The organism is Natrinema amylolyticum (assembly GCF_020515625.1).
Lineage (GTDB): Archaea > Halobacteriota > Halobacteria > Halobacteriales > Natrialbaceae > Natrinema > Natrinema amylolyticum.
Genome location: NZ_JAIWPJ010000006.1, coordinates 1 through 57,671, shown reverse-complemented (window position 1 = coordinate 57,671; position 57,671 = coordinate 1). Strand labels below are relative to the sequence as shown.

Sequence of the window (57,671 nt, the reverse complement as noted above, 5' to 3'; positions counted from 1 at the left end):
ACGTGGATAGATATTAAGGCAAGCAGGTTAGACCAATACGAGACGAATCTTACACAGGTGCGGACTGGTGTCGAAGATCTCATTGAAAAAGTTGACGCGGCCCCATCCGCTGGTTCAATCGCTTATCACTACTGGTTCCTACTTGATATCTATCTTGAGGATATCTCAGATCAGATCGATGACCTCGAATCACAGATAGCCACTGCAACTGTCAGTGATATCACCGATGCTGTCCGTCTCTTCGAGAGTGTTCACACAACTATTTCCGAAGAAGAATTTATTGATATCGCCTTCGAAAATCGGCAGAAGGCGTTGGGGCAGGTGGAAGACTACGGTGACCAGATCTTCGATTTAGAATCGCACATTGGTCATACTGAACTCAGTATCCCTGAAGACAATGATGATCTTGAGAAATTGAATAATATTGTCGGAGAACATATTACACACCTCTCATCCCTTGAAAGTGACTTAGAGACAATCAAAGCAGAGTCTGAGACGCTTGAGGAGGAATTGGACGAGTGCCGAAACGTACTCATAAGCCTCTTCGAAAAGAAGGAAACATCAGAGGTAGCCAATGACTGAAAACACACCAGCGATCGTTGAGGATGTCAGTGATCAGGCAGACTCGCTGTCTGATACCTTGGAGCGACTTTCTGAGTTCCGAGAGACCGTTACTACCTACCAAGAACGCGTTGAAAACATGGGTGAAAATGAACAGGACGCGTTCTATCAGAGTGCAAACCTACTCCGTAATGAAGCGGAGAAGGCAACAACCCCAGAAGAACTACTTGCGTTAGAAGATGATATTGAAGAAGCGGTCCGATCGCCGTTACAGCAGGTTGCAGAGGAATCCTTAGAAGCGCTTCTCGACCTTATCCAACCAAATATCAGTGAAGAAGTCCGTTCACAGACCTTCGAAAAACTCGAATCCAAAATTCCCCTTGAATTGGATCGGGCTAGAACTGCATATCTTGAAATATATAAAACAGTTGATGGTTTTTCAGAGACACTAAAAAATGTCCTTGCGGCGATCATTGAAAATGACTACTCTCTGCTACAATCTCCGGAGCAGGATCTCAAACCGACCATCAAACAACTTGAAACTCGACGAGATACACTCAAATCTCTGGAAACTGTCTTTGAAGGCAGTGGTGATTGGAGACCTTCTCTCGATTTCGTTAACATTCAAGAATTCTACTCTAATCGATCTACCGAAATTGAAATTTCAGAGGTAGAAAATAAGATTGAGAGTATCACTACTTCAGTGAACACTATCGAAGATGGGGGGATTCCAGTTGGAGATATTGTCAGCGAGAAATTGAAATCCTGGTACGAGACCGGTGACTTAGATCAACTGGTGTCGATACTCAGAGATATTGATGATGGGATTTCGTCAACAGCAGACAGCTACGAAGATGTCACTGAATCGATGGAGGAGTTAGAAGATTATGATTTAGACGGTGGAATGTTCCAAACCGAACTCGACGAACTTCAGTCTATGTACACCCAATTAGAATTGCATAGTTACTCTTCAGTTGGAGACCTTGAGGATTCAATTGAAGAACTATCCATTCAGATTGGTCAATTCCACACCCAACTCCATCAGCGGCTGAAAGCCCAGGTAGAACTCGTTGATAAACTGGATGTTGAGGAGTCAGAGTCGCCACCAGAAGTCCACCTCGGAACTGAGGATTCGGCACTGCTGCCAATGGATGTTAAAGATAATCCCGCACAGGCTCTCGATGACTGTAGTGCACTTCACGAGTGGATTACAACACATCTGAAAGCGGATTCGGAGACAGTCAATCAGGATCAACTGATCACTATTTGGCAGTCAATTAGTGGTGGTGATGAAGTCCAAGTCACTGAAGAGAACCGTGAAACTATCTTAACACTAGCAGATCGCTTACCATTGAGTGTGGTCCTCAGTGGTACGTGAAGCGGTCGTTTCGGAAATAAAATCAGTTCTTGAAGGACCAGTCAGTATCGACTGTGAACGACGGGGTTTTGAGCGCCGTCGCGGTGTCCCAGATTCAGTTTTTTGGGTGAAGCCAGCAGATGATCGTTTTGAATATAGACTACTACCGATCCTCGTTGAGTTAGAAGGTACCTTCGCAAATGCACTTGATGACTTTTCCAAATTCGCAAACCGATATGATGATACTGATTACCAGTATTCAGTGGAAGCCCCGGTTATTGGTGATTCCGCACCTGATAGATGTCTAAAACGAATGAAGTATGATGTTATTGGCATTCGTGCGAATTCGATTACTGATGATCACGACATAAAGGAGGAGAAGATGCACGATGCACTTTCATCTTGGTTCGATCGGTTCAAAGCCAATATACAGACTAGGGTTTCGGTGATCCGTCACCTTCCTCAGAAGGTCATCGAATGGCACCTCTCTTTCACCATGTTCGGACACAATTTCGAGACTGTCGTTCCATTTATTTTTTCTGAACGTGAATCGGTCAGTGATGAAACGATAGAACGACTCACAGTTCCATCACTCCCTGGTATTGTTGTCGTGAATAACAAGTACGATAGTCGGGATCACACAGAATTACAACACAAAACTGCTATCGAGTTCTCCGCAATCCATCCAATCAGATTCCGATGAATCGATAAATTCTAACTTATTGCATCTCTCTGTCGGTTTTAGCAGTTCAGGTCTGAAGCGGTACTAAATCTCGGTGACGAAACGAAATTGGTAGTTTCTCTCCAGACTCCGTATCACGAAGCGTGTACGAGTAGGCATCCAGCGGCCGCTCGGTCTCTGTCCCGAGATCGTCCACGACAATGTCGATGATCTCACACACCCTGCCGTGATGTCTTGTGTCGGGATCGTCAGGACCGACGTAGATCCGTACCTGATCACCGACGCAGTACGGCTCAGTTGAGGGTTGCGGGATGTATTCCATACAGGTAGTTAGAGTACGCAGCTGTATCACTCCACCGACCACACCCGCTCGTAAGCACGCTTACTGAGCAACTGAGAAGAGTTGTATGACACCCTCTTTAGTCTACTAGTAGCTTGATGGTTTGGTCCGGTTTGACGATCGTCGTCACTCGGCCGCGGTACTCCTCCCGGTCGGCGTCCTCGGCGATGACGGTGCAGTCGCCCGCGAGCACGCGGATCGCGTCGTCGATCATAGGGCGGTTGGCCGCGGGTTCCTACTTAAACTCGCGGACGGAGCCGCGATGGCGCAGCGCGAACTCGGTCGGAACGTCCCCAATTACTGTGGTTCGATATATAGTGTGTTATAGAATATTTGTGGGGGATATAGCATATAATATTACGCTTACGAAGATATTTGTAGGAGAGATTTGATTTCTCGATATGGTGCGCATGACAGGAGAACGAAGCGAAACGCGGCGAGCCGTCTTGCGTTCGGGGAGCGCCGTCGGTCTCACAGCGATGGCTGCAGGGTGTCTCGGGGATTTGGGGGGCTCCGGAAACGAGATCACGATGATCCTCACCCCCGCGGAGTCGGACGTCGATATTCAATCACAGTATCGACCGCTGATCGATCACATCGAGTCCGAAGTCGACGTGACGGTCTCCCTCGATCGGGCGAGCAGTTACGCGGCGACGCTGCAGGCGATTCGGAGCGATCGCGCACATCTCGCCGACACGTCCCCGTCGGCCGCCGTCGCTGGCAGCGACGTCGCCGACGTCGTGGGGGTACGCGTCGCCTACGGGGCCGCACAGTACTTCTCGCTGATCACGACGACGCCCGACAGCGGTATCGAGGAACTGTCCGATCTCGAGGGGGAGACCGTCGCGATGGGGTCACAGCTCTCCGTTTCGGGCACGCTCGTGCCGATGACGATGCTCAAGGACGCCGGACTGGACACCGGATCCGCACCCGACGGCGATCCGGTCGACTTCGAGTCCCGCCACTCGGATCACAGCACGGCGGCCGAACAACTGATCGAAAACCCGGACGTCGCGGTGGCGACCACGGGTGCGTTCTCGACGGCACCCAACGTCCCGCAGGAGCAGTTCGACGAGATGTCCGACGACTTCGTGGAACTCTCCTCGGAGTACGAGAACGCGGGTACCGCGGACGAGGAACTGCAGTTGCTGGCCGTCTCCGATCCGCTCCCGCGGGCCCCGATCATGGCCCGCTCGAACTGGGACGATCCGATTCGCGAGGACGTCGAGACGGCCATCCTCGAGGCCGAGGATCTCAGCCACGACGACGACTACGAGGGCGAGGAACTCTGGTTCTCCGACGTCGTCGAGGGGAGCCGCGAGGATTACGAACCCATTCAAAAAGTTCTCGACGAACTCGGGCTGGAATTCGAAGACATCTCGTAACGAGTTCGAGTTGCGCTCTCACTATCAATGAGTAATATCTCAGTCGAGAATCTCACGAAGCGCTACGGCGACACCGTCGCACTCGACGACGTTTCGTTCGAGGTTCCGGACGGCGAATTCGTCGTCGTGCTCGGCATCTCCGGATCGGGGAAATCGACGCTGTTGCGGTGCGTAAACGGCCTCACGAGTCCGACTGCTGGCACCGTGACGATCGACGACGACCGGATCACGAGCCCGCGGGACGATATCGCGATGATCTTCCAGAGCCACAACATCATCGGGCAGATGAGCGCGTACTCGAACGCGCTCACGGGGTCGATGGGCCGAAACGGGCTCTTCGACAGCCTCCTCCGGTTACAAGACCGCGATGAGAAGATCCGTGCGCTGGAGGCCCTCGAAACCGTCGGCCTCCTCGACGAGGCCCAGCAGCGGGCGCGGCAGATGAGCGGCGGCCAGCGACAGCGCGTCGGGATCGCTCGAGCGCTCGTCCAGCGGCCGAACGTCTTGCTCGCCGACGAACCGGTCGCCAGTCTGGATCCGGGCAGCGCACAGCAGGTGATGAACTATCTCCGGACTGCCGCCGCCGACCGCGGGCTGACCGCGATGGTGAGTCTCCATCAGATCAATCTCGCCCGGAAGTTCGGCCAGCGGTTTATCGGCCTTCGGGACGGGCGGAAGGTGTTCGACGGCTACCGCGAGGACCTCACCGTCGATGCGATCGACGAAATCTACGGCGACATCGACACCGAGGGGATGGTCGTGATCGCGGAGGACGACTCTCGCGGCGATAGTTCGTCCGCCCTCGAACGCGAGGGGGCCCTGTGATGAGCGGCGAAACCCCGTCCGGACGGGCGGACGACCCGTCCGACGTCGCCGGTCGACTCGAGCGAATCCGACAAGCCCGCCGCGTCCGAGCGATCGGGGCCACGGCGGTCGTCCTCGTCGTCGGCTTCCTCTTCGTCCAGGCGCTCAACGCGGTCGACTTCTTCACCGAGCGCTACCAGTGGGGCTTCTTCGTCGAATCGCTCCGGGATTTCTTCCCGGTCAGGCTGTACGGCGGCTGGTTCCCGTTCCTCGACGTCCAGCAGTACTGGGCGTTCATCGCCGAACGGAACCTCATCTTCGATCCGGCGAGCTTCCAGGCCCTCGTCACCGATCCGATCGGGTTCGTCTTCGGGGGCGGCCTCGGGATCTTCTCGGTGTTCGGGGAGGCAGGGATCACGCTGGCGATCGGCTTCGCCGGGACGATCCTGGGCTTTCCGCTCGCCCTCCTCTTCGGCGTGCTCGGCTCCGAGCGCGTGACCCCCTTCCCGTTTAATTTCCTGTTCCGCAGCACGATGTCGGGAATCCGGTCGATTCCGGCGCTGGTGTGGGCACTGATCTACATCCCGCTGGTCGGACTGACGCCGCTGGCAGCGTTGCTCGCCGTCGGAACCGACACGATCGGGAACCTCGGACGACTGTTCACCGACGAACTCGAGGAGATCGAGGACGGCCCGATCGAGGCGATGCAGACGACCGGCGCGAGCCGGCCGCAGGTCATCGTCTTCGGGATGCTGAGTCAGGTCCGGACGTCCTTCATCGCCTGGACGCTGTACATCCTCGAGATCAACGTGCGGGTCGCCGTCTCGCTGGGGATCATCGGTGCCGGCGGGCTCGGGGAGATCCTCGACATCCAACAGGGACTGTTCCAGTTCACCAACGCGATGGCGACGCTGCTGTGTATCTTTGTGCTGATCATCTCCGTCGAACTGTTCAGTCAGCGGATCCGCTCCCGGCTGCGGTCGGACGACGAGACGATGGGGCTGCGCGAGCTAATCCTCGGACTCCCCCAGCGGATCGTCGAGTCGCTCGCCCGCTGAGCCGCTCGATGACCGTCTACTCGCCGGAACCGGGCGTCGCGTCGCCGTCCAGCCGTCGCTCGTACTTCTCGACGGCCTCCTCGAGCGCCGCGCTCGCGTCGCTCTCGAGTGCGTCTGCGAGGGCCAGGAGCGCGAACAGGGCGTCGCCGAGTTCGTCGGTCGCGATCTCGAGGTCGGCCGGCGACTCGCCGTAGTCGGTCGAGGTGTTCGCGTCCTTCCCGAGTTCGCCCACCTCCGAGACGAGATCGAGGAGGCGGAACTCGGGCGGGGTCTCGAGGTCGTGTTCGTCGACGAAGTCGGCGACGGATCGTTGTTCGTCCATACCATCGACTATGCCAGTCTGGAAAAAATCACACGGAAGCGGATCGCTGTCGGCGTCCCTCGCTGATGGCGGCTGTCGGCCTCCGCGTCGACGATCGAAATACTCCGTCTCCGTACTCGTCTCGGCACCGTCCTGTCGGCGAAAATCACAATCGGCATATCGCTGGTTCGACTCGCTTTGGGGCATGGATGATTCACTCGCGACGATCGAACGGACGGCCATCGAGGCCTGCCGGACGGGTGGGGATTTCCTGCGGGACGCGTCCCGGTCCAAGGAGACGACCGCCGAGCGCCTCGAGCACGACGTGAAATCGAGCGCTGATACCGGCGCGGAGCGACGAATCCTCGACGTGATTCGCTCGCGGTTTCCGGACCACCGGATCGAGGCCGAGGAATCGGGGATCCACGAGGGACGCGGCGAGTACGAGTGGCTCGTCGATCCCCTCGACGGGACGAATAACTTCGAATCGGGATTGCCGTCGTTCGCGACGGCTATCACCGTCCTCGCCAATGACGAGCCCGTTCTCGGCGTTGTGTACGTGCCGCTACTCGACGACCTGTACGTAGGGCGGCGCAACGACGGCGTTCGGTACAACGGCCGTCCCGTCCGAGCCGAGAGCGACGCCGACCCGTCGACTGCGACCGTCGTCTCGGTGATCGGCCACGACGTGAAACGTAACGCCGAGTATCGATCCGTCTCGGCGTCGATCAACCGGGCGCTCGAGGACCGCTGCAAGCGCCGTCTGGAAAGCTGGAGCCCGACCGTCCACTGGGGACTCCTCGCGCGGGGGCAGTTGGACGGTATCGTCTGCTATCGACCGGACCGAGAGGAACAACTGCTGGGCGAACGGTTCGCGGCGGAGAGCGGGTCGCGGACCGAGTCGGGATCGAACTGGTTCGTCGGGGGCGCGAACGATTCGATCGTCGATTGTGTCTGCGAGATCGCGTCGGAATCCGTTCCGTCGTGACTCGGTTCCGATCGGCGGTCTCCGTTCGATTCGTCTCAAAAGCAGCTAAACGACTACGTGTTACTGAACATCGCTCGTGTTACTGACGCCGACTAACACACGCTTTCGAAATCGCGACGGCTCAAAACGGGCCGATACCGAGTGCAGCGAGTACCCAGATGGCGAGGACGATGGCGAGGGCGTTGAGGACGACCCGCCACGTCAACGCCAACAGGCCCCGCCCGAACACCAGTACGAGGATCACCAGGATCGCCGCCACGACGAGCAGCAGTGGCGAGCTGATCGGGCCGGCGAACAGCACCGCTGTGCTACCCATCATCCTGTGTCGTCTCCTCGTACTCGACCTTCGTCCCGCCCGCGACGGGCTGGAAGAGGTACTGTTCGGTCTGGCCTCGACGAACGGGCGTGAAATCGCCCACGAACGTCGTGGTCTGGTCCTCGCGGATCTCGAACCGGTGCTTGAACTGCAGTGGGGCATCGCCGGGCGTCCCGACGTTCGCCTCTCCCCCGTCCTCGAGCACGCCCTCGACGCCCGTCACATCGAGCTGGAGGAATTCGTACTCCCGGGCCTCGAGCTCGCTCTCGTCGACGAGCTGCGTGTTCCCGTTCTGCAGTTTTACGAGGTCCGCCTCCTGGGGGTCGTCGAACTCGTGGTACTCGCGCTCGTCACTTTCGTCGACGTCGGTTTCGTCCTGTTCGTCGACCGTCTCGTTACCATCTTGCTGATCGTCGGTTTCGTTGTCCGTGGAGTCCGATCCGTCGCCATCGGCGTCGTTACCGCTCGGTTTGACCCAGATTCCCTGGATCGTGACGACGCACGACTCAAAGTCGGCGATGTCTCCCGGCTGGTCCGTAACCTGCGTCGCGAGCGTCCCAGTCGTCGCGTTCGCGCCGGTACAGCCGGCCAATCCGATCGTTCCTGCCGTTGCGATGCCCGCCGTTTTGAGATACATCCGTCGGTTGAGTTCTGTCATGGGTTTGAATTCGTGTGATCTGTGATCGCTATTCGTCCGATGATGGACTCGGTGTCCGTTTCCGCGCGTTAGTCGTTCTGGGTCGCTGCGTCGTCGCCGCCGTTCTCACTGGACTCCTCCGTACTGTCGTCGAGCTGGAGGGCGCTCAGCGAGTCGCCGAGGGAATCGATCGATCCGTCGAGGAACGACTCGATAGTGCTGTGAATTTCGCTCACGTGATCAGCCGCCTGTTCGGGCAGCCCGTCAGCCGGCCCGACAGTATCGGACCGATCGTCAGCCGTGTCAGCGTTCTCGCTCGCGTTCGCTGCCTCGGACGTGTGGCCGTCTACATCGTTCGCGTTCGCCACATCCGCTTCGCCGCTAGTTGCGTTCGATACGTCCGCGGGTGTCGCCGCGCCGACGGCAGTCAGGCCGCCGATCAATACCAGTGCCGCCATCGCCGCCGTGAGTAGTTTCGTTCCGTTCATCACATCTGTTCCTTCTCGGACAACTACTTAATCCGGATAGTTGATATCGACGAGTTTCGCCGATTTGACCGCATTTACGCGGGTATACCGGCTCTCTGGAATTCGATCGGTGTTTCCGAACTCGAGCCGCGACGGACTCAGCAAAATTGGCTGTTGATCGACCACTATGCGCTCATGCAGTGACGAGACGTGCCGGTGCGACGGAGCCCGTCCACCGATCTCCCGGATCGGATCCGATCAGTCCTCTCGGCTCTCGAGGTGTGTCTAACTGTAACCGCGTGACTGCGGTACTCATCAGTCACGGCGAGCGGTTCGGAGCCCTCTCGATGGCGTTCTGCGGATGAGTCTACTCAGCAGGACCCGATCGGATCGATCTCTCCGGTGTCAGTCGACACAGACGTACGTTCGGGTCGCGCCGACTCCCTTGAGCGGCCGAATGGTGGTCGTCACCGTCTCGAGGAGGTCGCGGGGTTCGTCGCCTGTCAATTCGACCATCACGTCGAAGTCTCCCGTGATGACGTACGCCGCGGCGATACCCTCCGCATCGCGGAGGGTTTCGCACACCTCATCGGACGTTCCGGTCGCGGTGTCGATCATCGCATACGCGTCGACCATTTCTCACCGATCTACGTCGGCACGCGTCAAAAAACGAGAGTGCAATGGTGACTGCCGGAGAATATCCGTTCGGCGCTGCCACAGCGGTCATCACGCCGTTCGAATCATCTCGACCGCGTCCATGAGACCCTGTCGACAACTCGGGCAGAGCCGGTGGTCAACGGCGATCGAACGGACTGCTCTCGAGGCCCCAAGCGGACGGATCGCTCCGCCTCGAGGCAGACGGGTCGCGCTACGGCGACTCGTTTGCGTTCTCCGGCCCGCTGGCGCGACTATCGTCGGACCGGTTCTCGCCGGCGTTGTTCGGACCGTCGGGGCCGCGCTCGTTCCCGGCCGATCTGTCGGCACCGTTGCCGGCGATCGAGCGAGCGATCGCCGCGGTTTCGGGTCCGCCGAGGTCGCCGGCTCGCTCCCGCAGCGTTCGAATCGACTCGAGGTCGACGTTGCGCTCCGCGAGCGCTTCGGGGGGTAATTCGGCCGCGGCGGTCTCCGCCGTCGCGGCACGTCGCTCGAGGCTCCGCATCTCGGCGACGGTCGTCGCGACTTCGGCGCGATAGCGCCCCTCGCTGATCTCCCCGCTCTCGCGGGACTCGTTGAGGTCCGCGAGTCGCTCCTCGAGTTCCGTCATGCGCGCGTCGGTCTCGTTGACCCCCGCGGCGACGACGGCGGCTTTCGTCCGGTTCGACTCGGCGTTCGCGATTCTGGCACCGAAGGCTCGTTCCGAGACGTCGCCCTCGATCTCGGCGTTCTGAACGCCAACGGCGGCGGCGAATCGCTCGCCTGGTCTGATCGACTCGTTGCCCGCGTCGGAGTCGGTCTCCCCTTGCGCTCCACCGCTCGAGACGACGCTCGCCGCGGCGAGGGGGACCGCGATCGTCGCGACGACGAGTATCGCTGCCAGCGTGATCGACGTGATTCGATTCATTGGTGAGTGATCGGTTCGTTCGGTGATAGACACGCGAGACGGTGACTTGGATTCATCGACGGTTGCTCCGATTCAACGCCGTTTTCGATCCGTTGCCGTCCGGCGGTTTCGCCGATTTCCACGATTTCGACGGATTCGGTGCTGCCGATGGATCCGATTCGTCGCGCGGTCGGCTTCGAGTCATTTCGCCCCGTCACCGCTGGTCTCGTTCGTCCTCTCGTCGTCCGCGTCGGGGAGGGAGAGCACGTTCTCGCGACCGAGGCGGAACGACTCGAGTTTCTCGTCTTCGCGGAGGCCGCTGACGACCTTGCTGGTCTTCGCGTCGGTCCAGCCGAGTTCCTCGACGACCGCCTGCTGTTTCATCCGGCCGCCCCGCTCCTCGACGAGTCGGAGGACCTGTTCCTCGTTGCTGAGTAGCTCCGTGTCGGGCGCGCCGGTCGCGCTCGCATCCGCCGACTCGTCGGCCGTCGCCGACACCGACGCGGTTCCCGAACCGCCGGTCGGTTCGGTTCCGGCATCGGAATCCGAATCGAGAGCGTCGTCTCCCCCGGCCGGCTGCGCCGTTGTCGACTCGCGGGTGCGGTACCACCGCACGCCGGCGACGGCGAGCCCGCCGACGACGACCGCAGCGATCGCCATCGCGGCCGCGCTCGGACCGGTTCCCGCGGCGGTCGCGACGACTCGCGGTTCGCCGGAGACGAAGTCGGTCTCGCCGCCCCGCCAGATCACGGCCCGCTCGCGCTCGTCGTCCGGATCGGGCGTGACCGACGTTCGCTCGTAGCCGTCCGGCCACTCGACTAACAATCGCGTCCCGTCGTCGAGGTAGAGCCCCTCGATCGCGTCGCCCGCGCGGAGTTCGTCGCCCTCGACGGCGGCGAACCCGTCCCAGCGGAAGGTGTATCGGACGACGCCGTACTCGCGCGCGAGGGACTGGCGCGCGGTCGTCACGTCGAACCCGTCGGCGGACATCTCGCGGCCCGTCGCGTTGCTCGCCGTCGAAACGGTCTCGTTCATCCGATCGGCGAACGACTGTGTGTGATTCGCGGGATCGGTCCGAATCTCGTCCCGCAGCGATTCGAACGCCGTCGTGCTCTCCTCGTCGTCGAGCCGAACCCAGAACTCGAGGGTCCACTCGGCGGTGCCGTTCGGCCGGAGCGCAACGTCCATTCGGACCTCGTCCGCATCGATCCGGTCCTGCTGAACCGCGAACGGACTCGATTGGCGCTGCCCGGCGGTCGCGGCTCCGGTAACGGTGGCGACCGGTCCCGCTGCGACGAGAAGGACCGCGATGACCACGGCAGTCACGCCGACGCGAACGTTCATACGAGTCGGTACTTGCCACCTCGGTTAAAACATACGGAAGTCGGAGAACCGGCCCGAGTGGCACGCTTCCGACATTGAAGGACGGATTCGGTCTGAAAAAGACAGCGGTCTGTCACTCGGTTGCGTCGTTCGACCCGGCCGCATCACCGCCGGGGATGAGGCTCCGAACGACCTCGCCGAGCGACTCGACGGCACCGCTAACGAACTCAGTTATCGTCTCAAGGATGTCGCCGACGAACTCCGGGACCGGATCCGGCAGATCGTTCGGGGGACCGTCGGCCGGCTGTGCCGTCGCAGCGCCCGTCGCGCCGACGAGGAGTGTAGCCGCAACTGCGATCGCGAGTATCGTTTGCTTCTGCATCACGGTGGGTTCGAGGCGTCTTACCGCCTTGAACCGGGCAGTCCGTGACCCCGATTTAACTCGATTTGCGCCGACTATCGACCGTTTCGACCGGCCGCGGACCGCTATGCGCCGGGAACGCCGAACGCGCCGACGCTGAGCCGGAAGACGGCGTTGAGCACGAAGAGGATCGCGAGCGCGGCGATCCAGGCGATAAAGCCGATGGCCGCGGCCGTCCCCCAGCCGCCGGGGTACCGCCAGTTGATCACCCAGACCCAGGCGATCAGCGCGAGTATCGGGCCGAGCAGCGGTACCCAGGAGGTCAGTGCCCACGCGATGGCGCCGAGGAGGGCCGTCACGACCGCGTGCGAGTAGTCGTCGACGTCGACGATGAACCGCGCGCTGGCGAAGATCGCCAGTCCGCCGACGAGCAGTGCGACCAGGAAGGCAACGACCGATCCGATGACGGCGACCATAGACCCCACTTCCACGGCCGGCCAATTATAACGATGCCATCGGCTATCGCCACTCTCGTGCCGAGACGAACGGCACCGCTCGAGCCCCACGGCTGCGACGGATTTCGCCGCCGCCGCGGCTGTGCTCGGATCCGGTCACAGCAATCGGGCGTTCGGAAACGCCAGCAGGGGTAGGGTGAAGGTGCGGATGAGGTGGAGGGGAGCGCCAGCGGGACGGCTCGGTGGAGGAAAGCGCCAGCGGGGAATCCGATGGAAGACCGTCAGCGGGACTGCATCGGTGGCGGAAAGCGCCAGCGGGGGCGCGGTTCAGGTACCCGGCACGCCGAGTGCCGAGACCGAGCCGATGCCGACTATCTCGAGGGTCGCGAGGACGACCACTGCGGCCGCCCAGGTCGCGACGCCGACACCGGCGGTCCGGAGCCAGCCGAGCCGGTAGCGTCGCTTGACGATCGCGACCCAGGTGACGAGCGCCAACGCGCCGCCGATCAGCGGGATCGGCTCGAGGAGGGCCCAGGCCAGCGCGCCGAGCAGCGCGGTCAGCACCGCGTGGGCGTAGTCTCGACCGTCGGCGAGGACGTGGGTGCCGGCGTGGAGGGCCACGCCGCCGACCAGCAGGCTGACGACGAACGTCAGCAGCCGATCCTCGAGACCGATCGCCGCCGGCAGAGCTGGTGTGGGCATGGGGTATCAGTTACGCGTCGGTCTGGTCGTCGCTATCGGTCGACTCGGTCTGGTCGTCGTCGGTCTGCTCGGTGTCGTCTTCGTCAACTTGCGAGTCGTCTTCGTCGGCGTGCGACTCGTCGTCCGCGTCGGTATCGTCGCTGTCATCGGCATCGTCAGCCTCGTCGCTTTCATCGGCGTTGTCGGCGTCACCGTCCTCGCCTGCGTTCTCGTCGTCGTCCGGCGTCACGGCGCTGATCGCGTCGCCCAGCGAGCCGTCGAGGTCACCGCTCAGGAACGACGAAATCCGGTCGTGGATCGCGGAGACGTGATCAGGAACCTGCTCGGGGAGATCGGCGTTCGGCCCCTGTCCGTTCCCGGTATCCGAGCTGCTGCCGGCCGCGGCTCCGTTCTCGCTTCGATCCTCGTTTCCGTTCGCGCGGTCGTCCGAGGCGTGTTCGTTCGCGTGCTGTTCGTCCGCTCCGTCCGCCTCCGTATCAACGGAAACGGGTGCGTTTCCGGGTGCTGCAGCGGCGAAGCCGGTCGCCGCGATCAGTACTGCGCAGGTGACTGCGATGAGCGTCGTTCGGTTCATAGCGCATCCGACTCTCGGTGGTTCGATCGACTTGAAGGGGGGTCGCCGTAAACCCGATTTTCGAGCGTTTGAACCCATTTGACGGACGTTTTCGTCGGTTTGTGGGCCGTTCAACGCCGATCGATCGGGGTTGCGACGACCGACGGTCAGTGGGTCGGGACTGCGGTGAACGACGGGGCGAACCGGGACGGTAACGCGGTCGTGCGCGCTCGACGGCGACGCACCGTTCGTCAGGTCGGTCGCGCTCGAGACTAAACCCCGTACGCCAACCGGCCGGCCGAAGCACTCGAGGTCGATTACGACACCGTTCGACACCACCTCGAGATGCTCGAGGGCATTTTTCGAACTCCGACGCGACTCCGTTCGAAGTCGGTTGGAACTCCGTTCGGATCCCGCTCGACTCCCCGCAAACTGCGTCGAAACTCCGTTCAAAATTCGGCGTGCCGTCGTGCGGTTTCCGCCGTCACCCCGCCGCGGCGTCCCGTCGAGCACGATGGGTCACAGGCAAGGAATGCGCCGGGCGCAACGGGTTTCCCCACCGATCGCGACGCTCACCTATGGCCGAGACGACCGCTGAAATCGTGCTGTTCGACGGCTTCGACGAACTCGACGCGATCGGACCCTACGAGGTCCTCGAGAACGGGGCTCGGGCCGGCGCGTCCCTCGAGACGCGGCTGGTGACGCTCACGGAGACCGATCTCGTGACGGCGAGTCACGGGCTGCGCGTCGAGCCCGACGGGACGCTCGGAGAGCCGGACATCCTGCTCGTTCCCGGCGGCGGCTGGACCACCGATGGCGGCGTCCGGGCCGCGGTCGAAGACGGGGCCCTTCCCACGGCCGTCGGCGAGCGAGCCGCGACTGGTTCGACGATCGCGTCGGTCTGTACCGGGGCGATGGTGCTGGCCGAAGGGGGCGTCCTCGAGGGGCGACCCGCGACGACTCACGCCGTCGCAAAGGGCGATCTCAAAGGGTACGCCGCCGACGTTCACGACGCGCGCGTGGTGGACGACGGCGACGTGCTCACCGCCGGCGGCGTGACCGCGGGGATCGATCTGGCGCTGTGGCTGCTCGAGCGCGAGTTCGGCGCGGCGATCGCCGAGGCGGTCGAGACGGAGATGGAACACGAACGGCGCGTCGAGGTCGTCCGCTGACCGCCCGGCCCGATGCCTGCCAAACGGCTATACGGGGCGATCGAATAGCCGGCCGTACATGACTGCTGTCTTGTTCGATATGGACGGTGTGCTGGTCGATAGCGAGGACTACTGGGTCGAGTTCGAGCGCGAGGATATTTTTCCCGCGACCGTTCCCGACGAGAAGGTCGACCTCGCCGAAACGAGCGGGATGAACTTCCGCGAGATCTACGACTACCTCGACGAGGAGTACGATGCGACCATCTCCCGCGAGGAGTTCGTCCAGCGGTTCACCGAGGCCGCCGAGGAGATCTACACCGAGCGCGTCGAACTCTTGGACGGCCTCCACGACTTCCTCGCCGAACTCGACGATCGCGGCGTCCCGACGGCGCTCGTCTCCTCGTCGCCCCACGACTGGATCGGCATGGTCACAGAGCGCTTCGACCTCGAGGGCGAGTTCGATCGCGTCATCAGCGCCGACGACATCGACGCGGCGAGCAAGCCGGCCCCCGACGTCTTCGAGTACGCCGCCGACGAACTCGGCGTCCCCGCCGCGGACTGTGTCGTCGTCGAAGACTCGGCGAACGGGATCGAGGCGGCCGCTCGAGCGGGGACGACCGTGATCGCCTATCGGATCGACGCCCACGGGGATATCGACCGCTCGCCCGCCGACGAGATCGTGGACTCGCCGGCCGAGATTCGGGAGCGCGTCCTCGCGTTGACTGCGGGAGAGTAACCGCTCCGAAGTCGGTCCCATGACAATTCGTGGCGAACCGTTATCCGACTGCTCGCGGCGAGAGCCGGTATGGACTGTGCCTTCTGCGAGTCCCCGGTCGAGTTCAACCAGCACAAGATGGCACATCGGATCTTCGAGCTCTCGAACCCGGAGAACAAGTGGTGGCTCTGTCGCGACTGTGCCGAGATCCGAACCCAGGGACACAAGACCGAGGGGCCCTACGGCGAGCGGAGCACGTGTATCGACTGCGATTCGGAGGTGGCGTACGGCATCGCACTGTTGAAGAAAACCGCCCGCGGGGACGCGGTGACCGACGGGACCGTCTTCCAGGTCCTCTGCGAAACGCACTTCAACGACCGAACGGCCGAGGGGATCGCGTGACCGCTCGAGCGGCCGTCGACCGCTCCCGTTTCGCCCTTGCCCGGTGCCCGCTCCGGCCTCGCTACAGAACGTCGACCGTTCGACTCGATTCGATCGGAATCAGCGGTTCCTCGGGGAAGGCCACGCTGACCGTGAACTCGAGTTCCTCGGCGTCGGCACCGAAGACGCCGACCGGCAGGGTCTCCGAATCGCGGAGGTAGGTGTTCGTGTTCGTCATCTCGACTCCGTTGACGGTCACCCGGATGCCGGCGCGGCCGGGCTCGCCGACGTTTCGGACCGTGACCTCGCAGACGTCGTTCTCGCCGGTCGCGACGGTCTCGGGGAACCGGCCCCACTCGATTTCGATCGCGGGGAGCGACTGGGCTCCCTCGTAGACCCGTTCGGCGACGCCCTCGGAGAGCCCGGCCTCGACGAGTCCCGCGACGCCCGCGTCGACGACATCGCCGGGGGTCGAGAGCCCCTCCGTCGCGAGCTTGCTCGCGCGACCCGACGCGACGCCGTCGATGGCGGTCAGGCCGACCGCGTCCTCGGCGACGCCGTTCTCGATGCGGGCCTCGACCCGGCGCGCGAGGTTCGCGGCGTGTGGCCCGACGAACCGATCGAGGAAGGCTCCGAGCGCCGAGACGAGCCGCGTCGCGTTGCGGCGGATGACCCACGCGTCGCTGCGGAGTTCCGACGGCGTCGTCCCGCTGGCCGCGCTGCGGAGGATCGCGAGCACCTTCCGCTGGCCCGCCTCGAGGTCCTCTGTCTCCTCGCCGACCAGTACGGCGTCGATCGCGTCGCGTTCGTCCTGTCTGGCCGAGACCGAGTCGAACTCCGCGGCGGTCGCGACCGCCTCGAGAATGTCGCCGGTCGTCAACTCGTCGCTCCCGCCGCTCCCGTCGCCATCGCCGCTGACGCGGTCACACAGCGCCGCGAAGCGGGCCGCGGTATCGAGCCGGAGGTAGTACTTCGAGGTCAACACGCCCCGCGGCGTCGCCTCGATCGAGAGGTCCTCGCCGGTCTCGACGAAGCCGCGCTCGACGAGCCCCTCGAGACAGTCCCGGACCCGCTGTCGGAGGTTCGGGAAGTCGTAGTCGTCGGGCTTGGACTGGCCGCGGACGTAGTAGAACGTCGTCTCGAGCCAGTCCATTACGTCCTCGAGATCGGTGATCGTCCCCATCGCGATCTCGGCGTTGAGGTGGGTCTCTAAGCTCTCGGCCAGCCGGGACTCGATCTCCTTGCCGTCCCGGAGCAGCCGCCGGTACTTGTCGGCCTCGGCCGAATCTGAGATCACCCAGCCGTAGCCGACGTCGTCGTAGCCCGGTCGGCCGGCGCGGCCGAGCATCTGGAGCACGTCGAGGGGACTCATGTCGACTTCGCCCTCGAGAGGGTCGTGGTGTTTCGTGTCCCGGATCACGACGCAGCGAGCGGGCAGGTTGACGCCCCAGGCCAGCGTCGAGGTGGAGAAGAGCAGTTCGATGTGACCCTCCTTGAACCACTCCTCGACGAGGTCGCGGTCGTTCTTCGAGAGCCCCGCGTGGTGGAAGGCGACGCCGTCGAGCACCGACTTACGGAGCGTAGCGTCCTCGATCTCTTCTTTCGATTTCGTGTGGAAATCGTAGTCGCCGCGAGCGCCCATCGGAATGTCCCGTTCCGCGATCTCGTCTCTGGCTTTCTTGGCGGCCTGGACGGTGTCTTGCCGGGAGGAGACGAAGACCAGCGCCTGCCCGTCCTCCCGGAGGTGTGGCTCCGCGAGGTCCAGCGCTCGGTAGAGACGCCGGTACTTGTCGGCGAAGGAGTTGTCGCCGTGGGTGTAGGTCTTGACGCCGGCGTTGAGTTCGACGGGCCGATACTCCTCACCGAACTCGAAGGTCGTCTCCTCGGGAGCATCCAGCCACGCCGCCACGTCGTCGATGTTGGGCATCGTCGCCGAGAGCGCGACGATCCGCGGATCACAGAGCCGACGCAGGCGGGAGATCGTCACCTCGAGCACCGAGCCCCGTTGATCCGCGTCCAGCAGGTGGACCTCGTCGATGACGCAGACGTCGATGTCGGTGACGAAGTCGTACCGTCGCGAGTCGTGTTTGCGGGTCGCCGAGTCGAGCTTTTCGGGAGTCATCACGAGGATGTCCGCTCGGCGCGCCCGGCGCGGGTTCAGATCGCGCTCGCCGGTGACGACGTAGACGGAGTAATCCAGCTCCTCGAATCGGTCCCAGTCGTCTTCCTTCTCGTTGGTCAGCGCTCGCATCGGGGCGATAAACAGCGCCGTGCCGCCGTCGGCGAGCGACTTACAGATCGCCAGCTCCGCGAGCGCCGTCTTCCCCGAGGCCGTGGGCGCGCTCGCGACCACGTTCTCCTCGGACTCGAGTAATGCGGGCAGTGCCTCGCGTTGCATCCGGTTGAACTCCTCGAAGGCAAAAGCGTCCGCGAATTCGGGGAGAACCTCGGCGACCTCCATCACACGGAAACGGGAAGCGGCAGGGCAAAGGCGTTTCCTTCGAGTCGCGGTCTACCGGTCGGCGACCGTCGCGGCGATCGCGGCTCCGGCAGTGGCGAACACCAGCGGATAGAGGATTCCGCCGAGGACGACGGCGGGTAGGAGCACCGGGCCGATCGAGCCGGTCGCCTCGATTCCCAGCGCGGACGCTTCGGTGTTCGCCTCGGCGACGACCGCGCCGAGCCCGAGGACAACGGCGTAGCCGATCGTCACTGGGGCACCGGCGACGACGGCGTCGCCGAGATCGGTCACGGTCCACCGCAGGGCCAGGAACGCACCGACCGCGACCAGTACGAGCGGCGGCAGCGCGTACAACAGGTCGGCGCTCGCAGTACTCGACTCGCCGATGAGATCGAGGACGCGCGTCCCGCCGAACGAGCCGATCCGGCTGGTCGCCTCGATATCGACCATGTGGGCCTCGTAGAAGTACCAGGCGACCCCCTTCCACTCGGGAATGTCGTCGCCGAACGTCTCGCGGACCTCGCTTCCGACGAGCAGATACGTCAGGAGATATCCGATTACGGCGGCGAAGACGCCGAGTCCCGCACTCGCCGCGACGCTCGAGCCGCGCGATACCGGACTCTCTTCGGACGGTGTCAGCGTGGAGGACATTACGCTTTCGACGGAAGTCGGTCGATCTAATGGGTCTTGTGGTCTCCCCGTCGATCGACCGCTCGAGACGGTCCTCACCGGCCGCCGCGCGTTCGAGGACCGCACTCGCGGGGACGCCGATCAGACGGCCGATCCGTCGGTCGCGACGGTCTCGAGTTGGTCGCTGAGTCGGCTGCTGGCCCGGTCGGGCTGGGGAACGCGTTCGAAGATCAGCTCCGGATCGCCCGAGCCGGCGGTGTAGACGGTCAGGTCGCCGTAGCCAAGCAGGCGTCCGATCCCGGACTGGCGCAGACTGATGTTCTGGACGCGCTCGAGGCGGAACTGGGTGACGTCCCTCGAGACGATCCCTCGTTTCTTGTAGAGCTCCGTGGAGGTGATGACGTACCGGGTGTTCGTCCAGACCAGATAGCGGGCGAACGCGACGACCGCGCCGGCGACCGTCATGAGGATGCCGAGAATCGTTAGCAGGCCGACGCCGTCAACTCCGCTCCAGCCGGTGATGAGGAAGCCGGCGAGCGCGAGTCCGATCCCGACCGGCAGCTTCGACCCCATGGTGATCGGATGGGGACGGCTCTCCCAGACGATATCCTCGTCGTCGCTGATATGGAACCAGTCGGGCGTCGAGCCGAAAGCCATCGACCCCGCCTATTCCGTACCCGTCCGTAAAGCTATCGGGGAACGGAGCGATTACTGCCGACGGCGCTTACTCTCAGGCGATTTGATTGACCGTACTGCGAGCGCCGCGTCGCGGACGGCCGAACGACCACCACGGTTTTTCACTGCGCGACCCGATGACGGGATATGAGCCGCGCGCGAAAGCCCGACTGGCTGAAGAGTCGGCCACCGTCGGGACAAGAGTTCGCCGGCATCCGGGAGACGCTGCGTGAACACGACCTCCACACCGTCTGCGAGGAGGCCAACTGTCCGAACCTGGGCGAGTGCTGGTCGGGCCGGTCGGGCCCCGACGGGAGCGAGGAGTCGGGCGGCGGGACGGCCACGTTCATGCTGATGGGCGACCGCTGCTCTCGAGCCTGCAACTTCTGTGACGTCCAGACGGGCGGAATGGAGGCGCTCGATCCGGACGAGCCAGAGAACGTCGCCGACGCCGTCGCCGAGATCGGCCTCGACTACGTCGTCCTCACTAGCGTCGACCGCGACGACCTCCCGGATCAGGGCGCGGGCCACTTCGCCGAGACGATCCGCGAGATCAAGGCCCGCCACCCCGGCATCCTCGTCGAAGTACTGATTCCGGACTTCCAGGGCGAGGAACGGCTCGTCCGAAAGATCATCGACGCCGAACCCGACGTGATCGCCCACAACGTCGAGACCGTCGAGCGACTGCAGTTCCCCGTCCGAGACCGCCGCGCGGGCTACGAGCAGTCCCTGTCGGTGCTCGAGCAGGTCGAGCGCGAGTCCGACATCTACACGAAGACCTCGATCATGCTCGGCCACGGCGAGTACGACCACGAGGTCTACCAGACCTTGGCGGACCTGCGCGAGCGCGGCGTCGACATCGTCACGCTGGGGCAGTATCTGCGGCCGTCGCGAGACCACCTCGAGGTCCAGCGGTACGACCACCCCGTCAAGTACGAGACGTGGCGTCGCGTCGCCGAGGAGGAGTTAGGATTCCTCTATTGCGCGAGCGGGCCGATGGTGCGCTCCTCGTACAAGGCCGGCGAACTGTTCGTCGACGCCGTGCTTCGGGAGGGCAAGAGCGTCGAGGAGGCGCGGCGCGAGACCCGGGCTCGAACCGCGGAATCGTAGTCCGACGGGCGCGTTCGAGGCGCGTTTCCGTTCTATTAGACCTCCGCTGCTGTTCGAACTTCCTCCTCGAACGCCGCGGGAACGGCGACCCGATCCTCGAAGCGAACGGTCCGCGAACCCGCTGCGACCGTGGTCCCAGTCATCGGTCGAACGGATATGCGCGTCTTTCGACATCGATGTCCGGAAGTGGATACGAACGTACGATATCTCGGCGATTGTGTGGCAAGAATCTCACCAATAGTAAACTATTTTGGGAAACTCCTTTATCCTGAGCGATAGTTTATACGGGTATGTACAGGTGGGTCTTCCCGTGAGTACGTTACAGCGCGATCCCCGCGAGCGAGTACAGATACTCGACGAGGCGGGCCGGGTCCGAGAGGGTGCCGACGTGCCGGACCTCACCGAGGACGAACTCGTCGAGATGTACGAGCAGATGCGGCTCGTGCGTCGATTCGACGAGCGGGCCGTCAGTCTCCAGCGCCAGGGGCGGATGGGGACCTATCCGCCGCTATCGGGCCAGGAGGGCGCCCAGATCGGCAGCGCCCACGCGCTGGCCGAGGACGACTGGGTCTTTCCCAGCTACCGCGAACACGGCGTCGGGCTGGTTCGGGGGCTGTCCCTCGAGCACACTCTGCTCTACTGGATGGGCCACGAGCGGGGCAACTACATGCCCGAGGACGTCAACATCTTCTCGGTCGCCGTCCCCATCGCGACCCAGATCCCCCACGCGACGGGTGCGGCCTGGGCCTCGAAACTACGTGACGAAGAGAAGGCGTTCATCTGTTACTTCGGCGACGGGGCGACCTCCGAGGGCGACTTCCACGAGGGGCTGAACTTCGCGGGCGTCTTCGACACCCCGAACGTCTTCTTCTGTAACAACAACCAGTGGGCCATCTCCGTGCCGCGCGAGCGCCAGACGGCCAGCGCCACGCTGGCCCAGAAGGCTACCGCCTACGGCTTCGAGGGCGTCCAGGTCGACGGAATGGACCCGTTGGCCGTGTACAAGGTCACCAGCGACGCCGTCGAGAAGGCGAAAAACCCCGACGAGGACGAACTGCGGCCGACGCTGATCGAGGCAGTCCAGTACCGGTTCGGGGCTCACACTACCGCCGACGATCCGTCGGTCTACCGGAGCGACGAGGAGGTCGAACGCTGGAAGCAGAAGGACCCCATTCCGCGCCTCGAGACGTATCTCCGATCGAACGGGATCCTCGACGACGAACGGGTCGACGCGATCGAGTCGCGGATCGAGGACGCGGTGGCCGACGCTATCGACGCCGCGGAATCGGTCGAGCGACCCGAACCCGAGGAGATCTTCGCGCACGTCTACGAGGGGATGCCCCGACGGCTACAGAAACAACTCGAGTACTTCGAATCGATTCGCGACGAACACGGCGACGACGCGCTTCTGGAGTGATACCATGGCAGCACAATCGGGATCGGAGAACCTCACGCTGGTACAGGCGGTACGGGACGGATTGCACACCGAAATGGAACGTGACGACGACGTCATCGTCATGGGCGAGGACGTCGGGAAGAACGGCGGCGTCTTCCGCGCGACCGAAGGGCTCTACGACGAGTTCGGGGAGGACCGGGTCGTCGACACCCCGCTCGCGGAGTCGGGAATCATCGGGACGGCGATCGGGATGGCCGCGTACGGGATGCGGCCGGTTCCCGAGATCCAGTTCATGGGCTTCATCTACCCCGCGTTCGATCAGATCGTCTCGCACGCGGCGCGCCTGCGGACGCGCTCGCGAGGCCGATACACCTGCCCGATGGTCATCCGGGCACCCTACGGCGGCGGCATCCGCGCGCCGGAACACCACTCCGAGTCGACCGAGGCGATGTTCGTCCACCAGCCCGGGCTGAAGGTCGTCATCCCCTCGACCCCCTACGACACCAAGGGGCTGCTGACCAGCGCGATCCGGAGCCCGGACCCGGTGATCTTCCTCGAGCCGAAGCTCATCTATCGGGCCTTCCGCGAAGAAGTGCCCGACGAATCGTACGAGGTGCCGATCGGCGAGGCGGCCGTCCGCCGCGAGGGGAGCGATATCTCGGTCTACACCTGGGGCGCGATGACTCGGCCGACGCTCGAGGCCGCCGAGAACCTCGAAGACGAGGGGATCGACGCCGAGGTCGTCGACCTGCGGACGCTGTCGCCGCTGGACGAGGAGACGATCGTGGAGTCGTTCGAGAAGACGGGCCGCGCCGCGGTCGTCCACGAGGCCCCGAAGACGGGCGGGCTGGGGGCCGAGATCACCGCGACCCTGCAGGAGGAAGCACTACTGTATCAGGAAGCGCCGGTGGAGCGCATCACGGGTTTCGACACGCCGTTCCCGCTGTACGCGCTCGAGGACTACTATCTGCCCGAGCCGGCGCGCATCGAGGACGGGGTTCGAGACGCCGTGGAGTTCTAACATGGTCAGAGAGTTCGAGCTACCGGACGTCGGCGAGGGAGTCGCGGAGGGCGAACTGGTCTCGTGGCTGGTCGAGGAGGGCGAGACGGTCTCGGAGGACCAGCCGGTCGCGGAGGTCGAGACGGACAAGGCCCTCGTGGAGGTCCCCGCCCCGGTCGACGGCACGGTCCGCGAGTTACACGTCGAGGAGGGCGCGGTCGTCCCGGTCGGGACGGTGATTATCTCGTTCGACGTCGCGGGCGAGGAGAGCGACGAAGCTGCGGAACCGACCGAATCGGAACGAGAACAGACGAGCGAACCCGCCGGCGTCGACGAACCCAGCGAGTCACCGGGCGAAGGCGCCGAGCCTGCCGGCGACCTCGGTGCGACCGGCGCCGACACCGAGGACGTCGCGCCGCCCGACGACCGGGTCTTCGCACCCCCGCGCGTGCGTCGCATGGCCCGCGAGCAGGGGATCGACCTCTCGAGTATCCAGGGGAGTGGTCCCGGCGGGCGAATCACTGCGGCCGACGTCCAGGCCGCCACTGGCGGGAACGGCGACGGAACGGTTCAGGTCCAGCCGCAGACGACCGAGTCCGCGCCCGACGAGACCGGTTCCGGAACGAGTACGGCCGACTCGAGCGCTGCGAGTGCCGGTGGCGCTCCCACCGAGGAGTCGGCTTCCGGGGGCACGAGTACTGCCTCGAGCGACCAGCGACCCGAGACGCCGGCGCAGGTCGAGTCCGCCGACCGCGAGCGGACGCTGGCCGCGCCGGCTACCCGACGAATAGCCGAGGAGGAGGGCGTCGACATCGACGCCGTCCCGGCGACCGAGGAGCGCGACGGCGAAGCGTTCGTCACCCCCGAAGCGGTTCAGGAGTACGCCGAGGCCCAGCGACGGGCCCAGGAGGCCGACCGCGAAGCGGTCGAGGCGGGCGAGCCGGTCGGAACGAAGGGGACCCACTTCGCCGAGGGAGAGCGCGAACGCCGCGAACCGTTCCGAGGCGTCCGCAAGCGCATCGCCGAGGCGATGGTCGAGTCGAAGTACAGCGCGCCGCACGTCACACACCACGACGAGGTCGACGTCACCGAACTCGTCGAGGCCCGGGAGGAACTCAAACCGCGCGCAGAGGAGCGAGGCATCCGACTGACCTACATGCCGTTCATCATGAAGGCCGTCGTCGCCGCGCTGAAGGAACACCCCGAGATGAACGCGGTCATCGACGAGGAAAACGACGAGGTCGTCTACCGCGATTACTACAACATCGGCGTCGCGACCGCGACCGACGTCGGGCTGATGGTCCCGGTCGTCGAGGACGCGGATCGAAAGGGACTGCTCCAACTCTCGTCGGAGATGAACGAGGTCGTCCAGAAGGCCCGCGACCGAACGATCAGTCCCGGCGAGCTGCGCGGCTCGACGTTTACGATCACCAACGTCGGCGGCATCGGCGGCGAGTACGCCACGCCGATCATCAACTACCCCGAAGCGGGCATCCTCGCGATCGGCGAGATCAAGCGAAAGCCTCGAGTCGTCACCGACGAGAACGGCGACGAGTCGATCGAACCCCGCTCGGTGCTGACCCTCTCACTCTCGTTCGACCACCGGCTTATCGACGGTGCCGTCGGCGCACAGTTCACGAACACCGTCATGGAATACCTCGAGAATCCCAGTCTCCTCTTACTCGAGTAGCTCGGACGAACCGCCGGATCCCTCGCGGAACCAGGCGGTCTCGTCGACCGACCCCCTACTCGTCCGGCACGATATCGACGAGTATCTCAAGCGAGTCCGCAGCCTCGTACACTCGGTCCTGGGCCTCGGCCAACTCGAGGACGGACTCGTCGTCCTCGAGAGCCGTCCGTAGCTCCGAGACGGACCTGAGATAGCGTTCGAGACTCGCTTCGGTCGTCGCACCCTCGAGATCGTCACCGAGCGCGATCAGGTGCTCGAGGACCTGCCGGACGTGACGACGGTATGCCTCCTCGCTCTCGGAGATCCGCTCGCCGTCTACGCTGGAGGTCGCGGCGATCTCGCGGGCGAGTCGACTGCCCTCGCTCGTCTGCTGTTCGAGTCGATCGGCTAACTCGTCGAAGAACCGCGCTCGGTCCTTGAGCGTCTTGCGCATGACGTACCGAGTCAGTGCCGTCTGCTCTCGTTTGAGCCCCCCCAGCTCCGTCTCGAGGGCGTCGAGCCGGTCGGTGATCGCTCCGATATCGTCCGGGATATCGGGCGGCTCCCGTTCGACCGGGGTCCGGTGTGGGTTGTCGGTATCCGTGACGTGATCGATAATCGTCTCGAAGAGCAACTCGTGGTCGTAGACGAACTCGCGCGGCGCAGGGTCGTCCGCCGCCGTCCAGACGCCGTCGGGCGTGCGTTCGAACGACCCGAGGAACACCGCCGCGTTCGTATCGGACGGGGTCGAGGATCGATGGCGGTCGTGATACCGCTCTAGAAGCCGTTTCCGTACCGTTTCCGCGTCCGTATCCGTCTCGACGGTCGGGATTTCGACGTCGAGAGCCCGTCCCCGACCGTCTCCCGTCGCCTCTTGATACGCTAGCTCGAAGACTTCGACGATACGGTTCGACGTCGACTCCTCGTCGATGGCATCGTCGGTGTTCGGAACGGGGACGGTTTCCAGCGAGACCTCGTCGTACTGGATCGAGAGCGATATCTCGTCCGTCGAGGGGCGGGGAAGCGACTTCGTCGTCACCTGTTCGACGACGATGGGGCGACCGCGTCCGTCCAGCGCCAACCCCGGCTCGATCGTCACCTCCAGTCCCTCGTCGCTTTCGCTGATCGATCGCACCTCGAGTCCGTGGACGATCCCGCTCCCGACCACGAACCGGGCGAGCGTGTGCAGTCGCTCGGCGTGATACTCCTGGTCCGCTTCCATATCGCGGGGCGTCATCAGCTTCCCGCTGAAGAACCGATTCTTCCGAAACTGCGATAGACCGCCCTGCTCCCCGTCACTGTGGTCCGGATCCTGGGCCATGGCGTAGTGAGTGTTCTTTATTGCGCCGCTATTCCATTTAATTATGTCTATTTCACGGGATCGATTGCCGAGCGATCACCGTGACGACGCGCTCGCGACTGACCGTCGTTTGCGACCGCCTTCGTGCCGTTATCACTTATACAGTATTACATTATTCTTCAGTTATGAAGTGCCTAATGAGCGGGAATTTAGAAACGAGAATAGCAGAAACAATCTAGAAAATCAGATAATATTTCGACCTAGATATAATTACAGATTTAACCAATGAATAAGTTTTATACTAATCGACTATAAATACAGGACTGCTACAGCAGCAATTGGAGGAGCGAAATCAATGCCAGAGTACCTATCACCAGGCGTTTACGTCGAAGAGGTCGACAGCGGAACCAAATCCGTCGAAGGAGTCAGCACCAGCACCGCCGGCTTCCTCGGTGAAACGGAACGGGGTCCCGTCGAACCGAAGCTCGTCACGAGCTTTTCGGAATTCAAACGAACGTTCGGCTCGAGTCCACAGTCCTCGGACTTGGACGTGGCCGTTGACGGCTTCTTCAAAAACGGGGGGAGCCGCTGTTACGTCGGCCGCGTCGCAGCCGCTGAACCGACGGACGTCGCGACGACGACTCTCGTCGACGAGGATCGAACCGACGTCATCAGCGTCGAAGCGACCGGTCCGGGCGGGTGGGGAAGTTCCATCGCCGCGATCGTCGAGGACGGACCGCTGTACGAGGAGGGCGAGAACGATTACTTCAAGCTGACGCTGCGATACTGGTCGTGCGATATCGAGGAGGTCAGCAAGCCCGCCTCCGATCAGCCTGACCCCGCTCCTGACATCGAAGAGACCTACGATGATATGTCGGCGGATCCCGAATCCAGCCAATTCTACGAGAAACAGATCCCGGGCTCCGTGCTCGTCGACCTCGAGCAGCTGGATGCCGGACGGCCTGCTGAGGGGCTCTCCTGGCTGTCACGAGAGGTTCCCGAGGAGTACTCCGACGGCGGACTGATTCAGCTCGATGCCGAATCGGAGACCGCTGCCTACGTTCCGGACGATCTCGAGGACCGAGAGTACAACGAGCTTCAGGGGATCGCCGAACCGTTCGACATCGACGCCTCTCAGGCTCGGGAGGACCTTCAGGCGGAACTCGAGGAGATCCAGTCCGGTGAGAAGGAAGTCGACGTCGACGTCGTCTCGGATCTGTCGGCAAAGCCGGAGAGCGAGGACGTTACCCTCAGCGATTACGAGGGTATCAACAAGCCCGGAATGCGAACGGGCCTCGCGGCGTTCCGAGAACTCGACGGCGTCTCGCTGATGTGTATTCCCGACCAGAACGACATCGAGGGTCTGACCGAGTCGCTCGTCGCCCACTGTGAGAACATGGGCGAGCGGTTCGCGATTCTGCAGGCGCCACAGAACGCGGGTGCGATTTCCGACATCGAGACGCCAGTCGACTCCTCGTATGCGGCCTACTACTACCCGTGGGTCGAGACAAAGGATCCATTCACTAACCGGAAGAAACTCGTTCCGCCGGGCGGCCACATCACCGGCATCTTCGCGCGAAGCGACGCGGAACACGGCGTCCACAAGGCGCCCGCGAACGAAGTCGTCCGGGGCATTCTCGGCGTCCAGCACAACATCACGAAGGGCGAACAGGACGTCCTCAATCCGAAGGGAGTCAACTGTATTCGGAGCTTTCAGGGTCGAGGTATCCGCCTGTGGGGCGCACGGACGGCCTCCAGCGACCCGTCCTGGAAGTACGTGAACGTGCGGCGACTGTTCCTCTACATCGAGCAGTCGATCGACGAGGGCACCCAGTGGGCGGTCTTCGAACCCAACGACGAGGATCTGTGGGCTCGCGTGCGCCAGTCGGCTGAGAACTTCCTGACGACGGTGTGGCGAGACGGCGGTCTCCAAGGGAGCACCGCTGACGAGGCGTTCTACGTCAAGTGCGGTGAGGAGACGATGACCCAGGACGACATCGATAACGGTCGACTCATCGTCGAAATCGGCGTCGCGCCGGTCAAGCCGGCCGAGTTCGTCGTCTTCAGAATCAGCCAGGATACCGGCGAGTAACATCGTCCACACCGTATCTGACGATCAACCAATCTCTACGCAATCGATACGACAATGCCAGACTCACACGGACCACTCAGACAAACCGAATTCAAGGTCGAACTCGACGGCGTCGGCATCCCCGGATTCGTCGAGGTCGAGCTGCCAGCGATGCGAACCGAACAGGTCGAATACCGCGAAGGAAACGATCCGTCGCACAATCGAAAGCTCTGGGGTGACACCCAGTACGACGACCTCATCCTCGTTCGGGGTGCGAACGAGAAAAACGAGGAACTCTACAACTGGCGGAAATCCGTCGACGAGGGGAAGATGGACGACGGCGGTCGGAAGAACATCGCCGTCATCATCATGAACGAGGTCGGCGACTCGGTGCTTCGCTTCGAGTTCACGAAGGCGTGGATCAAGGAGTACCGACCGCCGACGCTCAACTCCCACGGCGGTGGCGGTCAGGGCAACCTCGCCACCGAGGAGTACGTCGTCACCTTTGACGAGATGGAACGGAAGAACGTATGACACGACCGTCGAGTTCGTCTCCGGACGCGTTCACCGTGCCGCGTCATCGGTTCGACGACGACTGGCGCGTCGACGATGAAGGCGTCCTCCACACCGGTGACGCCGCCCCGTTCGCCGACCGCGTCGTCGTCACTTGTGACAGTGACGGGTGTCGGTCATGACCGGCGGAACGCTCCAGACCGAGTTCGACTTCACCCTTCCCCAAGGGTACGTCGACGACGAGGGAACGCTCCACAAAGAGGGGCGAATGCGGCTCGCTACGGCAGCCGACGAGATCAAGCCGCTGCAAAACCCCCGCGTCCAGTCGAACTCCTCGTATCTGACCATCGTCTTGCTGTCGCGGGTCGTCACCGAACTCGGCGATCTCGAGACGATCGACGCGAGCGTCATCGAGGAACTGTTCGTCACGGACCTCGAGTACCTACAGGCCCTGTACGAGCGGATCAATAATCAGGGGGTGAACGCCGTCGAGACGGCCTGTCCCGACTGCGGTGAGCCGTTCGAAGTCAACGCGGAGAACGGCTCTCACGTGACGACTGACAGCGCAACCGGCGGTATGGGTTCCGCTGGCGTCGAAGCCGGTCCAGTCAGTGCGGGCGGTGACATCGGCAGCGTCGGTGCGGCCGAATCGCCCGGATTCGAGGCCGCCGATATGCGTGCGGCCGGCACCGAATCGAACGAGAGCGAGGAGTCCGAGTCGGGAAATCCAGCGGAATAGTCCGGCTGTACGAGCCGGACCGCCTCTACGAGGAGGTCGCGTTCGTGGCCTACCATTTCGGCTGGAGCCATGACGAGGTGTTGAACATGCCCCACTGGGAACGGCAACGCTGGTGTACGGAGATCAGCGAGATCAACGACCGAATGAACGACTCGCCGTCCGATCGACCCCGTGACCGCCGTCGCGGTCGCGGCCGGGGACGTGACGACGCCGGCGGCGGTATCGTGCTCCGAAATCCGCCGGATTCCGAGTAACCACGGCATCTGGCTCTCAGATGCCGTCATGACCGCAGTACCGAGACGATGGCACCATACACAACGGAAGACGATCCTTACGCACAGTACAATTTCGAGGTCGAGGTGGACGGCGAGACCGTCGCCGGATTCGCCGAGGTCGCCGGGATAACGATGGAGTTAGAGACCGTCCAGTACCGCGAGGGCGGCGTCAACGATCACGTCCACCAGTTGCCGGGGCAGTTCGCACATGCAAACCTCGTCCTCCAACGCGGGTTGACGACGGACACGGCCTTCTGGGACTGGATCCAGTCGGTCATGAGCGGGACGATCTCCCGGAAAAACATCGTCGTCAAAGTAAAGGACGGCTTTCAGGGCGAGAGTCAGTGGGGATGGGAGTTCGCGAACGCGTATCCGACGAAGTGGTCAGGACCGGATCTGGCGAGTAACGAACGAGGAATGGCGATCGAATCCATCGAGTTGGCATACGAGCGGTTCACGAAGATGTCGGGGATGCCGGAGTAACGGTCGTCACCGTCAGCGTCCGATATTCACGGACCGTCCTCGGAACCCGGTGATTCGATCCGTTCGGGTCGACGCTCCGAGTATCCTGTCCGTGACGATCACCGGTTGATCTCGAGCCCCATCTGCTGGAAGGACAGTCCCGGATACTAACTCTCGTTTCTCCACTATCACCAGTATGTTTTAATAGGATTCGACAAACATCATTCGAGAGACTATGCGAAATCGACCGGGAGCAAAACTGGCCGAGCGGATAGAGCGCGGTCCGATCGCGAACGGCCGGCCGTCGGCCGACAACGGCAGAAACGGGGTGACTCGATGAGATGAAACGAGTCGCATCGAAGGTAACGAAGACGGCCAGAAAACAACTATCACCGATTATTCGGCCATTGATGGCGGCGCTGATCGTCGCCTTGCTCGTAACTGCCGTGGCCGTCGTGATGGGGCTCGTCGAATACGTTCCCCAATCGTCGGTTCCCCTGACGGGATGGGTGCTCTCACCGCGAGTCGTCCTGTTAGTGACGGTGTTCGTGCTCGCTGCGATAAGCTGTGCCGGTTATATCCTGTATCGGAATTACGAGGACGCGATCAGGGATCAGTGGGAACGGCTGTCGATCTGGGCACAGGCGACGATCGCCGGCGGAAGCTGCGGCGCGCTGGTTGCGGTCGGCCTCGGCATCGCGGTCATCGCCGGCTCGGTCCCGCTCTCGTTCGTTCTCGCCGGGTCGCTGATCGCGTGGCCGGTCGCGACCGTGCTCACGCTCCGCCAGCGCCGCGAACCCGACACGGCCGACGACTCGCCGTCCGCGCTCCGCTCGATGCTCATCAAAGCCGGTTACGCTCAGGTCAAGCTCCTTCAGACGCGGACGCTGGCCGGTATCGTCGGCTTTACCGGTGCCGTCCTCGGCGGTCTCGGGATTCGCGTGCTACTCTCGTGGCTCCCGTGGTTCGATGGGACGCTCACGCATCTCCAGACGGTTCTCCTCGCCGCTTTCCTGTGGCTGGTCGCGACGGTGCTCGTCTACAACCGCTACGAGTCCGCGATCAGCGACCGGACCGACCTCCGGATCGTCGCTGTCTCGAGCCCGGAGTCCCGTTCCGGCCGCGAACTGACGATCAAAAACGACGGCGTCGACCCCGTCGAACTGACGCAGGCGAAAATCCGCGATACGAAACGCGATCTCTATCAGTTCGACGCGGGGACGATACTCGAGCCCGGCGAATGCCGCCCGTTCGAGGTCCCCGAAGCGTTCCTGCTCGAGCCGAACGAGGCAGCGATGGACCTCCCGCTCGGATACACGCTCAAACAGGGCGGGGAACACCCGATCGTCTACACGCGGACCGGTGAACAGTTCGTCCTCCAGGGCGGCAACGATGCGCTGGACCGCGATTCGACTCGGTCCTCGAACCCGTCGCCGATCGGGCTGAGCGCCGACCCGACGCCACAGGAGTAGCCGACAGGAGCCGCGAACGCGTCTGTCACTGCGCCCGGTTACAGCGTGTCCGGCTCGTCTGGTCGTCGAGAAATGTCGGTTTCACGTTCGTCGATGCGCGTGAACGATTCCTCGTTCGTCGACTGAATCAACACCGGACTGACCTCGAACGTCGCCGAGGGGTGGTAGGTCGCGTCGCCGAACCGGGCCCAGAGGTTCGTGAACTGGTCGAGCGGTTCGGACGTTACTCGGATCGATAGAGCGCTGTCTTGATCGAGCCCAACCGCACACTCTGCGGGCTCGAGCCGCGAGTTGTCGTGAAGGAGCTGGATGGCCAATCCGAGCGTCCGCTGTTGGGCGAGCGTTCCGGTGGCCTGTTCTCCCTCGTCGTCCATCGGATAGGCGGTCAGCAGGTACTGCAGGGAGAGCGGGAGCGGCGGATCGCGTTTCGTCGATTGGGCGACTTCGGGCGCGGCGGCTCCGGCTTTCTCGTCGCGCGTGACGCGATACAGGAACAGCCCGAGTCGGACGCCCGAATCGGCGTCGACCGCCTCGGGCGAGGCCAGTGCGACGTCGCTACGCGAGAACGAGACGTTCCGGCGCTGTTCGATTCGGTCCTGGAACAGTTCCAGGACGGTCTCGCTGACCGCGGCGACGGCGGTGAAGGTCACGATCGCCACCTCGCGACTGCCGCGGTCGGTTCACTCGACGGTCGGGACGGTCGGTACCGCATCGTTTGCGGCCCGGACGCTCCGTGGCCGCCATCGAGACGAAATCGGTGTCGCGTTCGATTCGCGAGCAGTGCTCGAGACGTCTCGGTGCTCGCCGTCGAACGGCGCGGTGCTGTCAGATGGGATCGGGTTGGGGACGCTGTGAGCATGGTCTGGTCAGTCCAAGATGAGGTGGTCGTCGTACGGTTCGAACTGCGGGGGCTGGAGCAAGCGGCCGGTCTTCTCGTACTCGAGTTGCACTGCGCGGACGACGTGGGACATCGCGATCCCGTCGTCGTCGCCGGCCGCGAGGATCGCGGCGGTCTGGCCGACCGTCTTGATACGGCCACCGGTGAACTCGAACGACGAGAGGAACTCGTAGTCGATGCCGCGCGTGGGCGCGTCGTCGGGGAAGACGTGCCGCCAGATGCGTTCGCGGGTCGCCTCGCGGGGCATCTCGAAGGTGACGGTGTGGTCGATTCGGCGGGTGAACGCCGAGTCGATGTTCGAGGCGTAGTTGGTGGTCATGAGGATCACGCCGTCGTAGGCCTCGACGCGCTGGAGCAGGTAGTTGACCTCCACGTTGGCGTAGCGATCGGTCGCGCTCGAGACCTGCGAGCGGTCGCCGAAGACGGCGTCCGCCTCGTCGAACAGCAGGATGGCGTTGGAGTGTTCGGCCTCCTCGAAGATCCGCTCTAAGTTCTCCTCGGTCTCGCCGATGTACTTCGAAACGACCGAGGAGAGGTCGATCTTGTAGAGGTCCATCCCGATGTCGGCGGCCAGGATCTCGGCGGCCATCGTCTTACCCGTGCCCGAATCTCCCTTGAACAGGGCGACGACGCCGGTGCCGCGGCTGAACTGTTCCTCGAAGCCCCAATCGCCGTAGATCCGGCCCTGATGGCGGACGTGATCGCACACCAACTCGAGTTTGCGCATGGTGTCGTCTCGCAACTGGATATCCGTCCAGTCGCTGTCGGGCTCGAGTTGCTGGGCGAGGTCGCCCAGCCCGTCGGCGGACTGGGCGCGACAGCCCTCGTAGACGTCGTCGGCGGTGACCTCGCCGCCGCCGGCCAATGACCGGGCCGTCGACAACGCCGCCTCGAGTTGGCCGTGCGTGAGTTCGAACGTTCCCGCCAGCACCTCGGGCTCGAGGGCGTCGGGCAGATCGTCGGCGCGGGCGGTCCAGAACTGTCGGCGGATCGCCAGCGACGACCGGGGGAACTCGAGGATGGCGTCGACGTCCGTCTCCATGACCGTTGACGGCGTCCAAGCCTCCGCGCCGGTGACGAAGAGCTCGGTATCGACGGCTGTGAGACGGTCGAACACGGCCTCGAGCGACCACTCGCGTTCGCTGGCGTCGAACGTGGCCCTCCCGGCTCCGGTCAGCTGTAGCGGTTTCCCGAGCAGTTTCGCCTCCCGGACGAGCGCGTCGAGCGCGCCGGCGTCGAGGACCGCCTCGAGGTCGGCCCGGAGGTACTCCTCGGCCGAGCAGACGGCCTCGAGCGCGCGGCGCTTCTCGGTCCCGTCGGGGCCGGCGAAGTAGAACCGCCGGCCCGTGCCGTCGTCGGCCGGCAGCGACGCGAGCCGCTCGGCGAGGTCCTCGCCGATCGCGAGGTCGTCGACGCCGAGCGCGGGATCGATCTCGCGCTCCTCGAGCGCCGCCGCGTCGCCGGCCGCGTGTCGGCCGAGCGCCGTCTCGAGTGCCGGATCGAGGCCGTCGTAGCCCTTGAGGTAGTCGACGATGCGGTCGTCGACGACGTACTGCCGGCCGCGTTCGGTGGCGACGCCGTCGGGCGGGGAGACGACCTCGAGCAGGCCGTGTCGCCGGAGCGGGGAATCGCTGGCCACCAGCGCGCCCGCGGCGAGCCGTTCCTCGGGCGTCCGGCTGAACAGTCGCTCGAGGAGGACGACCGTCAGCCTCGAGAGAGTCGTACTCCTCTGGAGTCGCTCGTACTGTTCACCGTAAGAGCGATCGAGTCGCGGCGCGAGCGCGAGCAAGAGGGTATCGAGGTGACGCCGCGAGAGATCGAACTGATCCGCGAGCACGCGTAGCCGAAGCGTGACGGCATCGGTCGCGTCGCACTCGCGCTCGATCTCAGCCGTCAGTTCGCGAATCCGATCGCGCGCTTCTTTCGGAAGCGCCAGCGGTAACTCGCGCGGTTCGGTCGCGAGCGTTGCCCTCTCGGTCGCAGACTCCTCGTCCCTCTCGATTACATTCTCGGCCGCTTCCGCGGCTTCGAGAACGACATCGAGCCGATCCAATTCCTCGAGGAGATGTTCCTGTGTCGTGGCGTAACTCATGGCTGTGACACTGACGAGCCGGGAAGATTGGAGCTCATATCCGTCAGAACGTATCTTCGTCTTTTATTTTATTTAAGTATACTCATTGAGAACTTTTATTGTCCGATGGGGAAAATACTGTGCTAAGAGTATCACATGGGGTTTCGATCAGCGAGAGAAGCCAAGACGACCGGTGACGACCGGCAATCCCAGCGAAGTCCCGACATCCAGTCGTCTCCCGACCACGAGTCGGCGTCGTCGGACTGCTTCCAGCGAATGCCACTCGAGGAGGCGGAGGACCAGTACGGGATGTCGATTCCAGATGAAGAGACGCTGTTCGAGTTACAACGGCTCGAGGCGGGGAATCCGATCGCGGTCCACGAGTGGATCGAGGAGGGAATGACCGTCGAGGATATGGGCGTTCCGCAAACGATCGATGCGTTTCGGGAACGGCAGGCCGAGCGGCCTGAGGACGTCCCCGACGATATCGAACGACGGAACAAACGTTCGCTTCAGCGAAGCGAGAAGGCCGCCAGTGATACGGGCTCGGCTGGCGACGCCGGTGTTCCCGACCCAGTCCGAGACGTGATTCAGTCGAACGGCCAGCCGCTGGATGATGGCATCCAGCGGGCGATGGAAGAGCGAATGGACGATTCGTTCGGCGACGTGCGGATTCACGCCGACGCGACAGCAGCGAAAGCCTGCGAAGAGATCAACGCGCGGGCGTTTACGGTTGGGAATCACATCGCGTTCAATCACGGTGAGTACGATCCCGAATCGCCAGACGGACAGCACATTCTCGCCCACGAACTGGCGCACGTTCGCCAGCAGACTGGGGCTGATATCAGCATGATGCCTCAGGAGGATAGCGGGTTGGAAATCGATCCCGATCCACAACTCGAGCGCGAAGCTGAGGACGCGGCCCAACAGGCGCTGGCGGACGGGCCGGTGACGATCAATCGTATGGATGCAGCGATGCACATCCAGCGGTCGGCTAAAGGTGAGGCCAAGTACGTCACCAAAGACGAGGTTCTCGAGATCGTCGACAACTACTATCGTGGCCACGTCGAGGAGCAGGCGGAATCCGATCCGACCGCGGCCGGTCCCGAACGCGACACCGCGCGCGGATCGCTCGAGCAGTCAGGCAACTCGGCTGAGAGCAGTGGGTTCTTTGGAAAGATGAAAGAGGCCTTCGAGAACACCAAATCGGTCGGACGTGATCTTTCCCAGGCGATGACCAAGGGTGCGATCGGCTCTCTGGCCGGTGCAGGCGGGAAACTTGTCGGGAAGGTCGGCGGTGGAAGCCTCGGTGCAGTCCTTGGGGGTGCCGTGGGTAGTCTCGCCGGGCCAGTTGGGACCGGTGCAGGCATTGCCACTGGCTATCAGATTGGCGGAACTCTCGGCGGCGAACTCCTCGGCGGGGCCGCCAATGACATGGCTAAGCAGGTAACCGACTACACGCTCCCAAAAGAGCACGCGTCAGCTGTTGCAGATCTTCAGCAGAAATACCAGAGTCTCGAAGAGGAAGTAAAGGAACTGAAGAAACAGAGTCGTGATACCGGAGCAACTACTGACCCACTTGCTGCAGCAAAATCATCATGAAGGCATCAATCACTGCTGAAGACGATGAGTATATCGGCCTCAATGTGCTCGATAATGACAGTGAACTACACGATCTGACGTTAAAAAAAGCATCTGGTACAATTGAGTTCCACGAAGCGGATAGCTATCCAAAAAAAGAAAATAGAAGTGATGAACAACAAGAGCGAGTCAATCAGGCCTGTCGGTTCGCTCAATATTACGTTTTCACTGAACACGGCTACGATACCATTCCTGCTCCAGAAAATCCAGTTCGAATCGACGCCGTCCGTCAAGTGATTAACGCGATGGATCGTGCCGAATTTGAGGAGCTGTTTGGCGATCTCTACCAGCAACTCGAGTTCGAAGAGGGGAGTGGAACCTCGCCTGCGATGACCGTTCCGCCGAACGCGACTGATCCCTGCATCTACTGCAAGAACATCTATCTGGGTATAGACCCGCTGGAAACCGACCTTGGGACACAGCTCGCGTCGAAACATGACCTCGACGTTACGCAGTCGGCAGTCGAGATCGATCTTACCGACGTGTCCCAGTCGGAACTCGAGTCGTGGGGAGAGTTTTCCGGTAAGTTCGCTGCGCGGGCCACTGATGCGGACCTCGACTTCAGTGACGCAGCATATATCGACGAGACGTCGCAACTCTATGTCAAATACCCCGATGGTTCGCAATTAGCGGTCGTTGACGATCACCTCGCTCCGGCGGCGCGCGACCCGGACTCTGTCATCGAACTGTTGCCGATCGACCCGCAGGATATCGAGTATTTCAAGTCCTTCATGGATCACTATCTGCGCTGTCAGATTCGGGATTCGTTCGTCGAGATGGGTGTCCACCCACCAGAGGAGTTTCAGGTAATCGGGATGGGACGATTCATGGCTGCCCGCGGCTACGACTATATCGACTTCTATCCGGAATTCCACAATCCCAACGCCAAAGCGTTCCACTAACAGCCGATGGAATACACAACGTGACTGTTCACCTCCCTACCCGTAATTCGATCAATCATCTGGGGTTTCGATTAGTACGCCGAACTGAGCAGTCTCCCAATGCCGATCGGAAAGCACGTCAGTTCGCCACGTTCTGCCTGAAAAGGGGAGACAATGCCCCGGAGTCGTCGGGCTGCTTCCAGCGGTTGCCGCTCGAGGAGGCGGAGGACCAGTACGGGATGTCGATTCTAGATGAAAAGACGCTGTTCGAGTTACAACGCCTCGAGGCGTCGAATCCGATCGCGGTCCACGAGTGGATCGAGGAGGGAATGACCGTCGAGGATATGGGCGTTCCGCAAACGATCGATGCGTTTCGGAAACGGCAGGCCGAGCGGCCTGAGGACGTCCCCGACGATATCGAACGCCGGAACAAATGTTCGCTCCAGCGAAGCGAGAAGGCTGCCAGCGACACGGGTCCGGCTGGCAACGCCGGTGTCCCTAACCCGGTCCGGGACGTGATTCAGTCGAACGGTCAGCCGCTGGATGACGGTATCCAGCGGGCGATGGAAGAGCGGATGGACGATTCGTTCGGCGACGTGCGGATCCACGCCGACGCAACCGCAGCGAAGGCCTGTGAGGCGATCAACGCGCGGGCATTCACTGTGGGGAATCACATCGCGTTCAATCACGGCGAGTACGATCCCGAATCGCCGGAGGGGCAGCATATTCTCGCCCACGAGTTAGCCCACGTCCGCCAGCAGACTGGGGCCGATATCAGCATGATGCCTCAGGAGGAGAGCGGGTTGGAAATCGATCCCGATCCGAACCTCGAGCGCGAGGTCGAAGAGGGTCCCGTAACCATACACTATCTCATTAGCTAATTTTGCAATAGATTAGCTCAAAACCATTAAGTGATTCTCTTATAACATTATACTAAGACCGTGTACTTCAGTATCGATGTGGGAGCGGGTGACGAATCGACCATCGATGCGTACGACCAGCGATTCGGCGAGCCGTGATCGGGAATACCGACGACCTCGAGCGTGAGACGGCGTTGCGGGAGATCAGCGTGACCGGCCGGCCGACGGGCGCGGACGAGTCACTGGCCGGTGAACCGGCCGATCAGCCGACGGTCGCTCGACTCCAGCCCAGCGTCACGTCTATCGCGACGCTGACGCCCGACCGATTGGCGGGCGGATTCGGCCTCAGGATCGCGCGGAAACGGAGTCCGATCGAGTTGTCGTTTCTCTCGCCTGCCATCGCTCCGTCCGACGGTGAACCGGTGGACGAGTCGGAGCTATCGATCGTGTCGCCATCACCGTTCGCGCGGCGAGACGATTGCGACGATGCGTTCACGTACCTCACGCAGTCCGGTCGATCGAGCCGTGGTTCCCAGTCCGAGGAGTCGGTCGGGACGATGCCCGAATCGGCCACTCAGCCGACGGCAGAGAGTGTGTTTCGGTCAACGAGTCGTTCTCATTTCCGCCAGCCAGCGTCGTCGGATCTCGACCGGCCGGCGTCCCGTGTGCGAGACGGTCTCGCACACCGGAACGGAACCCGCTGCCCGCCGGAGAGCACTCGCCGGCGAAGCGATACCGAGTCGGCAAGCGGTGTTCGGTCGGACACTGACGCGAGCGCCTGGAGACCGGTCTCGGGACTGACGCCCGATCGATCGGAAGGGGTAGACGAAGACCGAACACGGCAACGGAACGTCGAGGACCGATCGCGACGACGGGACCGCCGCTCGCGGACGGCTGCAACACGGATAACGTGGGCGGACGCGATCACTGAACGGACTGCTCCCGACTCCAGTGCTTCCGACGGTCGCCGTTCTGCGGCCAGGTCCGACGCGGGTACCTCGGGTAGTCGCTCCTCGAGTCCCATAGAGCCGTTCGAACGCGAGAGGCCGTCACGACTCATCTCGGAGCGATCGGTCGAGCAGGCGACACCGAACGTGACGACGGCTTCACAACCGGTCCCCGCCAGTAGCGGATCCGGGTCGTCACCGGCGCTCGTTACTCGAACTGTCCCGTCGGCCGACGACTCCGCGGGTCCGCCGTCCGATCCGTTCGATACCGGGCACCGTCCGGTCCACCGGTCTGGTACGGATGGTCGCCGGCTGCCGGCATCGGACGAGAGCCGACAGACGATGAGCCGCGGCGACTCGTCGATCCGTGACGTGCGGCCGAGCCGAGACGGTGTCGAATCCGGAATCGACGCACCGACCGATACCCGGATCTCGGCGCTCACCAGTTCCGTGACTGGTTCGAGCCGGCCGTTGCAGCTGTCGTGGATCCGGCGAGATACGCGGTCCCGAACCCGGACCGCGCCGAACGGCCGCGATAGCGATTATCAGTCTGTCCCGTCGTCTCGCCGAACCGAGTCCGAAACCACATACGCTGGGCCGTCTCCGATTCGAGCGGCCTCGAGGCCGACCGCTGTGCGATCCGATACCGCGATCGATCCGGCAGTCGAGTCGAAGAGGAGCCGCCGTCTCACCGAAACGAATCCGATTAATCGCCTCGAACGGACGGAGGCCCGACGGGGAGGAACTCGTTCACGGACCGGGGTCGTCGGTCGAGAACCGAAGCGGCGTGTGGCGTTTCGTGACGGTTCCCGCGATGATCGATCGGGCAGCCAACGGTCAGTCGATACCGCCAGCACTACCGACTCCGACGGTCGCAATCGGATGGGCCGGTCGCTCGGCCGCGACCGGAACGGCGACGTCGTTACGCCGTCGGTTGTCTCAACTCAACCTTCCGCACGCGCTTCATCATTCGACGAGCGAGTCGATTTCGATTCAGCACGCAGTCGGCCGCAGTCGACCGAACCGGAGGCAGTCGAGCCGACCAGCATCAGTGCGGACCATCGGCCGTCCGGTCCCGACTGGGATCGAGTGGCCGAGGTCCGGTCGCAGCCGGCACATCGTCACCGGTCGACGCCGATCACGATGGTTACTGATCGGATTCCACGCCAGTCGCGGATGACGCCGACTGCCACACGTCTCGCGACTGCCCCGCAACGAGCAGTACCGCAGCGTTCACCACCGCTGGAGCGATCGACCGACGCTCGTGGATCGGGAGCAGTCGGGGAAGGAGGTCAGCCGCGGTCGACGGCGACCGGTCGTCGATCCACCGCGTCTCAGAAGTCGATCGCCAGCCAGTCATCTCCTCGGTCACAACGGGGACTCGAAGCGGACTCTACTCCGACATCGAGTCCTCCAGCGTCGCCCCCGTCGACGACGAACTCCGTCGGCGTGTTCAGCGACGGCCGGACTGGAATCAGTGTCGGCGTCACGTCGGCCGAACGCGTGAGTTCGGCGGGATCGCCCGTCCGCGCGTTCTCGAGCAGTCAGTCGGCCGACGATGGGCACACCGCCCCCGATTCCGGTAGCGGCATCGCTGTCGCCGATCCTCATACGGTCCAATCGCAGGTCGGCCACCAACCCCGCGTCTCGTCGTCTCGATCCGTCGATCAAGGGGATAGACCGGTGTATTCGGACCACGCCTCCGTTAGCGACCGTCGTTCGGCGGGGCTCGCGACCGGCGTACGGTCGGATCGCCACCGATCGGAACCCGTACTCTCTCGCTACTCGGCCGCGGCGGTACACTCGGGAATCGACGAGATGGGAGCGTCGGAGCGCGCCCGGCGGGTCCGTGGTCCGTCGTCGACACAATCCGAACGGGGGCCGTCGCCTTCCCGCTATCGAGCCGAGGACCACACGCCCGTCGCACTGACGGCGAGCCGATCGAGTGCGGAAGAGACGGCCGATCGAGGCACCGCCGAAGCGTTCGGACCAACTCGCATTCGTTCAGCGGCCGGGAACGCGTCCCCACGTCCGTCGACTGCGACCCACATCGACAGCGCCGGGTCGGATCGATGGAAGTCGAGGCCTGCCGGGAGCGATCGCCTCTCGAACGGACCGGACGCTGGTCCAGCACCGGTACAGTCGCTAGACACTGACGATTCACGCTCGTCGCGAGTGCCCACGCGTCTCGGTTCGCTCCGTTCTATCGCGGCCGCGGGAGTGGCCGAACGAGCGATTGATAGCACCGCTGACGCTCCTCTCTCGAGGCGGGAGTCGACGGAGTCACCAGAAACGCGGTCGATGGAGCCACGAGGACTGCAGCTGACGGTCCACGAACCGGAACGTGTCGACCGTTCGCAACGGGGAAGCGGGGCCGCGACCGACTCCAAAGCGACCGTGGGAGCGGCCCGCTCGTCGCGGCCCGATTCCACGACTGCGGACGCTCCTGCTGTGGAATCTCGGACGCCATTCAGCGACGCTCGAACGAGCGGCCGCTCTCTCGAACGCGGCCACGCGAGCGCGGCGCCAGGAGCGATGACCGCCACGCCTGTGACGGTGGCGAACGTTCACTCTCCGACCGTGCCGTCTCATCCGGTCTCCCGTACGCGTCGCGAATCCACCTCTGCCGTCGAATCGGCAGTCGAATCCGAGTCGCGTCGATCCGAGCCGACCACGGTGCACCGCGACCGATCGGATTCGAATGCGACCGGATCGATCCCTCGGATGCCGGTGCTCCGACTGGTCTCCGACCATCGCTCGTCTCCCAGTCCGACTGACCCGACGACTGCATCGGGATCCTCGAGACCGACCCCGTCGCGCTCGACGCATGGTTCGAGAGGAGCGAACCCGACCGTTGCGGTCGGCGTCACGGAGTCGAACCGGGCCCCAAGTGATCCGTTATCGGGTGTCTCGAGCCGCGGTGAACCGGCACAGGATGTCTGGAACGAGGACGGTCGCTCGCATTCTCAGACACCCGAAGTGACGGCCGGGACGAGTGACCCGCCTCGGACGCGGGGCGAGGGGGCAGAGGAGGCGTGGCCCACACCGTCCCGGGGATCCGGCTCGGTGACTCGACGGACGGTCGATTCGGTCGCGGACTCGACGTCGACACCCACGAGGGGTGCGTCGCACACGGGACTGTCGTCGAGCACGCCGGGAACGAGCTCTCAGCGCGGCGATCGATCGACCGATATCGATGATCGCGTTCGGAAGCCCACGGACGGGGCGACGCCGCGAGCGCCTCCGACGATCACTGCCGTGTCGCCGTCTCGAGCCACTGCGAATCCTCGCGGGACGGCTCGGTCGGACTCGACCGCGTCGGAGCCTCGATCAGACTCCGAACCGGCGTTCGGTGGCCGTACAGTCGCCCTCCGATACCGATCGCCGACGGTGACCGATTCGACCGAATCGCGGCCGTTCCCGTCGCGAGATAGTGACTCGCCAAGCACTGAATTCGATCGCGGTCGCTCCTCTCGCGCTTCGCCGACGGCGGCGAATCCGCGAGGCCCTCCGTCGATCTCCGGCGGTCGTCGCACTCGTTCTCACCGGCCGATTTCCGGACGGAACGGTGGCGGGTCCGCGTCACGTGACGGCTCACGGGATCGGCCCGGTACCGAGTCGGACATGCGATCGACGGCGTTCGATTCGCCGGCGGCAACTGATCCGTCCTCGAGACACCGTCTCTCGACGAACCGGGAAATCGACATTACACCGGTTCTCTCTCCGTTGCGCCCCCGATCGGCTCGAGGGGGCGTCGGAACGGACGCGACCCCGACGACCGAGTCGGATGCAACCTCGACGACCGACTCGGACACGACCGTAGCAGCCGGGACGAGCGGAGTCGCGACGACGCGTGCGATACAGTCGGATCGACGCACGTCGCTTTCGGTCCTCCGGACAACGGCGTCCGGTCAATCGGATCAGACCCACGAGGACCGTCAGTCGGTCCACACTGCCTCGAGTGCGCGGAATGGGTCCGTCTCTCCGTCCGACCAACGGCCGTCGCGACCGCCGACCGTCGCCGTCCGTTCGGGGTCACCGCCCGAGCGGTCCGACGCGCCAACAGCGCGTCGAGAGCGAGACCCCGTCGGTGCCGTCGACTCGAGGCGAGATCACGTCGCCGCTCCCATCGATGCCGGTAACGAGAGTGATCGTACCGGCGGTACCGAACCGACCACCGCCGCGTCGATTCGACCGTCGATCGCGGACGCAGCCGCCAGTAGACGTCGACTGCTCGAGTCACGACTCGGAACGCGTCGGCGACCGCCGACGGGAAGTTCTGTGGCAGACGGATCGCCTGCCGGGGCGAGACGCGGTCGCAGTGAGATCGGTACCCCGTCGCTTTCGCTCCGAACTCGGGACCACGTGAGGGAACCGACGGCGGACGCGTCGGTTTCGTCGGCTTCACCGGAACAGTCTCGAATATCGACCGCCGATCGACAGAATAAACCAACAACTAATACAATTGAATCAATAGGTGGCGACACGGGTGTGAACGGGATGCAAACGAGCGCAGCGTCAGACCGGCCGTCGTTGACCTACCGCCGTTCGTCGACGACGGACGCGCCGACCGTCGACCGGGATGGACCGAACCGACCGAACGCGGACCCACGTGGTTCGACGAGTGCATCGAGCGACGCGTCTCGAGACCCGACACCGAATCGTGCGATGTCGATGCGTGATTCCGGTCGCGAGCGCCGTCAATCGTCGGCTGGGATGGATGCAGGCGGTGACCGGATGCGATCCGGGTTCGGTTCGGCGAGGCGTTCCGAACCGAACTCGGGACCGGCCCAGGGCGGGTCGTCAGTCGATCACGGCGTGGGATCGAGACCGAGCGACCGACGACGGTCGTCGGCCGATCGACCCGAGCGGTCGCCGGATCGGCGGTCGGAGCCCGCACGCGGTCACGCGCCCGATTCGGACCGCCACAGTCGGAACCGCTTCGATGGCGTCGACCTGTCGTCCGGGGCGGATCCGCGGTTCGACGCCGACGTCGATCGCGCCGTTCAGGAACTCTACCGCAAACTCGAGCGGAAAATCAGGGTCGAGCGCGAACGGAGGGGACTGTAGATGAGCGGCGGCGGCAAACTCGAGAAAGCCCAGATCATGATCCTCAACGGGAAACAGAAGGGCGAAACGATCGACTGCAAGTTCAACCCGAACGCCTACACGCTCGAGAAGAGCGTCAACTACGGCGAACTGAAGGCGACCGGCTCGGGGGCCTCGATCATGCAGTTCGTCGACGGGAACGCGGAGACGCTGTCGATGGAGCTGTTTTTCGATACGAGCGACGAGCTGGATTCGAACGGGTCGCCCGACGCGGAGCGGGTCGACGTCCGCGAGCGGTACACGAAACACATCGATACGCTGCTATCGGTCGACGGCGAGTTACACGCGCCACCGGTCTGTCGGTTCGTCTGGGGTGACGGAATCGACTTCACCGCGCTGGTCCAGCGTGCGAACAAGCAGTTCACGAAGTTCCTGCCGAGCGGTGTCCCCGTTCGGGCCCGAGTAACCGTCTCGTTCATGGAGTACAAGACGGCCGATTACCACAAATCGGAGGTCTCGCCGGAGTCGACGGACAAGACGAAAGTCTGGACGGTCACCGACGGGGACACCCTCTGGCTGATCGCTGCCGAGGAGTACGGCGACTCGTCGCACTGGCGAACCATCGCCGATCACAACGACGTCGAGGACCCCCGCGCGATCGAGGCGGGCGACAAACTCGAGTTACCGCCGCTGTAGCCATGAGTACCGGAACGAACATTCAGCCGCGCTACTCGCCGCGGTTCAAAGTCGACGTCGGCGATACGAAGTTCCAAGAGCCGGGCGGCCGAATCGCCGATCTCGTCGTCGAGACGACTCTCGACGGCGCTGATCGGTTCTCGTTCACGCTGAACTTTCCGTTCGACGAGGAACTCGGCGAGTTCAGCGGTCTGACCTGGGACGATTTCGCGGTGGGGACGGACGTCGAGATCGCGATGGGATACGGCGGTGACGGGACGCTGACTCCGCTGTTGACCGGTTCGATCCGGTCGATCGACGCCGAGTTCACGACCGATCGGGGACCGTCGGTCACGATTTCGGGCTACGGCCTGCTCTGGGAGCTCATGCAGGGGACTCGATCGGACTCGTGGGCGGAGGAGACGGTCGGGACGGCCGTCGAGGACGTGCTGTCGTCGTACCCGTTTTCGACGGTCGACGTTTCGGACGCGTCGATCAAACGCGAAAAGCTGATTCAGGACGGCCAGAGCGATTACCGGTTCGTCCAGCAGTTGGCCGAGACCTACGGGTTCGAGTTCTATGCCGAGCGGGACACCGTCCGCTTTCGTCCGCGCTCCGCGAAAGGGGACGGCGACGGTCCGGTCGCAGAACTGTGGTACGGCGAGGCGCTGCACGATTTCTACGCGGAGATCACGCGGCGGACACAGGTCGACGAGGTCGAAGTCCGGAGTTGGGACGAACAGAACAAATCCGAGATCGTCGCGACCGCCGGCAGCACGAACGCGAAATACAAGGAGGTTTTCAGAGTACAAGCCATGTCACGGGACGAAGCGAAACGGGTTGCCGAAACGAAGTTGAACCGATTCTCCGACGGCGTCATCACCGGCCACGGTGAGGCAGACGGCACTCCCGAAATCAGGGCCGGCAGCGTCATCACTCTCGCGGAACTGGGGAGCCGATTCTCCGCGGATTACTACGTCACCGAAGCGACCCACCGGATGGGGAGCGCCGGTTATCGGACGTCCTTCGAGGTAACGGAGGTATCCACGTGAGACCCTCCGGATTCATCGACGACGGCGGTGCAGACGACGGCAGTATCCGCGGCGTCGCCGTCGGCATCGTGACGGACAACGAGGATCCGAAAGATCTCGGTCGGGTAAAGCTCCGGTTCCCGTGGCGCGACGCCGACGACGAGAGCCACTGGGCGCGGATCGCGACCGAGATGGCCGGCGACGGGTATGGGAGCTACTTCCTGCCGGAGATCGACGACGAGGTACTGGTCGCGTTCGAGAACGGCGATATTCACAAGCCATTCGTCGTCGGGTCGTTGTGGAACGGCGAGCAGAAACCGCCTCAGACGAACGGCGACGGGAACAACGACGTCCGCGAGGTGCGATCCCGGAGCGATCACGTGATCGCGTTCGACGACGCCGACGACGGCAGCATTACGGTTCGGACGACCGGCGGCAACGAGATCGTGATCGACGACTCGGGGAGTTCGGAGACGATCAGAATCCGCGACGAGTCGAACGATAACAGCATCACGCTCGATTCCGCCAGCGGTACCGTCGCGATCGACGCGACGTCCGAGATCGAACTCTCGGCGTCGACGATCTCTCTCGACGGAAACTCGGTGGAGATCACGGGGAAGAGCGGCATCAAGATAAAGGGGAACGGTCCGATCGACGTCGATAGCAAGGCGAAGCTCGCGCTTTCCGGATCGATGATCAACGTCGACGGGACCGGGATGGTAAAAGTTAAAGGGAAACTAATTACCTTGAATTAAACGAGAAACAGATGCAACCAGCAGCCAGACTCGGCGACCAGACGGCACACGGAACGCCGCTTACCGGGACCGGCAGTCCGAACGTTCTGATCGGGAAGCGGCCTGCGTGGCGAGCGCTGGCCGACGTGCACACGTGTCCGCTCGTTTCCGGGACCGTGCCCCACGTCGGCGGCACCGTGACCAAGGGGAGTACGAGCGTCTTGATCAACAAGATGCCCGCCGCGCGAATGGGCGATACCATCGTCGAGAGTGGGCCACCGAACACGATCGCGAGCGGGTGCTCGACGGTCATGATCGGCTGAACGATGTCCGACGAATTCCTCGGAACCGGTTGGGCGTTTCCGGTAGAGACGGATGCTCGCGGCTCGGTTCGGACGTCCGAGGCCGAGGACGACATTCGGGAATCGATTCGGATCATCCTCGGAACCGCCAAGGGAGAGCGGGTGATGCGACCCGAATTTGGCTGCGAGATTCACGATCACGTCTTTTCGGCCGCCACGCCGGCGACGCTAAACCTCATCGAGAGCAGCGTTCGCGAGGCGCTCGTCCAGTGGGAACCCCGGATCGATATCGAGGACGTCGACGCGCGAACGGACGACGAAGCGCCGAACAAGGTCCTTATCGAGATCGAGTACCGGGTCCGAACGACGAACAGCCTCTCGAACATGGTGTATCCCTTCTACATCACGGAGGGCGACGGATGAGTCAGCGGCCGACCATCGATGACAGGGATCGAGAGGAACTGTACGACGAGTTACGGGCCCTCGCGGATCAGTACACCGAGTCGTGGGATCCGTCGACGGACGACAACGCTACGGTCCTGTTGCGGATCTTCTCCCAACTCGGTGTCGACGTCATCCGGCGGCTGAACGACGTTCCCGCGAAACACCGGATTGCGTTCCTCGACGCGCTCGGATTCGACAGACGACCGCCACAGGCCGCCCGACTCCCGTTGACGTTTCGGGTGTCGGCCGATATCGATCGCAACGTCACGATCCCGGGCGGGACACAGGCCGTCGCGGAACCGAGCGATGGGCCCGACCAGACGTTCGAGATTCCACAGGACGACGGGTTCGAAGCGACCGGTGCGTCGCTGACGGACGTGGTCGCCGTCGATCCGTCCGCCGATCGAATCGTCGACCACGGCGACGTTCGAACCGCCGCGGAACCGGTCGAACTGTTCACGGGGGAGAACGTTCAGGAGCACGTCCTCTATCTGGCCCACGGTGATCTGCTGACTCTCGAGGCGGGATCGCCGATCACGATAACGGCCGAGACGGCCGCAGCGACCGACGGCACCGTCCTCGAAACCGACGCCGTCTGGGAGTACTACGGCGAGGAAGACGGGGCGGAGGGATGGCACCGACTCGAGGAGTGGGCCGACGACGAGTCGGCCGACGACGATATCGGGCTCGAGGCGCTTCGGGAACGACTTCAGGCTCCCGCTTCGCGACCCGGCGAGGGCGACCGGCTCGAGTTACGGTTTCGACTGCCGGGAACGCCGGTCGAACACGCGGTCGACGGCGTCGAGAGCCGATGGCTCCGGTGTCGGATCGATGGTGGCGACCCCGATCCCGAGGCGTTCTCGCTGCGTCTGGGCTCGATCTCGGCCAGCGTCGGCCGAGATCCGAGCGAGGACGGTCTCGCTCCCGATTCGTTGCTTTCGAACGACGTCCCGCTCTCGACGGCTAACGAGGGGGACGTTCGGCCGCTCGGTCGGCTGCCACAGCCGCCGGCGACGTTCTACATCGCCTCCGAAGAGGCCTTTACCAAGCGGGGTGGGATCGTCGAGGTACGGTTCGATCCGCCCACCGAACCCGATTCGGATGCAAATGCGGACGCCGGAGCCGCCGTGATCGACGCCGACACGCTCGAGGAGATCGACGTCGATGTCGACGAGGACGGCGAGGGCGCAGCGGCGACCGAGGGTGTCGGGGTGCTCGGCGGCCCGCCGGAACTCTCCTGGGAGTACTGGACGGGCAGCGGTTGGAACCGACTGACCGTTCTCGAAGACGAGACGAACACGCTCCGGCGGGCCGGTCGCGTCCGATTTACCGTTCCCGAGGACATCCAACCGACGGCGGTGTCCGGCCACGAAAACGTCTGGGTCCGCGCCCGACTGGTCAGCGGGAACTACGGACAGCCGTCGTTCGGCGTCACCGACGCCGGCACCCGGGGATCGGTCGTCAATTCGCCCGATCCGCCGCGCTTCGGCGACGTGTCGCTCCACTACGACCGCGGAATGCAACCGTTCGAGTCGATTCGGACGCGGAACAACGCCGCTATCAGCGGCGACCTTACGGCGCGGGAATCGCCGGTCTCACCGTTCGACGAGTTGCCCGAGGACGCGCAGACGCTGTATCTCGGATTCGACGGGGCGCTCCGAAACGGTCCGCTCACCGTTTTCGTCCCGATCGAGGACGTCACCTATCCGCGATCGTTCGACCCCGGAATGCGCTGGGAGTACTGTGCGGATCCCGACGCCGACGAGTGGTCGAAGCTCATCGTCCAGGACCGGACCGGCGGCTTGACCGAGCGCGGCATCGTCAGGCTGACCTTTCCCGAACCGACGACCGCGTTCGATCGCTTCGATCGGCATCGCCACTGGATCCGAGTCCGGGTCACTCAAGACGAGTTCGATCGTCGATCCGACACCGACTCGCGGTCGGCGCGATCGACCACCGAGAGCGAGCAGTCTCGAGATCGGACGACGGCCCCGCCGACCCTCGACGGACTGTACCCGAACACGCAGTGGGCCTACAACACCCGAACGATCGAGGACGAGGTCCTCGGCTCGAGCGACGGCTCACACGAGCAATCGTTCGCGTGTGCGCACGCACCGGTCATCGACGTCGACGTGTGGATCGACGAATCCGAGACGTTGTCCACCAGCGAACGGCGCGACCTCATCGCGGAGCGGCCCGACGACGTTCGGCGCGTCACCGACGCGAGTGGCGACGTGACGGAGTGTTGGATCCGATGGCGACAGGTCTCGGATTTTCTGGAGTCGGCGTCGACGGATCGCCACTACGCCGTCGACAGGATCGACGGGACCGTCAGCTTCGGCGACGGAAACCGGGGTCGAATCCCGCCGGCCGGACAGGCAAATATCACGGTCACGTACACGACCGGCGGCGGGCGCGACGGAAACGTCGCGGCCGACACGATCACCGACTTGCAGAGTTCGATCTCGCTCGCGGAGGACGTTTCGAATCCGAAGCCCGCTGACGGCGGCGCTGACGCCGAATCCATGGATGCGCTGGTCGAACGTACGACGAACCAACTCAAACACCGCGGCCGTGCAGTCACGCCGACCGACTACGAGCGAGTGGCGAACGCGGCGTTTCGCGAACTGTCGAAAGTCAAGTGCGATCCGGACGGGGACGCCGCCGGCGTCACTCTCCTGATCGTTCCCCATGCGCGGCGGGAGAAACCGGTCCCGTCGATGGAGCTCAAACAACGCGTTCGCGAGGCGGTACGCGACCGCGCGCCCGCCTCGCTCGTCGAGTCCGAGACGTCCCGAATCGTCGTCCGCGGGCCGAACTACGCAGAGGTATCGGTCTCGGTCATGGTGGACACTGCCGACAGTACGAGCGTCTCGTCGCTCAAAGGCACCGTCGAACGACGACTCGACGAGTTCCTGCATCCCCTCGACGGGAACGGGGACGAGGGGTGGGCCTTCGGCGAGGCTCCCTCGATGGACGCGCTGACCGAAATCGTCGACGGAGCGGATCACGTCGCCGACGTGGTCGAACTCGGAGCGACGATCGACGTCGGCGGTGAGCGATGCTCTCTATCCGAACACGAGACGGAGCCGCCGCTTCCGTCGGACGTACTCGTCTGTAGCGCCGATCACGACGTGACCGTCACGATGGGGGCGGATCACTCGTGACCGACGGATCCCGACCCGATCGTCGTCACCGACTGACCGACGGAGGTGATCGACGTGGGAATTGATCTCCCGGAACTCGACGACAGGACCTACGAGGAGATCCTGTCCGAGGCCACGAAACTCATCCCCGCCTACGCCGACGAGTGGACCGACGCCAACCCGCACGACCCTGGCATTACGATTCTCGAGGTGTTGGCTTGGCTGACGGAAACGTACGTCTATCAACTCGACAGAGTCACCGACGACCACCGCGAGAAGTATCTCGCGCTGATGGGCGAGCGTCGACGGCCGCCGACGCCAGCGTCGACGCGCCTGCGGCTGTCCCTGCCGGCCGACGCAGCGTGGGCCCGCGTCCCCGCCGGGACGCAGTTCTCGGTCACTGACGCCGACGACGCCGACGCGAGCTACCGGTTCGAGACCGACCACGCGGTCACGCTGACCGCGGCGACGCTCGAGCGGGTGCTCACCGTGACCGACAGCGGCCGGACCGACAACACGCACGCGAACCGGACCGACGGGATGTTCTACCGCGCGTTCGGCGACGACGTCGCCGCCGGCAACGCGTTCTATTTGGGGTTCGATACCGACCCGTTCGCTCACGCTCGAACGCTGACGCTGACCGTCAGCTATCACGACGACAACCTCCCGGAACCGGCGACCCACGGCTCGCTCGAACCGTCGTTCGATCCCTCCGTCGAACCAGTCTGGGAGTACCGCCGTGGGGACGACGACGCGTGGCGACAACTCGCAGTCGAGGGCGACGGCACGAACGCGTTCTATCGAGGCGGCCCGATCACGCTGGCCGTCCCCGACGACCGCTCGGCGACTGCAAGCGCCGCGGACACGCCCGACTCACCGGCCGCTGTCCGCTCCTCGGAGCGGACGTGGCTCCGCTGTCGGCTCGAGACGCCAGGACACGAAATCCCGCCGCAGTTCGACGCCATCGAACCGAACGTCGTGTCGGTCAGCCACCGCGTGTCGGTGACCGACGAGGAACTCACACAGGTCGGCCGCCTCGATGAGGCACCGGCGCTGGACGGCCAGACGTACGCCCTCGACCGATCGCCCGTGCTCTCCGCGACGGTGTTCGTCGACGGGGAGCGATGGCAGGTGATCCCCGACTTCGACGCCTCCGGACCCGACGATAGACACGTCGTCCTCGACCGCGAGGCGGGAACGATCACCTTCGGCGATGGGAATCGGGGCCGAGTTCCGCCCGCCGATGCCACCGTCGTCGCCGACTACGTCGCCGGCGGCGGCGAGGCGGGGAACGTTCCGGCCGCGACGGTCTGGCATCTCGCCGATCCCGACGTCTCGCTCGAGGGACCGGTCGACGGTACCGACATCGAGGCGGAACCGATGGCCGCCGCGACCGGCGGCGCTGCCGGCGAGACGATCGACGAGGCGCTCGACCGCGTGCGCCGCGATCGGCGAGTTCCCTATCGGGCCGTCACCGCCGACGACTATCGGTACGTCGCCGCGCACACACCCGGGCTCAGGATCAGCCGGACGACCGTCCTCGCGGAGGACGGCGAGATTACCGTCGTCGTCGTTCCCTTCGCGCCGCCCGACGTGGGGACGCCCGAACCGAGCGAGGGGTTCCTTCGTGCCGTCCGTCAGCACGTCGGCGACCGGAAACTGCTGAGCGATCAGGTCCGCGTCACCGGGCCTCAGTACGTCGGCCTCGAGGTCTCGGTCACCGGTCGTGCCAGGGCGCGATACGCCGGCGGCGGCCACGACGTCGCCGTTCGCACAGCGATCGAGGAGTTCGTCCATCCCCTGACGGGCGACGGGGGTGAGGGGTGGCCGTTCGGCGAGCCGTTACACCGTTCCGACCTGATCGATCGGATCGCGGAGTTAGACGTGATCGACCGAGTCAGCGATGTCTCCGTCGTCGCCCACGGCGGTGCGACGATCGACGATGGCACCGTCCGGATCGACGAGACCTCGCTGTTCGTCGTCGAAGACGTGACGACGGACCTCTCGGTCCGAACCGACTCGGCCGACGGGGGTGCCTGACTCGTGGACTTTTCGTACGCGACGACGACGAGTACCGCGGACTGGCGGGAGTGGGTCGGCCGGAACGTCGACGTCCGCGAGGAGGGGATCGGGCTGGCGACGACGACCGCCATCGAACGGTCGACGATCGAGGCGGATGCCGTCGACGTGGCGATGGACTCGAGCGGCGATCTGTACACGCTCCGTTCGACGGGGGCGCTCTACCGACACGATCCGACGGCGGACATCACGCAACGCCTGTGGACCCGCTCCGGCGGTACCGTTGACGATCCGCGTGCGGTCTGTGTCGACGACGATCGGGCTTTCATCGCGGACGGGGCCGACGGCTCCATCACCGTCGTCGCACCGCGGCTCCAACGAACGATCGGCACTATCGAGACCGATACGACCGAGCCGACTCGGATCGCCCACGCCGAGGGCATCCTCTATCTCCTCGACGACGTCGGCCGCGTCCGAACCGTCGGCCGAGACGGCGGCCCCGAACTGACGATCGACTGGTGGCTCGTCGATCCGACCGATCTGGCCGTCGGTGCCGACGGTCGCGGATACGTCCTCGATCGTAACGACGGCGACCCGATCATCCGGTCGTTCCGGAGCGACGACGCCCACACGGACGACCAGTTCCCGATCACGGATGCCGAATTCGTCGCGGCGGGCAGTGCATTCTCCCCGACCGCGCTTTCGGTCGTCGACGAAACGCTCTTCGTCGCCGGCCGACTCGAGGACGGGACGCCGGCGCTGCTCGAGCGAGACCCCGAGTCGGGATCGTTCCGCGAACGACACCGGTTCGACCGTCCGTGTCGAACCCTCGTCGCTCGTCCCATTGCACCCGACGATCGGCGGGAACTGTACGCCGTCACCGGCCCGAACGGGTCCAGTCAGCTGCTCCGGGAGCGACAACGCCACGCGCGCCACCCGCGACGGGAGCGCCACGTCGGCGACGCGTTCCACCGATACGACTCCGGAGCGGACGGAACCGAGTGGCACCGCCTCGCCCTCGAACTCTCCCAGCTGACCGCGAGCACGCAGGTCCGGGTTCGTTATCTCGCTACGAACCGACCGACGCCAAGCGACGCTGAACTCGAGGACCTCGACGCAGTGCCGGCCGACGCGGCCGATTCCCTGCGCGATCTGGGCGTGACCTCCGTGTGGGACCTCGCTCGTCGGGACTCAGATCACCTCACAGCGGCCCTGTCGGACCGCGACCGGTCGGACGTGGCCGCGTGGCAGACCGCAGCGACCGACGCGCTGGCGGGACACGCCGACACTGAGTGGACGACCGTCGACTCGCTGAATCCCGACGACGTCCTCCTGCGAGACGCCGTCGGCCGATACCTGTTCGTCGCGCTCGAACTCGACGGGAGCCCGCGGTCGTCGCCGCGGGTCGACTCGATCACGGCGTTTTGCCCACGTCAGTCGTACCTCCGATACCTCCCGGAACTCTATCAGGAGGACGATCGGTCGGCCGCGTTCTTGGAACGGTACCTCTCCGTGTTCGAGTCCGTCTTCGCCGATATCGAGACCGAGATCGACGGGATCGGCCGCTACTTCGATCCCGAGGCCGTCCCGAGCGAGGCCCTCTCGTGGCTCGAGCAGTGGCTCGCGGTCGAGACCGACGAGAGCTGGCCGGAAGATGCGCGACGCGAACTGCTCTCGCGAGCACCGGAGCTGTACAAACGACGCGGCACGAAAGCAGGCCTCGAGTCGATGCTCGAGCTCTATCTCCGCCATTCCGGATCCACGACGCTTTCGTCGACATCCCTTTCGGACGATGACGGCTCTGACGGCGACGGGATGTCCGCAGACGCGGGCGGGCCGTCGGCACCGACGGCGACGGCCGACGGCGGCGACGGCACCGTCGGGGACACGCCATCGGGTCACCGACTGTTCTTCCTCGACGACGCTGATCTCGCGTGTATCGATCGCGATTCGGTCCGCCGTCAGTATCCCCTCTCCGCGTCCGGCGCGCAGTCCGTCGCCGTGTTCTGTGGCCCGTTCGAAACCGACGACGAGCGGGCCGCGATCGAGATGGTCGTTTCCTCGAGCAAACCGGCACACGTCGGCGCTGATGTCGTCGAAATCGACGACGAGCTTTCCCTCGAGGGAGACACGTTTCTGGGGATCAACAGCCGATTAACCGACCGCGAGTTCTCGCTCGGCGAGACGACGCTCGGTGAGGATACGGTGCTGGTCGATCGACCGGGAGCGGAGTAACGGCTCCGCCGCCGTCCCCCGCTCCCAAGGAATACCTACAGTATCCTTCAGCCCGTCTGTCCGAGTAATGGTCGTTGGAGATGTCACCACTGGCACGGACGTACTGATCGTCGGCGCGGGCCCCGCCGGCTACGTAGCCGCGATTCGCGCCGGCCAGCTCGATCTGGACGTCACGCTCGTCGAGAAAGACGCCTACGGGGGAACCTGCCTGAACTACGGCTGTATCCCGTCCAAGGCACTGATCACCGCGACCGACGTCGCCCACGAGGCCGCCTCCGCCGAGGAGATGGGTATCCACGCCGACCCCGCGATCGATCTCGCCGGGATGATGGACTGGAAAGACGGCGTCGTCGACCAGCTCACGAGCGGCGTCGAGAAACTCTGTAAGGCGAATCAGGTCAACCTGCTCGAGGGCACCGCACGATTCGCGGACGAAAACACCGTCCGCGTCTCCCACAGCGGCGAGGGGCAGGGCTCGGAGAGCCTCGAGTTCGAACACGCGATCGTCGCGACCGGCTCGCGTCCCATTCAGATCCCGAACTTCGAATTCGACGACGAACCCGTGCTGGACTCGAAACAGGCACTCGCGCTCGAGTCCGTCCCCGACTCGCTGGTCGTCGTCGGGGCCGGCTACATCGGCATGGAACTCGCGAGCGTCTTCGCCAAACTGGGAACCGACGTGACCGTTCTCGAGATGCTCGACTCGATCCTTCCGGGATACGACGACGACCTCAAACGCCCGGTGAAGCAACGGGCGACGGACCTGGGAATCGACTTCGAGTTCGGCTATACCGCGTCGGACTGGCACGACCGCGACGGCGAAGACGGGATCCGCGTCGTCGCAGAGCCGGCCGACCGGGCTGAAGCCGATGGCGGCGCAGAGCAAGTGGCGGACGAACGCCTCGAACTCGACGCCGAGAAAGTGCTCGTGGCCGTCGGCCGCCAGCCGGTCTCGGACACGCTCGACCTCGCGGACGCCGGCGTCGAGACCGACGACCGCGGGTTCATCGAAACCGATTCGCGCGCACGCACGAACGTCGATCACATCTTCGCCGTGGGCGACGTCGCCGGCGAACCGATGCTCGCTCACAAGGGCAGCGCGGAGGGGCAGGTAGCCGCCGAAGTGATCGCCGGCGAACCCGCAGCGATCGACTATCAGGCGATGCCCGCCGTCGTCTTCACTGACCCCGAAATCGCCACCGTCGGAATGACCGAATCCGAGGCCGCGGAGGCCGGCTTCGAGACCGTCACCGGTCAGTTCCCGTTCCGCGCCAGCGGCCGCGCGCTGACGACCGGCGACTCCGACGGCTTCGTCAAGATCGTCGCCGACGACGAGGACGGCTACGTCCTCGGCGCCTCGATCGTCGGCCCCGAGGCCTCGGAACTGATCGCCGAACTCGGCCTCGCGATCGAACTCGGTGCCACCCTCGAGGACGTCGCCTCGACGGTCCATACACATCCGACGCTCTCCGAGGCGGTGATGGAGGCCGCGGAAAACGCGCTCGGCCACGCGATTCACACGCTCAATCGATAACGAGAGCACTGCTCGTCGGACGTAACCCTGCCTGTCCGTCTACGCGAACCACGTGCCGTGGCGCACGCTGGACCACGGTGAGCCATCGGCGAACCGTGGTCCGACCCCGTGCGAGGGATGAGTGAACGAACGAAGTGAGTGAACGAGTCGGCTGGGGAGGGCGTGGTTTTCTCCGTATTCTTGCGAGCGAGTGTGCTAGCTCTCGAGTGGACGAACCGGAGTTACACCGCCAACTCTCCTCTCGTGGACCCGTGCCTTTTCCGTCTCCTCACTGTACGTACAGCGAGTACGCGATCACGAGAAACCCGGCCAGTACGAGCAGACTCTCGAGCAAGATCCCCGTCACGAGTTCGACACCGAGCAGTTCGTACAACATTCCGGCGAGCACCAGGCCGAGCGTGACGAGGCCGAATCCCGCTGTCAGATACCCCAGCGCAGGCTGTCGGGTTCGACGATACGCCTTGAACGCGAAGTACGTAATGATGCCCCCGACCACGAGTACGAGCGTCTTGACGACGGCCAGCGCGAGCATCGTCTCGGCCGAACCGGCGGGAAATGGATTCATGTTTCCTTTCGCACCTCCGACCACAGCTCCGCGAGCCGTTCGTCCGCCGTCCGCGCCGGCCGGTCGATCTGAACCGTCAGCGACCGATCCTCGTCCAACCCGAGCGTGATCTCGTCGAACGCGATCGAGTACTTGCTCGCGTGATGGCCGTCCTGTCGAATTTCGGTCGACTCCTCGAGCAGCGTCGCTTCGGTCAACAGCTCGAGTTTCCGGTACAGCGTCGACTGTGGGATCTCACACCGCTTCGATAGCTCCGACGCGGTCATGGGTTCCTCGAGCTTGCGGATGATCTCACGGCAGTCGGGATCGTCCAGCGCAGAGCAGATCTCCTCCGCCGCCGGCGTCGACTCCGAAGCGAACGGGTCCCGGACCATTCGTCTCCCCCTTGCAACGCACGTGGTTTATCGGCATCGATGCGTTCTCCCCGCTCGTCGATCCGCGACACGAAGCCTTCTTGCGCGTGCACGCTCGAGTGCGAGCACGCGGGTATCATTCGGTCCGACTCCCTACAAGGGTGGGATGACCGGCCGACCTCCGCCCGCGTGACATTCTCGAGACGGAGCTTTGGCTCACTCGACTGACTATCGATTTATTAGTGACAACGGTACTATCTTCCCGCGGAAAACTGTGCCACGGTATCGGGTTCCGATGTCGATCTCGTCCGACGGCCTTATCTGTTCACCCGGCCTTCGACAGTAATGCGAACGACGTGGCGCACTCCGTCACGTTCCCTCCGGCCGCGACCCGGCACGGAGGTAGGCATCATATCCACCCTCGCGACGAGAACGG

The 57,671-nt window shown here is 63.8% G+C and carries 53 protein-coding genes and 2 pseudogenes (1 of these 55 running past the window's edge); 34 read left to right on the top strand and 21 right to left on the bottom strand.

What is annotated here, in order from left to right:
* The 3 genes in view from LDH66_RS21270 to LDH66_RS21260 are tightly spaced (each overlapping or abutting the next) and all read left to right on the top strand, a layout consistent with a single transcriptional unit that may run on beyond the window.
* Positions 1–582: the end of a hypothetical protein gene (locus tag LDH66_RS21270; RefSeq protein WP_226483088.1), read on the top strand. It extends 2,508 nt beyond the left edge of the window; only the last 582 of its 3,090 coding nucleotides appear in the window; its start codon lies beyond the left edge, outside the window; the stop codon is at positions 580–582.
* Positions 575–1,939, top strand: coding sequence for a hypothetical protein (locus LDH66_RS21265; RefSeq protein WP_226483087.1), 1,365 nt, complete (start codon positions 575–577; stop codon positions 1,937–1,939). The genes LDH66_RS21270 and LDH66_RS21265 overlap by 8 nt, the downstream gene beginning before the upstream one ends.
* Complete coding sequence (locus tag LDH66_RS21260; RefSeq protein ID WP_226483086.1) at positions 1,929–2,621, top strand: hypothetical protein; 693 nt, start codon at positions 1,929–1,931, stop codon at positions 2,619–2,621. Before LDH66_RS21265 ends, LDH66_RS21260 begins: the two co-directional genes overlap by 11 nt.
* Positions 2,622–2,667: 46 nt before the next feature.
* On the opposite strand, the gene LDH66_RS21255 is transcribed toward LDH66_RS21260, so the two are convergent.
* Both LDH66_RS21255 and LDH66_RS21250 read right to left on the bottom strand, forming a co-directional pair.
* Complete coding sequence (locus LDH66_RS21255; RefSeq protein ID WP_226483085.1) at positions 2,668–2,922, bottom strand: DUF8139 family protein; 255 nt, start codon at positions 2,920–2,922, stop codon at positions 2,668–2,670.
* 115 nt (positions 2,923–3,037) lie between these two features.
* A pseudogene (locus tag LDH66_RS21250) lies at positions 3,038–3,154 on the bottom strand (DUF91 domain-containing protein); the annotation flags it as partial.
* 187 nt (positions 3,155–3,341) lie between these two features.
* On the opposite strand from LDH66_RS21250, the gene LDH66_RS21245 reads away from it, so the two are divergent.
* The 3 genes from LDH66_RS21245 to phnE are packed head-to-tail and all read left to right on the top strand — an operon-like array spanning position 3,342 to position 6,187.
* Entirely contained in the window at positions 3,342–4,325 is a 984-nt protein-coding gene (locus LDH66_RS21245) for a PhnD/SsuA/transferrin family substrate-binding protein (RefSeq protein ID WP_425492988.1), read from the top strand.
* A gap of 27 nt (positions 4,326–4,352) precedes the next feature.
* Positions 4,353–5,150 carry a phosphonate ABC transporter ATP-binding protein gene (locus LDH66_RS21240; RefSeq protein ID WP_226483083.1) on the top strand — a complete coding sequence of 266 codons (798 nt, stop codon included), beginning with the start codon at positions 4,353–4,355 and terminating at the stop codon, positions 5,148–5,150.
* A complete protein-coding gene (gene phnE, locus LDH66_RS21235; protein WP_226483082.1) occupies positions 5,150–6,187 on the top strand; it encodes a phosphonate ABC transporter, permease protein PhnE in 1,038 nt (345 codons plus the stop codon). The genes LDH66_RS21240 and phnE overlap by 1 nt, the downstream gene beginning before the upstream one ends.
* A 16-nt stretch (positions 6,188–6,203) precedes the next feature.
* Here the strand turns inward: phnE and LDH66_RS21230 are convergent, their stop codons facing one another.
* A complete protein-coding gene (locus LDH66_RS21230; protein ID WP_226483081.1) occupies positions 6,204–6,509 on the bottom strand; it encodes a MazG-like family protein in 306 nt (101 codons plus the stop codon).
* Positions 6,510–6,693: 184 nt separating this feature from the next.
* Between LDH66_RS21230 and LDH66_RS21225 the strand changes: the two genes are divergently transcribed.
* Entirely contained in the window at positions 6,694–7,476 is a 783-nt protein-coding gene (locus LDH66_RS21225; protein WP_226483080.1) for an inositol monophosphatase family protein, read from the top strand.
* Between the two features lie 121 nt (positions 7,477–7,597).
* Here the strand turns inward: LDH66_RS21225 and LDH66_RS21220 are convergent, their stop codons facing one another.
* The 10 genes from LDH66_RS21220 to LDH66_RS21175 form a co-directional block, all read right to left on the bottom strand.
* Complete coding sequence (locus tag LDH66_RS21220; protein ID WP_226483079.1) at positions 7,598–7,795, bottom strand: hypothetical protein; 198 nt, start codon at positions 7,793–7,795, stop codon at positions 7,598–7,600.
* On the bottom strand, positions 7,785–8,450 hold the full coding sequence (locus LDH66_RS21215) for a DUF4382 domain-containing protein (protein WP_226483078.1): 666 nt from the start codon (positions 8,448–8,450) through the stop codon (positions 7,785–7,787). The genes LDH66_RS21220 and LDH66_RS21215 overlap by 11 nt, the downstream gene beginning before the upstream one ends.
* A 68-nt stretch (positions 8,451–8,518) precedes the next feature.
* Positions 8,519–8,917, bottom strand: coding sequence for a hypothetical protein (locus LDH66_RS21210; protein ID WP_226483077.1), 399 nt, complete (start codon positions 8,915–8,917; stop codon positions 8,519–8,521).
* Between the two features lie 384 nt (positions 8,918–9,301).
* Positions 9,302–9,532, bottom strand: a complete 231-nt coding sequence (locus tag LDH66_RS21205; protein ID WP_226483076.1) for an Lrp/AsnC ligand binding domain-containing protein — start codon at positions 9,530–9,532, stop codon at positions 9,302–9,304.
* Positions 9,533–9,764: 232 nt separating this feature from the next.
* Positions 9,765–10,457 (bottom strand): hypothetical protein, encoded by a 693-nt coding sequence (locus tag LDH66_RS21200; protein ID WP_226483075.1) that lies wholly within the window; start codon positions 10,455–10,457, stop codon positions 9,765–9,767.
* Between the two features lie 180 nt (positions 10,458–10,637).
* On the bottom strand, positions 10,638–11,780 hold the full coding sequence (locus LDH66_RS21195) for a DUF7345 domain-containing protein (protein ID WP_226483074.1): 1,143 nt from the start codon (positions 11,778–11,780) through the stop codon (positions 10,638–10,640).
* Between the two features lie 112 nt (positions 11,781–11,892).
* Positions 11,893–12,141: a hypothetical protein gene (locus LDH66_RS21190; protein WP_226483161.1), complete on the bottom strand. Its 249-nt coding sequence runs from the start codon at positions 12,139–12,141 to the stop codon at positions 11,893–11,895.
* A 104-nt stretch (positions 12,142–12,245) separates the two neighbouring features.
* Complete coding sequence (locus LDH66_RS21185) at positions 12,246–12,596, bottom strand: hypothetical protein (protein WP_226483073.1); 351 nt, start codon at positions 12,594–12,596, stop codon at positions 12,246–12,248.
* A gap of 306 nt (positions 12,597–12,902) precedes the next feature.
* Positions 12,903–13,277, bottom strand: coding sequence for a hypothetical protein (locus tag LDH66_RS21180; protein ID WP_226483072.1), 375 nt, complete (start codon positions 13,275–13,277; stop codon positions 12,903–12,905).
* Between the two features lie 10 nt (positions 13,278–13,287).
* Positions 13,288–13,851 (bottom strand): hypothetical protein, encoded by a 564-nt coding sequence (locus tag LDH66_RS21175; RefSeq protein WP_226483071.1) that lies wholly within the window; start codon positions 13,849–13,851, stop codon positions 13,288–13,290.
* A 557-nt stretch (positions 13,852–14,408) separates the two neighbouring features.
* Between LDH66_RS21175 and LDH66_RS21170 the strand changes: the two genes are divergently transcribed.
* From LDH66_RS21170 to LDH66_RS21160, 3 genes are all read left to right on the top strand, one after another.
* Positions 14,409–15,002 (top strand): DJ-1/PfpI family protein, encoded by a 594-nt coding sequence (locus LDH66_RS21170; protein WP_226483070.1) that lies wholly within the window; start codon positions 14,409–14,411, stop codon positions 15,000–15,002.
* Positions 15,003–15,060: 58 nt separating this feature from the next.
* A complete protein-coding gene (locus tag LDH66_RS21165) occupies positions 15,061–15,717 on the top strand; it encodes an HAD family hydrolase (protein ID WP_226483069.1) in 657 nt (218 codons plus the stop codon).
* Between the two features lie 69 nt (positions 15,718–15,786).
* Positions 15,787–16,098 carry a hypothetical protein gene (locus LDH66_RS21160; RefSeq protein ID WP_226483068.1) on the top strand — a complete coding sequence of 104 codons (312 nt, stop codon included), beginning with the start codon at positions 15,787–15,789 and terminating at the stop codon, positions 16,096–16,098.
* Between the two features lie 61 nt (positions 16,099–16,159).
* On the opposite strand, the gene LDH66_RS21155 is transcribed toward LDH66_RS21160, so the two are convergent.
* The 3 genes from LDH66_RS21155 to LDH66_RS21145 form a co-directional block, all read right to left on the bottom strand.
* The gene (locus LDH66_RS21155; protein ID WP_226483067.1) at positions 16,160–18,538 is read right to left on the bottom strand and encodes a DEAD/DEAH box helicase; all 2,379 of its coding nucleotides are present in this window, start codon (positions 18,536–18,538) and stop codon (positions 16,160–16,162) included.
* A 51-nt stretch (positions 18,539–18,589) separates the two neighbouring features.
* Positions 18,590–19,189, bottom strand: a complete 600-nt coding sequence (locus LDH66_RS21150) for a DUF7978 family protein (protein ID WP_226483066.1) — start codon at positions 19,187–19,189, stop codon at positions 18,590–18,592.
* Between the two features lie 120 nt (positions 19,190–19,309).
* The gene (locus tag LDH66_RS21145; protein WP_226483065.1) at positions 19,310–19,825 is read right to left on the bottom strand and encodes a PH domain-containing protein; all 516 of its coding nucleotides are present in this window, start codon (positions 19,823–19,825) and stop codon (positions 19,310–19,312) included.
* 165 nt (positions 19,826–19,990) lie between these two features.
* Between LDH66_RS21145 and lipA the strand changes: the two genes are divergently transcribed.
* The 4 genes from lipA (at position 19,991) to LDH66_RS21125 (ending at position 25,039) form a co-directional block, all read left to right on the top strand.
* Positions 19,991–20,953, top strand: coding sequence for a lipoyl synthase (lipA, locus tag LDH66_RS21140; RefSeq protein ID WP_226483064.1), 963 nt, complete (start codon positions 19,991–19,993; stop codon positions 20,951–20,953).
* 310 nt (positions 20,954–21,263) lie between these two features.
* Complete coding sequence (pdhA, locus tag LDH66_RS21135) at positions 21,264–22,370, top strand: pyruvate dehydrogenase (acetyl-transferring) E1 component subunit alpha (RefSeq protein WP_226483063.1); 1,107 nt, start codon at positions 21,264–21,266, stop codon at positions 22,368–22,370.
* A 4-nt stretch (positions 22,371–22,374) separates the two neighbouring features.
* Positions 22,375–23,370: an alpha-ketoacid dehydrogenase subunit beta gene (locus LDH66_RS21130; RefSeq protein ID WP_226483062.1), complete on the top strand. Its 996-nt coding sequence runs from the start codon at positions 22,375–22,377 to the stop codon at positions 23,368–23,370.
* A gap of 1 nt (position 23,371) precedes the next feature.
* The gene (locus tag LDH66_RS21125; protein ID WP_226483061.1) at positions 23,372–25,039 is read left to right on the top strand and encodes a dihydrolipoamide acetyltransferase family protein; all 1,668 of its coding nucleotides are present in this window, start codon (positions 23,372–23,374) and stop codon (positions 25,037–25,039) included.
* 55 nt (positions 25,040–25,094) lie between these two features.
* On the opposite strand, the gene cis13 is transcribed toward LDH66_RS21125, so the two are convergent.
* Positions 25,095–26,339 (bottom strand): CIS13 family contractile injection system protein, encoded by a 1,245-nt coding sequence (cis13, locus tag LDH66_RS21120; RefSeq protein ID WP_226483060.1) that lies wholly within the window; start codon positions 26,337–26,339, stop codon positions 25,095–25,097.
* Positions 26,340–26,673: 334 nt separating this feature from the next.
* On the opposite strand from cis13, the gene LDH66_RS21115 reads away from it, so the two are divergent.
* From LDH66_RS21115 to LDH66_RS21085, 7 genes are all read left to right on the top strand, one after another.
* Entirely contained in the window at positions 26,674–28,410 is a 1,737-nt protein-coding gene (locus LDH66_RS21115) for a phage tail sheath family protein (RefSeq protein ID WP_226483059.1), read from the top strand.
* Between the two features lie 54 nt (positions 28,411–28,464).
* Positions 28,465–28,923 carry a phage tail protein gene (locus LDH66_RS21110; RefSeq protein WP_226483058.1) on the top strand — a complete coding sequence of 153 codons (459 nt, stop codon included), beginning with the start codon at positions 28,465–28,467 and terminating at the stop codon, positions 28,921–28,923.
* A complete protein-coding gene (locus LDH66_RS21105; protein WP_226483057.1) occupies positions 28,920–29,084 on the top strand; it encodes a hypothetical protein in 165 nt (54 codons plus the stop codon). The genes LDH66_RS21110 and LDH66_RS21105 overlap by 4 nt, the downstream gene beginning before the upstream one ends.
* Positions 29,081–29,641 (top strand): hypothetical protein, encoded by a 561-nt coding sequence (locus LDH66_RS21100; protein ID WP_226483056.1) that lies wholly within the window; start codon positions 29,081–29,083, stop codon positions 29,639–29,641. The genes LDH66_RS21105 and LDH66_RS21100 overlap by 4 nt, the downstream gene beginning before the upstream one ends.
* The gene (locus LDH66_RS21095; RefSeq protein ID WP_226483160.1) at positions 29,638–29,895 is read left to right on the top strand and encodes a DUF6760 family protein; all 258 of its coding nucleotides are present in this window, start codon (positions 29,638–29,640) and stop codon (positions 29,893–29,895) included. The genes LDH66_RS21100 and LDH66_RS21095 overlap by 4 nt, the downstream gene beginning before the upstream one ends.
* Before the next feature lie 48 nt (positions 29,896–29,943).
* Positions 29,944–30,399, top strand: coding sequence for a CIS5 family contractile injection system inner tube adaptor (cis5, locus tag LDH66_RS21090; protein WP_226483055.1), 456 nt, complete (start codon positions 29,944–29,946; stop codon positions 30,397–30,399).
* 389 nt (positions 30,400–30,788) lie between these two features.
* A complete protein-coding gene (locus LDH66_RS21085; protein ID WP_226483054.1) occupies positions 30,789–31,850 on the top strand; it encodes a lamin tail domain-containing protein in 1,062 nt (353 codons plus the stop codon).
* A 38-nt stretch (positions 31,851–31,888) separates the two neighbouring features.
* Here LDH66_RS21085 and LDH66_RS21080 read toward each other — a convergent pair whose 3' ends face one another.
* Positions 31,889–32,500, bottom strand: a complete 612-nt coding sequence (locus tag LDH66_RS21080; RefSeq protein WP_226483053.1) for a Pvc16 family protein — start codon at positions 32,498–32,500, stop codon at positions 31,889–31,891.
* Between the two features lie 216 nt (positions 32,501–32,716).
* The gene (locus LDH66_RS21075; RefSeq protein WP_226483052.1) at positions 32,717–34,840 is read right to left on the bottom strand and encodes an ATP-binding protein; all 2,124 of its coding nucleotides are present in this window, start codon (positions 34,838–34,840) and stop codon (positions 32,717–32,719) included.
* A gap of 378 nt (positions 34,841–35,218) precedes the next feature.
* On the opposite strand from LDH66_RS21075, the gene LDH66_RS21070 reads away from it, so the two are divergent.
* The 13 genes and pseudogenes from LDH66_RS21070 (at position 35,219) to lpdA (ending at position 56,317) form a co-directional block, all read left to right on the top strand.
* Positions 35,219–36,421, top strand: a complete 1,203-nt coding sequence (locus tag LDH66_RS21070) for an eCIS core domain-containing protein (protein WP_425492987.1) — start codon at positions 35,219–35,221, stop codon at positions 36,419–36,421.
* Positions 36,418–37,362 (top strand): DUF7958 family protein, encoded by a 945-nt coding sequence (locus tag LDH66_RS21065; RefSeq protein WP_226483050.1) that lies wholly within the window; start codon positions 36,418–36,420, stop codon positions 37,360–37,362. The genes LDH66_RS21070 and LDH66_RS21065 overlap by 4 nt, the downstream gene beginning before the upstream one ends.
* 59 nt (positions 37,363–37,421) lie before the next feature.
* Positions 37,422–38,207 (top strand): annotated as a pseudogene (locus LDH66_RS21060) (eCIS core domain-containing protein); the annotation flags it as partial.
* Between the two features lie 5,759 nt (positions 38,208–43,966).
* Complete coding sequence (locus LDH66_RS21055; protein WP_226483049.1) at positions 43,967–44,218, top strand: hypothetical protein; 252 nt, start codon at positions 43,967–43,969, stop codon at positions 44,216–44,218.
* Positions 44,219–44,893: a CIS tube protein gene (locus LDH66_RS21050; RefSeq protein WP_226483048.1), complete on the top strand. Its 675-nt coding sequence runs from the start codon at positions 44,219–44,221 to the stop codon at positions 44,891–44,893. It begins immediately after the preceding gene.
* A gap of 2 nt (positions 44,894–44,895) precedes the next feature.
* Positions 44,896–45,924 carry a phage late control D family protein gene (locus tag LDH66_RS21045; RefSeq protein WP_226483047.1) on the top strand — a complete coding sequence of 343 codons (1,029 nt, stop codon included), beginning with the start codon at positions 44,896–44,898 and terminating at the stop codon, positions 45,922–45,924.
* The gene (locus tag LDH66_RS21040; protein WP_226483046.1) at positions 45,921–46,658 is read left to right on the top strand and encodes a phage baseplate assembly protein V; all 738 of its coding nucleotides are present in this window, start codon (positions 45,921–45,923) and stop codon (positions 46,656–46,658) included. The genes LDH66_RS21045 and LDH66_RS21040 overlap by 4 nt, the downstream gene beginning before the upstream one ends.
* Positions 46,659–46,669: 11 nt before the next feature.
* Complete coding sequence (locus LDH66_RS21035; protein ID WP_226483045.1) at positions 46,670–46,960, top strand: PAAR domain-containing protein; 291 nt, start codon at positions 46,670–46,672, stop codon at positions 46,958–46,960.
* A 3-nt stretch (positions 46,961–46,963) separates the two neighbouring features.
* Positions 46,964–47,362 carry a GPW/gp25 family protein gene (locus LDH66_RS21030; protein WP_226483044.1) on the top strand — a complete coding sequence of 133 codons (399 nt, stop codon included), beginning with the start codon at positions 46,964–46,966 and terminating at the stop codon, positions 47,360–47,362.
* On the top strand, positions 47,359–50,550 hold the full coding sequence (locus tag LDH66_RS21025) for a baseplate J/gp47 family protein (RefSeq protein WP_226483043.1): 3,192 nt from the start codon (positions 47,359–47,361) through the stop codon (positions 50,548–50,550). Before LDH66_RS21030 ends, LDH66_RS21025 begins: the two co-directional genes overlap by 4 nt.
* Before the next feature lie 45 nt (positions 50,551–50,595).
* Positions 50,596–52,569, top strand: coding sequence for a putative baseplate assembly protein (locus tag LDH66_RS21020; RefSeq protein ID WP_226483042.1), 1,974 nt, complete (start codon positions 50,596–50,598; stop codon positions 52,567–52,569).
* A gap of 3 nt (positions 52,570–52,572) precedes the next feature.
* Complete coding sequence (gene cis12 / locus LDH66_RS21015; protein WP_226483041.1) at positions 52,573–54,783, top strand: CIS12 family contractile injection system protein; 2,211 nt, start codon at positions 52,573–52,575, stop codon at positions 54,781–54,783.
* A gap of 67 nt (positions 54,784–54,850) precedes the next feature.
* A complete protein-coding gene (lpdA, locus tag LDH66_RS21010) occupies positions 54,851–56,317 on the top strand; it encodes a dihydrolipoyl dehydrogenase (protein WP_226483040.1) in 1,467 nt (488 codons plus the stop codon).
* Positions 56,318–56,585: 268 nt separating this feature from the next.
* On the opposite strand, the gene LDH66_RS21005 is transcribed toward lpdA, so the two are convergent.
* Positions 56,586–56,882: a DUF7521 family protein gene (locus tag LDH66_RS21005; protein ID WP_226483039.1), complete on the bottom strand. Its 297-nt coding sequence runs from the start codon at positions 56,880–56,882 to the stop codon at positions 56,586–56,588.
* Complete coding sequence (locus LDH66_RS21000; RefSeq protein WP_226483038.1) at positions 56,879–57,256, bottom strand: winged helix-turn-helix domain-containing protein; 378 nt, start codon at positions 57,254–57,256, stop codon at positions 56,879–56,881. The genes LDH66_RS21005 and LDH66_RS21000 overlap by 4 nt, the downstream gene beginning before the upstream one ends.
* Between the last annotated feature and the right edge of the window lie 415 nt (positions 57,257–57,671).

Bases quoted from the DNA above. Each gene is read 5' to 3' on its own strand.
- LDH66_RS21200 (WP_226483075.1), bottom strand. From the start codon at position 10,457: ATGAATCGAATCACGTCGATCACGCTGGCAGCGATACTCGTCGTCGCG.
- LDH66_RS21245 (WP_425492988.1), top strand. From the start codon at position 3,342: ATGGTGCGCATGACAGGAGAACGAAGCGAAACGCGGCGAGCCGTCTTG.
- LDH66_RS21100 (WP_226483056.1), top strand. From the start codon at position 29,081: ATGACCGGCGGAACGCTCCAGACCGAGTTCGACTTCACCCTTCCCCAA.
- cis5 (WP_226483055.1), top strand. From the start codon at position 29,944: ATGGCACCATACACAACGGAAGACGATCCTTACGCACAGTACAATTTC.
- LDH66_RS21170 (WP_226483070.1), top strand. From the start codon at position 14,409: ATGGCCGAGACGACCGCTGAAATCGTGCTGTTCGACGGCTTCGACGAA.
- LDH66_RS21240 (WP_226483083.1), top strand. From the start codon at position 4,353: ATGAGTAATATCTCAGTCGAGAATCTCACGAAGCGCTACGGCGACACC.
- LDH66_RS21005 (WP_226483039.1), bottom strand. From the start codon at position 56,882: ATGAATCCATTTCCCGCCGGTTCGGCCGAGACGATGCTCGCGCTGGCC.
- LDH66_RS21185 (WP_226483073.1), bottom strand. From the start codon at position 12,596: ATGGTCGCCGTCATCGGATCGGTCGTTGCCTTCCTGGTCGCACTGCTC.
- LDH66_RS21180 (WP_226483072.1), bottom strand. From the start codon at position 13,277: ATGCCCACACCAGCTCTGCCGGCGGCGATCGGTCTCGAGGATCGGCTG.
- LDH66_RS21255 (WP_226483085.1), bottom strand. From the start codon at position 2,922: ATGGAATACATCCCGCAACCCTCAACTGAGCCGTACTGCGTCGGTGAT.
- LDH66_RS21230 (WP_226483081.1), bottom strand. From the start codon at position 6,509: ATGGACGAACAACGATCCGTCGCCGACTTCGTCGACGAACACGACCTC.
- LDH66_RS21045 (WP_226483047.1), top strand. From the start codon at position 44,896: ATGAGTACCGGAACGAACATTCAGCCGCGCTACTCGCCGCGGTTCAAA.
- LDH66_RS21165 (WP_226483069.1), top strand. From the start codon at position 15,061: ATGACTGCTGTCTTGTTCGATATGGACGGTGTGCTGGTCGATAGCGAG.
- LDH66_RS21195 (WP_226483074.1), bottom strand. From the start codon at position 11,780: ATGAACGTTCGCGTCGGCGTGACTGCCGTGGTCATCGCGGTCCTTCTC.
- lipA (WP_226483064.1), top strand. From the start codon at position 19,991: ATGAGCCGCGCGCGAAAGCCCGACTGGCTGAAGAGTCGGCCACCGTCG.
- LDH66_RS21065 (WP_226483050.1), top strand. From the start codon at position 36,418: ATGAAGGCATCAATCACTGCTGAAGACGATGAGTATATCGGCCTCAAT.
- LDH66_RS21145 (WP_226483065.1), bottom strand. From the start codon at position 19,825: ATGGCTTTCGGCTCGACGCCCGACTGGTTCCATATCAGCGACGACGAG.
- LDH66_RS21030 (WP_226483044.1), top strand. From the start codon at position 46,964: ATGTCCGACGAATTCCTCGGAACCGGTTGGGCGTTTCCGGTAGAGACG.
- LDH66_RS21085 (WP_226483054.1), top strand. From the start codon at position 30,789: ATGGCGGCGCTGATCGTCGCCTTGCTCGTAACTGCCGTGGCCGTCGTG.
- LDH66_RS21070 (WP_425492987.1), top strand. From the start codon at position 35,219: ATGACCGTCGAGGATATGGGCGTTCCGCAAACGATCGATGCGTTTCGG.
- phnE (WP_226483082.1), top strand. From the start codon at position 5,150: ATGAGCGGCGAAACCCCGTCCGGACGGGCGGACGACCCGTCCGACGTC.
- LDH66_RS21225 (WP_226483080.1), top strand. From the start codon at position 6,694: ATGGATGATTCACTCGCGACGATCGAACGGACGGCCATCGAGGCCTGC.
- LDH66_RS21000 (WP_226483038.1), bottom strand. From the start codon at position 57,256: ATGGTCCGGGACCCGTTCGCTTCGGAGTCGACGCCGGCGGCGGAGGAG.
- LDH66_RS21155 (WP_226483067.1), bottom strand. From the start codon at position 18,538: ATGGAGGTCGCCGAGGTTCTCCCCGAATTCGCGGACGCTTTTGCCTTC.
- LDH66_RS21265 (WP_226483087.1), top strand. From the start codon at position 575: ATGACTGAAAACACACCAGCGATCGTTGAGGATGTCAGTGATCAGGCA.
- cis13 (WP_226483060.1), bottom strand. From the start codon at position 26,339: ATGGCCCAGGATCCGGACCACAGTGACGGGGAGCAGGGCGGTCTATCG.
- LDH66_RS21025 (WP_226483043.1), top strand. From the start codon at position 47,359: ATGAGTCAGCGGCCGACCATCGATGACAGGGATCGAGAGGAACTGTAC.
- LDH66_RS21050 (WP_226483048.1), top strand. From the start codon at position 44,219: ATGAGCGGCGGCGGCAAACTCGAGAAAGCCCAGATCATGATCCTCAAC.
- LDH66_RS21125 (WP_226483061.1), top strand. From the start codon at position 23,372: ATGGTCAGAGAGTTCGAGCTACCGGACGTCGGCGAGGGAGTCGCGGAG.
- LDH66_RS21190 (WP_226483161.1), bottom strand. From the start codon at position 12,141: ATGCAGAAGCAAACGATACTCGCGATCGCAGTTGCGGCTACACTCCTC.
- LDH66_RS21110 (WP_226483058.1), top strand. From the start codon at position 28,465: ATGCCAGACTCACACGGACCACTCAGACAAACCGAATTCAAGGTCGAA.
- LDH66_RS21075 (WP_226483052.1), bottom strand. From the start codon at position 34,840: ATGAGTTACGCCACGACACAGGAACATCTCCTCGAGGAATTGGATCGG.
- lpdA (WP_226483040.1), top strand. From the start codon at position 54,851: ATGGTCGTTGGAGATGTCACCACTGGCACGGACGTACTGATCGTCGGC.
- LDH66_RS21150 (WP_226483066.1), bottom strand. From the start codon at position 19,189: ATGTCCTCCACGCTGACACCGTCCGAAGAGAGTCCGGTATCGCGCGGC.
- LDH66_RS21210 (WP_226483077.1), bottom strand. From the start codon at position 8,917: ATGAACGGAACGAAACTACTCACGGCGGCGATGGCGGCACTGGTATTG.
- LDH66_RS21105 (WP_226483057.1), top strand. From the start codon at position 28,920: ATGACACGACCGTCGAGTTCGTCTCCGGACGCGTTCACCGTGCCGCGT.
- LDH66_RS21215 (WP_226483078.1), bottom strand. From the start codon at position 8,450: ATGACAGAACTCAACCGACGGATGTATCTCAAAACGGCGGGCATCGCA.
- LDH66_RS21175 (WP_226483071.1), bottom strand. From the start codon at position 13,851: ATGAACCGAACGACGCTCATCGCAGTCACCTGCGCAGTACTGATCGCG.
- LDH66_RS21220 (WP_226483079.1), bottom strand. From the start codon at position 7,795: ATGATGGGTAGCACAGCGGTGCTGTTCGCCGGCCCGATCAGCTCGCCA.
- LDH66_RS21205 (WP_226483076.1), bottom strand. From the start codon at position 9,532: ATGGTCGACGCGTATGCGATGATCGACACCGCGACCGGAACGTCCGAT.
- LDH66_RS21115 (WP_226483059.1), top strand. From the start codon at position 26,674: ATGCCAGAGTACCTATCACCAGGCGTTTACGTCGAAGAGGTCGACAGC.
- LDH66_RS21130 (WP_226483062.1), top strand. From the start codon at position 22,375: ATGGCAGCACAATCGGGATCGGAGAACCTCACGCTGGTACAGGCGGTA.
- LDH66_RS21160 (WP_226483068.1), top strand. From the start codon at position 15,787: ATGGACTGTGCCTTCTGCGAGTCCCCGGTCGAGTTCAACCAGCACAAG.
- LDH66_RS21035 (WP_226483045.1), top strand. From the start codon at position 46,670: ATGCAACCAGCAGCCAGACTCGGCGACCAGACGGCACACGGAACGCCG.